This is a genomic window from Halomonas sp. 3A7M (genome assembly GCF_014897875.1).
GTDB lineage: Bacteria > Pseudomonadota > Gammaproteobacteria > Pseudomonadales > Halomonadaceae > Vreelandella.
The window spans coordinates 1-57,671 of sequence record NZ_JABUZD010000118.1 but is presented as its reverse complement, the minus strand read 5'-3'; the positions used below and the strand labels follow the sequence as shown (position 1 = coordinate 57,671).

The following is a 57,671-nucleotide window of genomic DNA, read 5'->3' as shown; positions in this document are numbered from 1 at the left end:
GCAAATAGAAGGCATCAAACTTCATGCGGGTTTTCGGCACCACCTTATTGGGCAGCTCGCCGTAAAACACCGGCACTAACCGCTGAAGCGTGGTTTTGCCTGACGCGTTGGTGCCGCAAATATTGGTGTGGCCATCCACATTGAGTTCAACCACCCCCGACAAGTGGCCGTGAATCATAACGATGCGTAGCAAATGCGCCATGCCGTGTCCTTGATCGTCAAACGTCCGAAAACGCTATCTTGCCAGACCTAGAGCAAGGCGACATCTGTTCAGGTGTGAACTATTGATTTATATAATGACAATGCGCATTTAGATCAGGGGCTAGCTGCTCTCACTCACTCTTTCATTCACTCTTTCATTCACTCCCCCACGCTGCCCACCACAAAATCCCTAGCAACGCCTATATGGTAGTCAATGGCCTCGCGGCAAACCTCGGAACGGCCGCTACCCAAGGCATCTAGCAGCTTAAAGTGACTGGTGGCAATGGTATCGGGGGCTTCATGGGTTTTAGTAATCAGCGTAATGCACAGGCGAAGTTCGTGGGTTAAGCCATCAAATGCCCGCAGCAGCCTCTCGTTGCCCGCGTAATGAATCATTAAGCGGTGAAACTGCAGGTCCTCTTCAATGCGGCGTGTTCCATCATTGCTGGCGGTCGCTTCGCACAAAACCTCTACCTGCTGTTTTAGCGCGCGCTCAGCGTCGCTGCTATAGCGCTCAGATAAGCGTTGGATAGCATGACGCTCAAGGCATAGCCGCAGGTCGAAGACATCCTCTAATTCAACGGCATTCAACGCCCTAACAAAAAAACCGCGTCTTGGTTTTGAGATCAGCAGCCCACGACTTTCCAATAAGCGAGCGGCTTCGCGAACCGGCGCGCGGCTAACGCCTAAATCCCGGGAAAGCTGCACTTCTGAAAGCCGCTCACCAGGCAAAAAGTGTTGCTGGATAATCGCTTGCGTCAAATAGTCGGCCACCTGCTCAACAAGGTTTTGCTGTTGAATAAAGCCGCCAGGAGCCACTGGGGAAGAGGCCATAGAGTTTACTCTTATTAGGTATTACGTACTTTTAGTATGACGCAAAAAAGCATTCTGTCGATGGCCGATTGACGACTGTCGACAGTTTTACAAACCAATGCTATGTTCAAAAAGGCCTTATATAACGATCTATAACCAAAATCCATAACAACAACTGGGCTGTTTTGTATCACGCCTCGCTCGCCTAACAATAACGTAAATCCATTACGTGACAGGCTTTGGCCTAGTAACCGAGGAGCAGGAACAAAATGAGAACACCTTTGGCTTTGGCAATTTCCGCTGCAGCACTCGCTTTTTCGTCGGCTGCCCTGGCAGACGACCCGAAACAAGGTGGTACGGTTAACACTATTATTCAGCCAGAACCGCCAGGCTTAGTGCTGGGAATGGTGCAAAACGCGCCTACGCGCACCGTGGCAGGCAATATCTATGAAGGGTTGTTGCGCTACACCACGGATCTGGAACCCATGCCGCAGTTGGCTGAATCATGGGACGTCAGCGACGATGGCCGCACCTATACCTTTCATCTACGAGAAGGGGTTACCTGGCACGACGGCGAGCCCTTCACCGCTGACGACGTAGTATTTTCTGCCGATGTTTTCCACCGCGAACTGAACCCCAGTGCGCGGGCCGTTTTACAGCATGTGGAAAGCATCGAGGCAACGGATGACCACACGGTGGTATTTACCTTAACCGACCCCTTCGGCCCGTTCCTGATCTCCTTTGAGGCAGGCACCTTCACCATGGTGCCTGAACACCTGTATGCGGACACCGACTTCCGCAACAACGAACACAACGATCACCCAATTGGCACAGGCCCTTTCAAGTTTGCTAATTGGGAACGTGGCACCGTGATCGAGCTGGTTAAAAACGATGACTACTACGAAGACGGGCTCCCCTATCTGGATGGCGTCAACTGGCACATCATCCCCGACGGTGGCTCCCGTGCAGTTGCCTTTGAGAATGGCACCATCGATGTACTGCCCAGCGGCACCGTTGAGAACTTCGATATCCCGCGTTTATCCGCGATGGACAACGTCTGCATGACAGAGGAAGGCCACGAATATTTCAGTCCCTTCGCCATGCTGTGGATGAACAACCGTGAAGGCCCCACCGCCGACAAGCGATTCCGCCAGGCGGTGATGTATGCCATGGATCGTGAGTTTGCCAAAGACGTGCTGTGGAATGGCTTAGGCAATGTGCCGCTCTCAGCTTTTGGTTCCAACGCCCGTTTCCAACATGACGATTTAGAGCCCTACGATCACAATCCAGAGCGTGCTCGTGAGCTGTTGGCAGAAATGGGTTACGACGGCGAAGAGATTACTATCCTGCCGCTTCCTTACGGCGAAACGTGGACCCGTTGGGCTGAAGCCGTACAACAGAACCTGCGTGAAGTGGGTATTAACGTAAGCACCCAAGCCACCGACGTGGGCGGCTGGAACCAGCGCCTTGGCGACTGGGATTACGATCTCGCCTTTACCTACCTATTCCAGTATGGAGACCCGGCACTGGGCATTTCACGCACCTACCTTTCCGACAATATTGCCAAGGGTTCCCCCTGGAATAACGTGGAAGGCTACGAAAACGAGCGGGTTGACGAGCTGTTTAACGCCGCGGCCACGGCCTTCCCTGATGAAGAGCGCGAAGCGCTATACCATGAAGTGCAGGAAATTCTGCATGAAGACGTGCCTGTCGGCTGGTTGATGGAGCTGGGCTTTCCTACCCTTTACCGCTGTGACGTAAAAGACCTCGTGACCTCTGGTGTGGGTGTCAACGATGGCTTCAAAGATGCTTGGTTAGACCGCTAGTCCAAAGCGACACCCAGGCCGCGCAAGCTGCCTGGGTGCTTCAGCCATGTTATGAAGGTATCGGTCAGGAAGGTGTCTATGGTTTACGCTCGCTTGATAGTGATGCGGCTATTGAAGGCCGTTATCGTATTGTTCTTAATCGTTATTTTTAACTTCTTTCTTATTCAGATGGCCCCCGGTGACCCTGCGGCGATTTTAGCCGGTGAGGCAGGCGCGGCTGACCAGGAGTTTCTTAACCAGCTGCGCGAACGGTTTGGACTTGATCAGCCAATGTATGTGCAACTGTGGCGCTACGTATCGGGCATTGCCACGCTCGACTTTGGCTACTCCTATCGGCTTGGTGTGCCCGTCTTTGATCTGATTATGGATCGTTTGCCCGCCACGCTGCTGCTAACCGGTACGGCGTTTGTGCTCTCGCTGGCACTCGGCATTGTGGCAGGTTCCATGGCGGCGGCGCGGGTTAAAAAGCCCTCTGGTTCACTGATTATGGCGCTAGCCTTGGTGTTTTATGCCACGCCTCTGTTTTGGGTAGCGCTGATGTCGGTAGTGGTGTTTTCCGTTTACCTCGGCTGGCTGCCCGCTTACGGTCTTTACACGGTTGGCGCGGGGCACACTGGCTTTGCGCTTGTGCTGGATGTCGCCACGCATTTAATACTGCCTGCCACCACGCTTGCGCTATTTTTTATGGCGATTTATACCCGCATGACGCGCACCTCGATGCTCGATGCAGCCCAGCAGGACTTCGTTAAAACCGCCCGCGCGAAAGGGTTAAAGCCTAGCGTCATTCAGCGCCGACACATTCTTCGCAATGCCTTACTGCCGATCATCACCCTGGCAGGCTTACAAGCTGGGCAGATGGTTGGCGGCGCTATTTTGACGGAAACCGTGTTTGCTTGGCCGGGTATCGGACGGCTGATGTTTGAAGCGCTACAACAGCGTGACTACAACCTGCTGCTGGGTATTTTCTTCTTCTCGGCGGCGTTAGTGATTGTCTTCAATATTCTTACCGACTTGGTTTACCGCTTGGCTGATCCGCGCATTAAGGGGGTCTCATGAGCTTTTTCGCACGCTTTGCGCAAAACCGTGGCGCCCTGGTAGGGCTGATTATTCTGCTGCTCATTATCGTCATGGCGATTCTGGCGCCGCTGCTATTTCCTGAATCTCCCTGGCGCATGGTCCAGCGGCCCTTTTTACCGCCGCTTTCCCAGGATGGCTTTCTGCTGGGCACCGATACCATGGGGCGCAACGTCGCTGCAGGATTAATGCATGGTGCCTGGGTGTCGTTGCTGATTGGTTTGGTATCCACTAGCGTTGCCCTGTTGATTGGCGTGCCACTGGGGGCGATTGCGGGGTACTACGGGGGGCTGATTGACGACGTACTTATGCGCTTTACCGAGTTCTTTCAAACCATTCCCAACTTTGCCCTGGCGATTGTGCTGGTAGCAATTATGCAACCCAGCATCACCTCCATTGTGCTGGCGATTGCGCTGGTCAGTTGGCCCCCGGTTGCCCGCTTGGTAAGGGCAGAGTTTATGTCGTTGCGGCACCGTGAATACGTTGAGGCGGCTCGCTTAGTCGGCCAAACCAACAGCACCATTATCCTGCGGCAGATTCTGCCTAACACGCTGTCGCCGATCATTGTGCTGGCCTCATTAATGGTCGCCACCGCTATTTTGCTGGAATCGGCGCTGTCGTTTTTAGGCTTGGGCGATCCCAATGTGATGTCCTGGGGCTACATGATTGGCGCGGCACGTACGGTTATTCGCCAAGCATGGTGGCTGAGTTTCTTCCCTGGTGTGGCGATTCTACTCACCGTTCTGGCGTTGAACTTAGTCGGTGAAGGGCTAGACGATGCGCTTAACCCCAAACTTTCCCGCGAGCGCTAGGAGCCCTTCATGACGGTCACTATTGATTCTAAAAAACAGAGCCCATCAGCTGAAACAGTGCTTAGCATTCGTGACTTAAGCGTGGCGCTACCCAAAGGGGCCGACCGTGCCTTGGCGGTGGAAAACGTTAGCTACGACGTTAATCGCGGCGAAATCATGTGCGTGGTCGGGGAATCCGGCTCGGGTAAATCAATGGCTGCTAACACCGTGATGGGCCTACTCCCTAAAGGCGTACGCCCCGTTCAAGGTGAGGTCAATTTTCTCGGCCAGGACGTCATCACCCTAACCGAGAAACAGCATCGCGCTCTGCGCGGCCTTAAAATCGGCATGATTTTTCAGGAACCCATGACCGCACTTAATCCGCTAATGCGGGTGGGCGCCCAAATCGCCGAGGTGTTTGAAGCGCACGGTCAACTGACCCCAAAACAGCGCCAGGAACGTGCCTTGGAGCTGTTGATTGAAGTGGGTATCCCACAGCCGGAAAAAGCCATCAGCGCCTACCCTTTTGAGCTATCCGGTGGCCAGCGGCAACGCGTAATGATCGCCATGGCATTAGCCCTTGAGCCGGTGCTGTTGATCGCCGACGAGCCCACCACCGCGTTGGATGTGACTACCCAAGCACAGATCCTTGAACTTATTCGTGATTTACAGCGCCGCCGTGGTATGGCGGTGATGTTTATCACTCATGATTTTGGGGTCGTGGCTGAAATCGCCAACCGCGTCTGTGTCATGCGCCATGGTAAAATTGTCGAAATCGGTGAAGCCAAAGAGGTGCTGGAAAATCCGCAAAACGCTTATACAAAAGCACTGATTGCCGCCATTCCCAGCAATGCAGTGCCGCCCCACCGGGAGACAAGCCAGGTGGCTCCGCTGCTAGAGATCAAACAGCTTAATAAAGTCTTTCGTTCACGCGGGGGCTGGTTTAAGCCAGCACGAGAAGTCCGCGCACTGGATAATATCTCGCTAACTCTGGCACGCGGCGAAACCATGGGTATTGTGGGTGAATCGGGATCGGGGAAATCCACCCTTGGTCGCTGTGTGGTACGCCTTGAACACCCAGATAGCGGTGAACTGTTGCTCGATGGCGTTAATCTTTCACAGCTAAAAGGTGACGCGTTGCGTCGTGAACGCCACCGCGTGCAGATGATTTTCCAGGACCCCTACGCCTCACTTAACCCACGCACTCGGGTCGGCATGGCGATTGCACAAGGGCCTATGGCCAATGGCACACCCAAAGATGTGGCGCTCAAACAGGCAGGAGAACTACTTGATCTAGTCGGCCTTGGCGCAAGCGCCGTGGAGCGCTACCCACATGAGTTTTCCGGCGGGCAGCGTCAGCGCATTGGCATTGCCCGTGCGTTAGCGCTAAACCCTGAGCTTATTGTGGCAGATGAAGCAGTCTCGGCACTGGATGTGTCTATTCAAGCCCAGGTGCTTGAACTGCTTGAAGAACTGAAGCAACGGCTGGCGCTTTCACTGCTGTTTATTACCCACGATTTACGGGTAGCCGCGCAAATTTGCGACCGCATCGTGGTGATGCAGCATGGTCGTATTGTTGAGCAAGGCAGTGCTGAGCAAATATTCCTTCAACCGAAAGAGGCCTATACCCAGTCGCTGCTTGATGCGATTCCTGGTCGTCAAGCGCCGGTGGCGGCTACCGCCTAATCATTGGATCGTTAACCTCTTTACCAAGGAACACCCATGCAGATAACCCTGGAGGCGCTGCGTAAACTTGTTGGTGCTGCCCATGTGCTCACGGGCGATGATGTCACTAGTCGCCGTGTTGACTGGATGACCGGCGCGCCCTGCCAAGCAGGCGCCATCGTGCGTCCGGAAGGCACCGAACAGTTAGCGGCTGTCATGCAGGCATGCCATGCGCTTAAACAGCCAGTCGTGACCCACGGCGGCTTAACCGGTTTAGTCCATGGCGCGGAGGCGAGCCCAGAAGAGTTGGTCATTTCCCTGGAGCGCATGACCGCTATCGAAGAGATTGATCAGGTCGGCGGTACGATAACGGTGCAAGCGGGCGCCCCCCTTCAGCGGGTTCAAGAAGCCGCTAACGAGGTTGGCCTTCAGTTCCCACTGGATTTAGGCGCACGCGGAAGCTGTACGATTGGCGGCAATATCGCCACTAATGCTGGCGGTGTCAGGGTGATTCGCTACGGCATGATGCGCCAGCAGGTGCTGGGGCTTGAAGCAGTGATGGCCGATGGGCGTGTTGTCAGCTCCATGAATCGCATGCTGAAAAATAATGCAGGGTTTGATTTAAAGCAGCTGTTTATTGGCAGTGAAGGCACCCTGGGGATTATTACCCGCGCCGTGCTGCGGCTACAGCCGCCTACCCCTAGCGAGCAAACGGCACTGGTGGCTTGCCACTCGTTTGACGCGCTAACCGGGCTATTAAGCCATATGGGCAAAGCGCTTGGGGGTGGCCTGGGTGCGTTTGAGGTAATGTGGCAAAACCACTATCGCCTGCTCACTGAAACGCTGGCGAGGCACACGCCCCCAATTCCACCAGAACACCCCTTTTATGTGATTATCGAATCGCTCGGCAACGATGAAACTCACCATGCAGAGCAGTTCCGCGAAGCGCTTGAACAGGCATTTGAACACGACTTAATCGTCGATGCGGTGATTGCTCAATCAAGCACGCAACGCGATGGTCTCTGGGCGATACGAGAAGATATTGAAGGGCTCATCAAGGGGCTGGCACCCGTATTGACCTTTGATGTCAGCCTCCCCATTGCCGATATGCAGCGCTATACCGATGCATTAGAGAAACAACTGGTACAACGCTGGCCAGATGGCCGCCTGGTGGTATTTGGCCATCTTGGCGACGGCAACCTGCATATTTCTGTTAGCGTTGGCAGCGATGCACCAGAAGAGCGCCACGCGGTAGAAACACTGGTTTACGAGCCACTTAAAGCGCTGGGAGGCTCTGTTTCAGCAGAGCATGGCATTGGTTTGGAAAAGCGCCCCTGGCTTAGCACCTGCCGCTCTCAGGCAGAAATCGAATTAATGCACACACTGAAGCAGGCGTTTGACCCACATCAGTTGCTTAATCGCGGTAAAATTTTGAGCTAAAAACTTTCACTATTAGGATATCGATATGCCCTCCTACCCCCATCATCTTACGGGTGAAGGTCCCCTTAATCCGTTTCCTGGGATTAAAGTTCTGGAGCGCCGCATTGGTCGCGAGATTCCTCATCGCTTGGGATCTAATGAAGGCTTGGACATGCCCCATCGTGCGCTACGTGAACATTTTGGCGATGCTGTCGCCGAGCATGTGTACTGTTACGGCGATGCGGAAGCTCTCGGCGTTCGCCAGCGGCTTAGCGCCCAGCAGGGCATACCGCTCGATCACCTGCTGGTGGATGCTGGCGCCGATAGCCTAATCGCGTTAGCGCTACGCACCACCTGCACACCGGGCGACACCGTGGTTAGCACGGCAGGTACTTACCCAACCTTTGGTTACTTTGCCAAAGGCCAGGGTTGCCACTTAGTAGAACCTAGCTATGTTGAAGCCCCAGGCCTACTGGCCCCTGACTTAGAGGCGCTAGCAACGGCAGCACACCAGGAAAATGCCCAACTGGTCTATTTAGCCAACCCCGATAACCCTAGCGGCCATCTGCATAGCGACAGTGCCATTCTCAAGCTGCGCGACGCACTGCCGGACACCTGCTGGCTGCTGCTGGATGAGGCGTATGGCGATTTTCGTGATGACGCCAACCGTGACTTCGCCGCCAAGGCACTTCCGGGAGTCATCCGCCTACGCACGCTGTCAAAAGCCCACGGTTTAGCAGGCTTACGCATTGGCTATGCGATTGCTGACCCTGACGTGCTCGCCTTGATGATGAAGGTGCGCATTCACTACGCGGTATCCACCTTTACCCAGGCAGCCGCAGAAGTCGTGCTCGATCACCCAGCCGAAGTCCAGCAACATATTGCGGAAGTAAAAGCACGCAGGGAACAGTTAGTGGCTCATTTCCAAGCACTGGGTGCCGACGTACTGCCTAGCGCTACCAACTTTATCGGCATTCGCTTACCAACTGCCGAACTGGCCGAGCGGGTAAACCGCGAGCTACTGGAAGCCGGCAGATTAATCGCCCGCCCCGCTCACCCAGCGCTTGGTCATGTCTTACGCATTACCGCCGTCGCGGATGCTCTGGAACCAGGGCAGCTAGCGATTCTTGAGCAGGCCATTAAAGAGAATGCCTGACGGCTGTCAGGCATTCTTCAAACGTTAGCTAATAGCGGGCAATGAGCCTAAGCGGGCGTTAACCAGTGCTTGAACGCGGCCAGCTCGCCGCGCACTGCTTGGCGATACAGGCGCTGCAAGCGCGCGGTTACACTGTCGTCAGGAATCGGCGCGTCGACAGCCGGTGCGCCCGCCCTTACCCCGATGCGGCGGCCATCCAGTTCACGCAGAGGAAGAATTTCCGCAGCGGTGCCGGTTAAAAACGCTTCATCGGCGGTATACAGCTCATCGCGAGTGATGCGCCGTTCGCGCACTTCAATGCCCAGCGCCTCGCGGGCCAACTGAATCACGCTGTCGCGGGTGATGCCCTGCAAGCAGGACGTCACTTCAGGCGTGTGCAGCACGCCATCGCGCAATAAGAAAACATTCGCAGCGGACGCTTCGGCCACATAGCCTTCTGGGTCAAGCATGATGGTTTCATCAAACCCTGCTTTCACGGCGGTATTCAGCGCCAGCATCGAATTCACATAATGACCGCTGGTCTTGGCACGACACAGGCTGATATTGACGTGGTGGCGCGCCCAGGAAGACGTCAGCGCACGTAACCCACAGCGGGTTGCCTGCGGCGACAGATACGGCCCAAGATCCCAGGCAGCAATCATCACATGGGTGCTTAATCCTTTGGCTCGCAGGCCAAGGCCTTCCGCGCCAAGAAACACCGTTGGCTTAAGATAAGCGTTCGTCAGCTGATTTTTACGCAAGCACTCCTGCTGGGCCTCGATCAGCGCCTCTTCGCTAAAAGCGATCGGAATATCTAAGGAGTGGGCGCTCTCTGCCAAGCGGCGGGTATGCTCAGCCACGCGAAACAGCGCCGTTCCCTGCTCCCCCTCATAAGCGCGCACGCCCTCGAAGCAGCCCATGCCATAGTGCAGCGTATGGGTAAACACATGGACCTTAGCCTCTCGCCAAGCCAGCCATTCACCATCCTGCCAAATCCAACCATCGCGATCATAAAGCGGTGTCATTGCGTGCATTGCTCCCACTGTTGGCGCCAGCCGTCGATTAGCGCTTGCTGGTGCGGTTGTAAGGCCTGATACCCCCAGGCAGCAATTTCATCGTTTTGCGGGTCGGGGACACTAATGGTGCTACCTGCCAAGGTTTGAATAACGCTATGTCCGCATAGCGGTACATAGCCTTCTGAGTAACCACCTTCATGGACGAAGACCAGCTTCCCCTGACAGCAACGGGCGGCAAGTGCTTTTAGCTGTGCGGTCATTTCGGCAAACGCGGCACTGTTGAGCAGCATCTTGCCTAGCGGGTCTTTGGCACAGGCATCATAGCCACAGGCCACCACGATTAAGTCTGGGTTAAAAGCTTCCAGTGCTGGCAACACCAGCGACTCCATCGCATAGCGATAAGCGCCCAAACCACAGCCCGGCGGCAACGGCAGGTTAAGGTTTGTCCCTAGCCCTTCGCCTTCTCCCTGCTCTTCAAAACTGCCTGTATCAAGGGGATAGTTCGCGGCTTGGTGAACGGAAACGGTAAACACCTCAGGCTCGGCGTAAAACGCCGACTGCTGGCTATTACCGTGGTGCACGTCCCAATCAAGAATCGCTACCCGCTTCACTTGCCCCAAGGCTCGGGCACGCATCACCGCTACCGGGATATTGCCCAGCAAACAGAAACCACGCCCCTGATCCGCCTCGGCGTGATGTCCCGGTGGGCGGCAAAGCGCATAAGCGTTATCGACATGCCCAAGCGCCACGTCCTCTACCGCTGCGACGGCAAGCCCCGCGGAGTGTCTTGCGGCGGCCCAGCTGCCAGGGGTAAAGGGCGCGCAGTCACCGCCATTGCCACCGCCACTCACATCGGCTTCCGCAAGCATTTGCAGGTAACGTGGGGTGTGAAAGCGCAGCAGGTCTTGCTGCGCGACAACGGGTGGTTTGACCACTCTCAGTTCATCTATCAGGCCGCTGACTTCAAGAATATTTTTCAGTCGCCGCTTGCTTTCCGGGCTTTCCGACGCTGGCTGAGGTTGCAGAAATTCACCGGGAGCAGAAAAAACACCAATTGCCCCCTGGTCGTGCCAAAAGCAGCGTTCGTGCCAGTAAAACCCTGTCTTACTCATTGAGCTTCTCTCAACTTCTCTGATAACCGCGCATAAAGGCAGCAAGGTTAGCGCTTAGCTGCTCAGTCGGATAGCCGCCCTCTTGAATCACTACGGTGGGGTACGGCAAACCGCTCAACTGCTCACCCAATGCGACAAAGGCTTCGGTTTCCACGCTTAACCCGGCAAGTGGATCATCCTTGTGGACATCCAATCCCAAAGACACCACGACCGCCTCTGGCTGGTAACGGTTGAGCTGCTCAATCAGCGTGGCCACCGCGTTAAGATAGGTCTCGCCATCACTGCCCAAGGGCAAAGGCAAGTTGACGTTGGCGCCTTCACCCTCTTCGCACCCTATTTCGTCCACGCCCCCCCAGAAGAAGGGATAAAAAACACTTGGGTCGACGTGTACAGAACCCGTCCAGACATCCCTGCGGGAGTAGAAAATATCCTGAGTGCCGTTACCGTGATGCAAATCCACGTCAATGATCGCTACTTTGGCAAATTTCTCACGCAGCACGCTGGCAGCCAAGGCAGCGTTATTCAACAAACAGAAGCCACCCGCGTTATCCGGCCCCGCATGATGTCCTGGTGGCCGACACAAGGCGTAAGCGCGAGAGGGATCGGCGAGCGATGCGCCACTCATCACTTCCTCAGTGGCAGCCACGGCTGTTGCAGCCGAAGCTAATGCCCCTTGAAAGCTCGTTTCGCTTAATGGGCATGCCATATCGTGCAAGTGCCAGCCCGCTTGGCCAACGGGGTGACTCGGGTAGTGGCTAGCACTACCACAGGGGTGAACGTTCGGTGCCACCAGCGCCGCTGCATTAGGCAGTGCTTGCCAACGCTCATAAATCGTTTCCAAAAAGCGTAAATAGCGCGGCGTATGAATCTGCTCTAGACGTTTACGCAGCATCGGCGAGTCAGTTTCACTAGGTGCCGTCAGGCTCAAACCAGCCGCGGCCAGCCCTTTGCTTAGCAGTTCAGCGCGCACCGGCCCTTCCGGTGATGGCGCTGGCTGTCCACGCAGCAGAAAGGTCGGCGGCGCATGGTAGTCCTGGTCAGGGTGGTAGAAGCACTTCATGTGTTGCACATCCGCCTTTTAAAGTAGTGAGGGAATCCAGGTTGAAAGCGCTGGAAATGCCGCTAACAGCACAATAACGCCAATGAAAGCCACATAAAATGGTAGTGATGCCACAATGGCTCGCTCATAAGGCACTTCGGCTATTCGGGCCGCCGTCATCAGCGTCATCCCCACTGGGGGCGTCACATTGGAAACGTTAAGCACCACAATCATCAATATGGCGAAATGCAGCGGGTCAAAACCCAGCTGAATCATGGCTGGCACAAGTACTGGCGCAACCACTACGAGTGCAGGTAACACGTCCATCACCGTACCAATCACCAACAGTAGTAAGCACACCAGCATTAACTGCAGGAAGGCGGCATCACTAAAGGTGGTAATAAGTCCGGCAGCGTCTCTGGCAATCCCTGAGCGTGTTACAAACCAGCCCAGTACCGCCGAGGTGGCAAGCAAGAAAAACACCACCCCAGAGAAACGTACGGTCACGACCAGCGCATCCCAAATTTTTCGCCAAGTGAGATTTCGATAAAATACGACGCCAATCACGATGGCATACACCGCCGCAAACCCAGAGGCTTCAGTGATGGTGGTTAAGCCCGACAGAATGCCACCCAAAATAATCAGCGGCACCACCATGGCGGGCAGCGCAACCACAAACGACATCAGCGCTACTTTAAACGGCGTGGGCGCCTGTTTGGGATAACCCCGTTTCCAGGCTAGGAAAAAGCTCACACCTAGCAGCGCCAACGCCATCAACAGCCCAGGTACAATGCCGCCCGCGAAAAGATCGATCACCGAAATATCACGCAGCAGCGTGGCATACACCACCATCACCACACTGGGTGGAATAATCGGCCCAATAATCGATGAACACGCCGTAACGGCGGCCGCGTACTCAGCGTCGTAGCCCTGCTTTTTCATTTCGGGAATCATGATTTTGCCGATCGCCACGGTGTCAGTGATAGCGGCACCGGTTAACCCGGCAAAAAACACCGATACCGAAATATTGACGTGGGAAAGTGCACCACGAACACGGCCAAACAACGAATTATTAAACGCAATCAGCTTGTGGGTTAGTCCGCCCTGATTCATTAGCTCGGCGGTAAAAATAAAATAAGGCACCGCAATTAACAGAAACCCTGAAACCCCTGAAAACATGCGGTCAGCAATGATGCCGAGCATGCGTTCTCCACCCAGGGAGAAACCACCAGCCAGCCCGGACATAGCCATGACGACCGCCACGGGAGCCCCAATAAATAGCAACAGCACAAATACAATAATCGTAGGCGTCATGGTCGAGCCTCCTCTTCAGAGCTCTCAAGAAGCTCATCAATCACCTCATGCTCGCTTGTAAAGTGCTCAAGCAGTGCAAAGCCGTGAACTAGATGCAGCAACATAATCAGGCCGCTGATAGGAATAACAATGGCCGTCACTTTGCTAGGAATGCGGATTTGATCCGACACCATGTAGACTTGCGTCGCGTTGGTGAAGTAGCCCCAGCCATACCAAGTAAGCATGAGTGCAAATAAGCCAAGGACTGCCAGACACATCACCGCCGCTATTTTCACCATGATTTTGGGCAGGCTACGCACTAGCAGCGTCATCGCCACATGTTCGCCATAGCGCAGTGAAATGGTCATGGAGAGAAAGCCTATCCACGGCAAAAAAAGCCGAGCCAGCGAATAAGTCCAGCTCAGCGTACTGCCGGTAAACAGTTTGTAGAGAAAGGCGGTAAAAGAGATGCCTAGCATCGATAAAATGCAGCCAACGCATAACACAACCGCCGCCTGATTGACGTAATCGCTTAGGCGGCGTAACGGGGGTAAAACGCTCATCGTGATTCCTCACGCTGGGGCAGTCTTTCTACCCCAGCGTTTGTCCGTCGCTAAGTCTTACTGGCCGTAAATGCGCAGATCATCATCTGCAAGCTGCTGACCAATCCGCTCAACTTCGTCAAGCAGCCCCTGCACGCGGGCTTCATCCATACCGAAGTCATCAACAATCCACTCTTTCCAAGCGGGTCGAGCAACCTCTGCCATGCGTTCCCGCTCAGCATCAGGCATCAGGTAGCAAGCTTCGAAACGTTCGCAGGACTCTACCCAACTGGCGGTGGAAAGCGCACCAGACATACCGTGGCTTAGCTGAATCGCTTCGCGGGCAGAGCTGATTAACGCCTGTTGATGCGTTTCCGGTAGCGACTGGTACCAGGATTCACTGACGACCCAAGGGGCGCTGTTGTACACATGCCCTGTCAGGGTGGTGTAGTCCGTTACCGCATCAAAATTGAACGTGGTATTCAGCACGGGAGCGTTGAACTGGCCATCCGCCAGTCCCGTTTCAAGGGCAGTAATCAGCTCACCCCAAGGTAGGGGCGTGGCAGAAGCACCAAGTGAGCGCATGATAGCGACGTGAGCTGGGTTCTCTTCGGTACGGATATTGAGCCCTTCTAGATCCTCCATGGTCTCAATCAAGTGCACGTTGTTAGTGAAGGCTACAAAACCACCGCCATCATCGAACGTACCTAAGTAGCGCATATTGGCATCTTCAACGGTTCCAGACATGAAGTCAGCAAACCATTCGCTGTCAAAGAAGCTCCACGCTTGGCGCCAGCTGGTAAACAAGAAGGGTGCCGTTACCGCTTGGTAGTCGCCATAAAACGACGACATCGCACCCGCTGACAGTATGGTCGATTGCAGGGTACGGCCACCCTGCACTTCTGAGCCGTTTTCTACTTCTGAACCTAGCTGACCACCGCCAAAAATAGAGACCTCAAGATCTCCATCAGTGCGCGCTTCCACAAGGTTTTTGAAATGCACCAGGGCAGGATAGATTTCGTTATTTTTCATATCCTCTGGAAGCTGGGTGGCGATGACCATTTCATAGGACTGTGCCTGGGCGGTTGCACTGGCAATAGCCAGTGGCAAAGCCGCCATGGCAGCGAATAAAAAAGATTGTGTAGGTTTCATAACTTACCTCGTTTTGGTTATTAGCTGGTTTGCGTTATGACTGACGTTTCCACTCGTAAGAGATTGTTTTATTATCGTTATCATCCAAGCCGTAGACGGCGAACGCGACTGCTCCCTGTAAGTTACTCGGCTCTCTGTTAGTTACTCGGCTCTCTGTTAGTTACTGGCTGTTAGCTACTGGTTAATGGCCTCCCACACTTCAATGGCCGCCGCTAAGTCTTCAAGCGATGCGCCAACTGACTTAAACAGCGTGATGGCCTCTGCAGAGCGCCGACCTGGCTTGGTTCCCGCAAGCACCTCAGCAAGCTCTGCCTTGATATCCTCGAAACGGAACGCACCTTCCTCGATTGCCTGAAGAATATCGCCGGCTTCGCCCTTAGCCCCGGCGTAGGTATCCACAAATACGGCAGATCGACGCAGGCACTCAGCATCGGTTTCGCGCATTTGGGGGCGGAAAGCACCGATAAGGTCAACATGCGTGCCCGGTGTTAACCACTCACCTTTAATTAAAGGCTCTGTGGAGAGCGTGACGCAGCTGACAATATCAGCCTGTACAACCGCGTCTTGCAGATCACTAACGACCTGGGTGTCAAATCGGTCGGCATAGGTCTCGGCGATAGCAGAAGCCTTTTCAGGGTTTCTGCCCCACACCAACACACGTTTGATTGGTCGAATGCTGGCATGGGCTTCAATGACCATAGGGGCCAACTTGCCAGTCCCTACCACCAATAGCGTTTCAGCTGTCTCATTGGCTAGTGCTTGTGCCGCCAAGGCAGAGGCAGCTGCTGTGCGGCGGCGCGTTAGTTCACTGCCATCAATGCAGGCCAGTGGTTGGCCATGTTTACCTTCGCTAAGTAAATACAGCCCTGAAATAGCAGGAATATTGTGCTGGGCGTTCTGAGGAAAGACGTTGACCATTTTGACGCCGATATAGCCTGCTGGCTCCCAGGCAGGCATCAGCAGCATAGTGGCTTCACCGTCGGGGCGATGCATCGCGTGATGATGGCGTGGCGGAGATTCAACGCCGTTCACAAAGATGGTATGTAGCCGCTTAATCAAACCTTTCCAGGTGAGATAGCGTTCCACTTCCGCCGCAGACACAACCCGCATATCAAGCCTCCGGCAGCGCAGCAACAACCATGATTTCTACTTTCCATTCCGGCTTGGCAAGCTTGGCTTCAACCGCTGCACGTACGGGCGGGCGGCCAGGCACTATCCAGGCATCCCAAGCAGCGTTCATTTGGTCAAACTCGGCCATGCTGGTGACCCAAATTTGCGCCGAGATAAGCTGCTCTTTCGAGGTGCCTGCCTGGGCTAACAGTTGGTCAATGCGCGCAAGCACTTGCTCGGTCTGGCCACGCATGTCAGCCGTTGCATCACTGGGCACTTGGCCAGCGAGATAAACGGTGCCGTTGTGAATCGCGACTTGGCTCATGCGGGCATTGCTGTCTTGATAGGTAACGCTCATGGTGTCTCTCCAAGGAAAATGAGGTTCCTCTTGAGACTACGATGATGATGAGCGGCGTGCTTGCCCGAAACTCTGGCAAATTTGCCCGTAAGTGTTGTAACTCATCGAGCAATCATTTCTGTTTGCCAAGCTAACGGTCTGAGGAGGGGGCAATCTCAAAGTAACGCCGATAGGCGCGAGAAAAGCTTCCTTGGTCACGGAAGCCTACCAGCATGGCAATATGGCCCAGGCTTAGTGCGCTGTGCCGAACCAACGTACGGGCGTGCTCAAGCCGTCTGCGCTGAACATATGCTAAGGGCGTCACACCGGTAAGATCACGAAAGCAGGCATGGAAATGCCCGGGGCTTAGTGCACATAATGCGGCTAATTGCTCAACCCGAATATCGTCCGCCAAGTGCTGATCCAGCCATGCATCCAGCCTTTCCAGGTCAAGCCGTTCGCTGATACAGCGAACACCGATCTGATCAGCAACTTGCTTCGGCTCATCTTGAAGGTACATATACAGCGCTCGAAGCAGCAGCACGGCAATTTCATTCTGCAGCGCGGGGCACTGCTCCAGCTGGTGCGTCAAAGCATGGGTCAGCTGATTAAGCGCCGGAGGTACGGTAAAAAAACGTGGCTTGTCGAATAGCCGCTCGATTTCACTGCCTTTTTCCAACACCGCTAAGTGCTTAACAGGAATATCCAGCACCAGCGTGCGGTTACTGCCATCGCCTTGGTACTCATGGTGTCGAGACGATGGGATCAAGCAGCCACGGCGTGCCGTGACGCGCTCGCTCTGCCCTTCCATAGCAAGCTCAGTCACGCCACACGTTGCCAGAATTAACTGGTGAAAATCGTGTGAGTGGGATACCTGTTCGGGGGCTAAATTGCGGTTATGCAGCTCAAACTGGACCATGGACGTACCGTTTGGTTCTACGTTGACGACTGCACTATAAAACGTCTGCCAGTTGAAAAGCGAGAAAGCTCCCATTACCCCCGCGAGATATCACCAATCACTAACCTGATTTGCTCTCGCAACCAGCTCAGTCCGACATCCTTATCCGTCCATATCGCCCAATTCATAGTTACCGGTGGGAAATTGAGAGAAATCGGCATTTCACAAAATGCCAGCCCGAATAACGGCGCATACTGCACGGCAATCCTTCTAGGCACCGTTGCCACAACCGGTGCATTGCGTGCTGCAGCAAGCAGCGGCATAAAATCAGGCGCCGCTAAGATGACATTGAGCTCTATCCCCAATGCTTCCAAAGCATCACCGACACAGCCCGCGACATTTGCCGTCTGGGAAAGAACAGCATGCCGTGCGCCAAGATAATCGTCACGCGATAATGGCGGTACCAATCGACACAGATCGGCATTAAAGCAGCATGCTACGTTGGATTCGAACAGGACCTCTCCTAGATGACGAGACTGTTTACAGCCAATAGCCAGATCAATTTCGCCCGACTCCATCATCATATCCACTGTTTCGACCGTAATCGCGCGACTTAGCAGCCTAACCCCTGGTGCCGTTGATTGCAGTCGATCCACCAAGGCCGGTAGCAGAACCATCTCCATTTCACCGGCAATGCCCACCCGAAAAATCCGGTCTGCTGTTTGCGGCTCAAAACTATCCGATGACTGAAGCGCATTTTGCGCCTGCGTCAACGCTACTCGCACCGGCCCAGCCAGCGCTCGAGCTTTGGCCGTTGGCTGCATTTTTTGCCCGACACGAACGAAAAGATCGTCCTGCAATAACATCCGCAGTGTTGATAAATTATGGCTCATTGCCGACTGACCAATACGGAGTTTCTCGGCAGATTTGGTGACACTCAGCTCTTGCATCATTGCGTCAAACGCGACCATAAGATTGAGGTCGAAGGAGCGTAAATTGAAATGATCAATATTATCCATGATTGGCATCGATTTGATTGCTGACCAATGGGAATATACCTTTTCCTCATCGCGTTACAAACCGCTAGTTGAATTCTGGCCTGTTGATTGATTGAGAGAGGGTGTTTTTATGCTGTCACGCAGAGATATGCTTAAAGGTTCGCTGGCTGCTATGGCCGTGGGTGCAGCCGCCAGCACTGTTTTCATCCCATTACACGCTGCAGCTAGTGCACCGCTAGTTGGCACACAGGCGCCGGGCTATTACCGCTTGATGGTGGGTGATGTCGAAGTCACCGCACTCTCGGATGGTACGGGCCTGTTTCCGATCGCCGACCTTTACCTGAATATCACCCCCGAACAGGCTCGCACAGCACTTGCCAATGCGTTTCAAGGCACGCCAACCCATCTGTCAGTTAATGCTTATCTGCTGAATTTCGGTGATCGGCTGATTCTTCTGGATGCAGGGACCGGTGATCTGATGGGCCCAGCCTTGGGCAAACTGACAAACAATATCATTGCATCGGGCTATCACCCCGACCAGATCGATGATGTAGTAATTACCCACATTCATTCCGATCATGTCGGCGGACTCGTTCTAAACGGTGAAAAAGTGTTTGCCAACGCGCTGGTCCATGTGCCGAAACTGGATGCGGAGTATTGGCTTAGTGCCGAAAATCGTGACAAGGCCCCAGACGACGCCAAGCCGTTCTTTGATCAGGCGGTCTCGTCAACCAAGCCCTATATCGACAGCGACACACTTAGAACCTACGACACGGATATGCCAGCCATTCCAGGCGTGATTAATTCAACCCATCGTCCAGGCCATACCCCTGGTCACAGTGCCTTATGGTTTGAAAGCAAAGGCGAAAAATTCGTCTACTGGGGTGATATCACGCACGGCGATGTCATTCAATTCGACGTACCAGACGTGGCAATTGCCTTTGATGTTGACCCGGCTCAGGCGGTCATCACTCGTGAAGCGGCCTTTGCCGAAGCGGTAGCGGAGAAATACATGGTGGCTGGTTGCCATATCGCATTCCCAGGCATCGGGTACGTGGTCGAAGACAGCACGATGTTTGACTGGGTACCCGTCAATTATCGCGCTGACGTCTGATCTGTAGCCATTATTTGCCCATGCACGACAAACGATTGATCACTATTCGAGATACTCCTGCTTTCTTCGACATGATGATATCACTCGCCAACAAACCTGCTTTTTTACATTCGGCGCCAGCCTTTGAGCCTAAGCCTTAGGTGGGTATCATCAGCCAGCCAATAGACATCTCAGGGAGCGAGAGGGTGAGCAAGCAGGAAGTCACCCGCAAGCGTATTCGTGAAGCTGCCTGCAGGCCAGGATCGTCCTGTCACCTGATTGATCGGCTGAACTCCTTCAAGAAAATAAGGAGAAGATCACTGTGTTTTAAGAAGAGGGTTTTATGAGCAACACCTTATTTGTTCACGCCAGCCCACATGGTAAGCATGCACTAGGCTATCGTCTGGCTCATAAGATTCTGGCCGAGGAGACAGTCAGAAACTCAAGCGTGGGATTGATAGAACGCGATTTACTTGCCGCCCCGCTGTCGCCACTGACTCACCGTTACGCCTCTGCGCTGGCCAGTCACAACATCGGTGACAGCATTGATGCTGCCCTGACAGAGTCCGAGCAGTTGATTAGTGAGCTGGAACAGAGTGACCGCTTATTAATCGCGACGCCGATGCACAACTTCAGCGTACCGGCAGCGCTGAAGCTTTGGATAGATAACGTGGTGCGTGTTAACCGTACCTTTATTGCCTCGGCTGAGGGCAAGCAGGGATTATTGCAAGATCGCCCGTCCACCGTTCTGGTGAGCGCCGGCGGCATGTTGCAAGGAGATAACCCGCAACCGGATTTTCTTACTCCCTACCTCACGCTTATTCTCAACACCATCGGTATTCGGAATATCCACTTCGTATACCTGCAGGGGTTAGCGTTTGGTGAACCCGCTATCGACAAAACATGGCAGCAGGCGCAGGCTGCGCTGATTGAGGCTGACGTACTGACTAACGAAATGCCATAACGTAAAGCCCCGCTACTCTGGACGATGGCGAGCGACAAGTTCCACCAACTGCGGATACCCCTCTTCGAGTGCGGGGCTCGATAGATTGGTCACGCCCAAGAGCAATCCTTTTCGCGCCTTGGTGTGCATGGCATACCAGGGCGACAGCGGTGCTGGTGCCAAGTTAAAGGCCTGGGCAGCTTCGGCAATAGCAACGTCGTCAGCGTCATCTTCCAAGGTGAGCAAGAGTGACAAGCCGGCGATATTATTCACTGAAGCCGACTCGTCCATGAGCGCAAGCAGCGCATCCCGGCGCTGTATGTATAAACGCTTCATACGCCGAATATGGCGCAAGTAATGACCATCGCGCAGAAACTCCGCAACGGCTAGTTGGCCAGGCAGTCCAGATGCTGGCGACAATGCGGCTGCCGTATCGCCAGCACGCTCTGACAAGCTGGCCGGTACGACCATAAAGCCCAGCCGCAAGCGTGGGCTGATGGTTTTACTGAATGTGCCGATATGAACCACCCTGCCGTCACGATCCAGCGAGGCCAGTGCCGGTGTTGCTTGTCCGCTTAGCTGCAGTTCGCTTAGATAATCGTCTTCGATAATCCAGCCAGCATTTTCTCGAGCCCATATCAGTAGTGCTTGGCGTCGATCCAGCGAAAGTTGCACCCCCAAGGGGGCTTGCTGGCTTGGCGTCACAATCGCCAAGCGGGCATCCGCTGCCAGCGCTATCCCCTGTTCCACACAAATCCCCTGTTCATCCACCTGAACGGGAACCGAGGTATATCCTGCTAACGATAAAGCGTGCCAGGTCAGCGGATACCCCGGGTTCTCGACCCATACCCGCCGTGAATCCAGCCGCAGCAAGTGCAAGGCCAGGCCTAGCGCACCCGCATAACCGTTGGTGATGATGATTTGCTCGGCAGAGCAGAGTAGCCCCCGAGATACCGCTAGATAGGCAGCAATTTCCTTGCGCAGCTCAGACTCGCCCCGAGGATCTGGATAACGCAGCGACTCAGCCACTGCCTTTCGCGTACAGCGCAGCATGATGCGCGACCACTGTTTAAAGGGAAACGCGTCCTGTGCTGGTACGCCCACTTGAAAAAGCTTGGGAACACTATCCAGATCCTGATACAGATCAGGCAGTGGCAGGCGAGAGGCCACCGCGGCCACCTCTGGCACGGCGGGTAGCACGGAGCTAACGAAGGTACCTGCAGCCCCCTTGGAAACGACGAGCTGATCGTCGCTGAGCCGGTCATAAGCCGTTTTAATGGTGCCCCGCGAAACGCCCAACTGCGCGCCGAGATCACGCCATGAAGGCAACCGCGCGCCCTCATACAAATGCCCTTGTCGAATAGCATCCGCAATGCTGAAGCGTATTTGCTCGGAAAGAGACTGCTTGCCCTGGCGATCAAGCGAAAAGCGAAGTTTTTTCATAACACAATGGTACATAAAAACCAGTCATTCTTGGTGCTTTTTTTAGACCATGGTGTCACTCACAATCACACTCCAGATTACTTTTATTGGTCTGAATCTTTGTGTTCTCTTTGAATTAGCTCAGCACTATTGAGCCAGACCCGAACTATTTGCCAAGAGGATCAAGCCAATGCGGATAATAAACACGCGGTTTTCGGTTGCGCTACTGCTCGCCACGCTGGTCGGCTACGCTGGGACGGTGCCAGCGAGTGAGACCACCGATCAACAAGAAGCCGATCAAGCCTATGATCAGGGCGCCGATGGTGAGCAGCGTGCTAGAGCGGCTGGCGAGTCGCTAATCGGTCAACCAGGTCCCGAGCTGAGCATTACCACGCTGGATGGTGACATCATTGATCTCAGCGCACTTTATGGCGTCAAGCCGGTGTATATAAAGTTCTGGGCAACCTGGTGTGTGCCCTGCCGTCAGCAGATGCCAGGGTTCCAGGCCATCCAGGAAGCGCATGGAGACGACATTCAAGTCATCGCTGTGAACACCGGTTACGCTGATACCGAGGAGTCTGCACGTGAGTATCGCGAGGAAATGGGCCTGACCATGCCTATCACGGTGGATGACGGCACATTGGCCGAAGCACTGAATCTACGCGTCACCCCGCAGCACGTACTGATCGACCGCAGTGGCCATATCACTCACATTGGCCATCGCGACGATCAAGCACTGGAAGAGGCGCTACAGGCAGTGCTGGAACCTACTGATCCAAGCTCAGCAGCAACCGAAGGAGCCGCCGTCGAGGATATCGACACCAACGCCTTAACGGTGGGCGATGAGGTTGCTGATCTAAACGTTACCACGCGTGACGGCGATACCATCGACCTGACTCGAGCAGCGACAGACAAGCCACTGGGTGTGGTGTTCTTTGCCACGTGGTGTGAGTCTTATCTTGCCGAGAGCCAGCCGGAAACCTCCGCCGCTTGCCGCCGCGTGCGCGAAACCGTTAATCAACTGAGCAAAGACCAAAATGTACAGTGGGTGGGCATTATTTCTGGCCTTTGGACCAAAGAGTCGGATGTCGAAAGCTATCTTGAGACCACCGAGACGGCGGTTCCCGTGCTGCTCGACGCCGACGGCGAGATCCACCGTCACTTCGGCATTCAACAGATACCGACCGTTGTGCTAATCGATGCCGACGGCAAGGTCGCCGAAAAGCTTGGGCCGCAAGATACCGCATTAACCGAAGCCGTCGAGCGCATCAGCCAGTGACCCTCCGCCATTTCGCGCAAACCACGGCGCGTTACACCCTTTGATGGAGCAGCCCGTCTCAAGCGGGCTGATAGCCAATGCCCCCATTCCTTTACCGCTATTGTGTCCTTTTTTGCCTAGCTTTCGTGTTGATACCTCAAACCGGCACAGCCCAGGAGTTTCCCGGCACCTCGGGCGAGGTACTGATCAAGAGCAGTTTGATAGCAGAAACGGACCAACCCGCAGCCGGCACCTCCAGTACGTTAGCCGTTTTCATGGAGCCGCAGTCGGGGTGGCATGGCTATTGGAAACAGCCGGGCAGCATTGGCCTAGCACCGCAGTTCGATTGGCAATTGCCGGATGGTGTCAGCGTGGGCGATGCTGCCTTTCCAGTGCCGCATACGCTGATGACCGGCGACCTGATGAATCATGTCTATGAGCATCCTTACGCGCTATTGCTACCCATTGAAATAGATGCCTCGGTGGCGTCGGGAACCTCTCTGCCGATCACCGTCGCTTTCAACTATCTTGCTTGCCGCGCCGATGCCTGCGTTCCTGAACAATCAACTCTTGCCATTACCCTCACCGCAGGCGATGGCCGTATTACGGACGAGAGCAAGGCGCGCTTCGCTGCATGGCGCCAGGAACTACCCAGGCCATTAGGCTCTCAAGCCAACTTCGTGACCGACGATAACCGGCTGCGTGTCAGCATCCCCCTTCCCGCTAGCGTGGAGTTGAACAATCCACACTTGTTTGTCGCCACCGACGACATCGTGGATCCTGCGTCTGAGCAGATATTCAGCCGTGAAGACGATACGTTGATGGTCGAAACCAAGCTGTCAAAATCCTGGCCGGCAGATAGCCCGCCTGACGAGCTCGAGGCGCTGCTGTCATTGGGCAGCGGTACCGGGCTATCACTGGTTGGTCATCGAGATGGGGCGCCCGTGGCGAGCGCCAGCGGACCTCAAAGCTCTTCCACCGCAAGTGCCACCGGCCAAAGCAGTTCGCCTTTACTTCTGACAGCCTTTCTCGGCGCCCTACTGGGCGGCGTTCTGCTCAACATCATGCCCTGCGTTTTCCCGATCCTCAGTCTCAAGGTACTTAGCCTTGCACGATTAACCGGTGGTGAGCGCGAAGCCCGACGCGAGGCGTTAGCTTATACCGCCGGAGTGGTGATCGTTTGCTTACTACTTGGTGCGACTATTATCGCCCTGCGTGCAGTGGGTACTCAGGTTGGCTGGGCATTCCAATTGCAAGACCCGCGAGTCATCGTAGTGCTGACCCTGTTGACCGCCGCCATCGGTTTTAATCTGGCTGGCCTCTTTGAGCTGGGATCCATCAATGCCGGTGGCAAGCTAGCAAGCCAGGACGGTGTAGCCGGTGCATTCTGGACAGGCGTACTGGCCGCCTTCGTCGCAACACCTTGCTCTGGCCCCTTTATGGCTACGGCGCTTGGCGCTGCCTTGGTACTCCCCACGTTTGCCGCGCTGATGGTGTTCGCGGGCCTGGGTCTGGGCATTGCCCTGCCGTTTTTACTGCTCGGTTTCGTGCCGGTGCTGCGCCGCCTCCTTCCTCGTCCTGGCCCTTGGCTTGCCAGCTTCCGGCATGTCATGGCCATCCCCATGTTCCTGACCGCTCTAGCCTTGGCTTGGGTGCTTGGCCGCCAGCTCAGCAACAACGGCATGATTGCGAGTCTCGCTCTAATCATGTTGCTGGCGATAGGGCTTTGGTTCACCGGCCTGCGCCAACGAAGCGCCAAGCGATTGAGCTGGCTTCCGGCAGGGCTGGCGGCCGGGCTCGCCTTGGCGGGAAGTGTCATCGTTCCTGGCTCCTTTGCCCAGCAAGAAGAGGCCGTCAATGCGCAGGTTAGTTCAGCCGAAACACGCCTATTCGACTTCGACGCGGGCCGCTTGAGCGAGCTTCGGCAACAAGAGCGCCCCATCTTCGTCTACTTTTCCGCAGATTGGTGCGTCACTTGTAAGATCAACGAACAGCGGGCCATCGATATACCCAGTACGCAGCAGGCATTCGAGCAGACGGGTGTGATCACAATGAAGGGCGACTGGACCAATGGCGACCCCGCCATTACCGCTTTTCTGGAGCAGCATGGTCGGTCAGGGGTGCCTCTCTACTTATGGTACGCCCCAGGTGAAACAGAGCCTGAAGTTCTTTCACAGCTTCTTGCACCTAATACCTTATCGGTCTTGGCGAGCAAATTGGATTAACCCTCTCTCTTATCCAACATCGCCGTATCGAAGATATTTTTAATGCTGCAACGAAAAATACCACATAGAAATAAAAATAAGCATTTGATTATTAGGCAAAACTTTCAATTTCTAATTTTCTATAGTACGGACGTCTTGAGCAAGACACCCTGACTCAGAGCGAGTACACGCCGTATGAGTGCAATGCGTCTAATCGCTAAGCTACATCTTTGTGATAGCCCCCCCTTACCAACCAAGTGGGGTATCTTTTCATGGTGCATCAAGTTTGACGCACCACAAAAAAGGGCTTAGCGATAAATCGCTAAGCCCTTGAATTTGGTGCCGGTGGCCAGACTCGAACTGGCACACCCGTAAAGGCGGCGGATTTTGAATCCGCTGCGTCTACCAATTCCGCCACACCGGCAATGGCTGCGCATTATACGTAGATAACCTCACAGGTCAATCACATTGACTGACTTTATCTATCTAAAGCGCTATCCTATGCCGCCTGTTTGACCACTGATAAGAGCCATTTCCATGCAGCGCGCGGATTTTCATTTCGAGCTACCCGACGAGCTAATTGCTCGCTACCCTTCTGAGCAGCGCAGCGACTGCCGTTTGCTATGTGTGGATAGCCAGAGCGGCGCGCTTGAGCATCGTCGGTTTGCTGATTTACTTGAACTACTCGAACCCGGCGACTTGCTGGTATTCAATGATACGCGCGTCATTCCAGCACGCTTGCACGGTCACAAGGCTAGCGGCGGCAAAGTAGAAATGCTGCTGGAGCGCCCGTTGGATAGCCACCGTGGTTTAGCGCATATCCGTTCGAGCAAATCGCCCAAGCCCGGCACCGAGTTGATCTTTGAAGGCGACATTCATGCGGTGGTTGAAGGCCGCCGCGATGCGCTGTTTGAGCTGCGCTTTTTAGGCGACACGCCAATGATTGCGCTGCTTGAAAAGCATGGCCATATGCCACTGCCGCCCTATATCACCCGTGACGATGAGCTGAGTGATCGGGAACGCTATCAAACCGTGTATGCCCGCCGCGACGGTGCAGTAGCAGCGCCCACCGCAGGGCTTCACTTTGACCAACCGTTGCTGGATGCCCTGGCAGAGAAAGGCGTTAACAGTGCCTTTGTGACCTTGCACGTCGGCGCAGGCACCTTTCAACCCGTGCGCGTCGACAACATCCTTGAACACCATATGCATAGCGAGTGGATTGAGGTGTCTGAGACCGCCTGTCAACAAGTGCGTGACACTCAGGCTGCGGGGAAACGGGTCATTGCCGTCGGCACTACCAGCGTGCGCTGCTTAGAAAGCGCTTGCCTGAAAAGTAGCGACGGCCAGATCGCCCCCTACAGCGGCGACACCGATATCTTTATCTACCCTGGCTACGAATGGCGCTGTGTAGATGCTCTGATAACTAATTTCCACCTGCCCGAGTCGACCCTGTTGATGCTGGTCTCTGCATTTGCCGGCTATGACCACATGATGCGGGCATACCGCACGGCAGTTGACGAGCGCTACGCGTTCTTTAGTTATGGCGATGCCATGCTACTGACCCGCTAAACACGATACGTCCAGCGCCTTAACCGATTATTGACGAGTTATTTAGATGCGAAACGAATGTTTTATGCGCTTTGAGCGCCTAGCCGACGATGGCCGTGCGCGCCGGGGGCGCCTGCACTTTCCCCGCGGCACCGTCGAAACCCCTGCCTTTATGCCGGTGGGTACCTACGGCACGGTGAAGGGCATGACACCAGACTCCGTGAAAGAGATTGGCGCAGAAATCATTCTCGGCAATACCTTTCACCTATGGCTGCGCCCAGGCACCGACGTGATTGAAGCCCATGGCGACTTGCATGACTTTGCCCAATGGGACAAACCTATCCTGACCGACTCCGGCGGTTTTCAGGTTTTTTCCTTAGGCGAAATGCGCAAAATTACCGAGCAAGGCGTTCACTTCCGTTCGCCAGTCGATGGCAGCAAGGTGTTTATGGGGCCGGAAGAGTCCATGGCCGTGCAGCGCTCGCTGGGCTCTGACGTGGTGATGATCTTTGACGAATGCACACCGTACCCAGCCACCTTTGAAGAAGCCGAAAAATCCATGGAGCTTTCGCTGCGTTGGGCAAAACGCTCACGCGAGGCTCATGGTGATTCGCCTTCAGCGCTGTTCGGCATTATTCAAGGCGGCATGCACCCAGAACTTCGCGAACGCTCACTAAAAGGGCTGCTCGAGATTGGCTTTGATGGCTTGGCCATTGGCGGTCTGTCGGTAGGCGAACCCAAAGAAGAGATGATCAAGGTACTCGATTATCTACCGACGTGGATGCCGGACGACACCCCTCGCTACCTGATGGGCGTTGGCAAACCAGAAGACTTAGTAGAGGGCGTGCGCCGTGGCGTCGACATGTTCGATTGCGTGATGCCTACTCGTAATGCGCGCAACGGCCACCTGTTCACCTCAGAGGGTACGGTCAAGATCCGTAACGCCAAGCACCGCTTTGATACCCAACCGCTTGATGCCGAGTGTGACTGCTATACCTGTAAGAATTTCTCACGGGGCTACTTGCACCACCTAGATCGTTGTAACGAAATGCTGGGTTCCATGCTCAATACCATCCATAACTTACGCTACTACCAGCGGGTAATGGCTGATTTGCGCGCGGCAATCGAAGCGGGTACATTGACGACCTTTGTGGAAGGCTTTTATGCCCAGCGCGGCCTGCCAGTGCCTCCCCTAGCGAATTAATCGCCATCCGCCATTGGCGGGTGGTTTAATCGGTTCACCCATTGAGTTTTCTAACCCAGGAGTTCTCTGCAATGCTGGATTTCTTCATCTCACCAGCCCATGCCCAAGAAGCCGCTGCCGGCGGTGGCATCGCGCAAATTGTCATGCTGGTTGGTTTTGTGCTGATTTTTTACTTCCTGCTGTGGCGCCCCCAGGCAAAGCGCGCTAAGCAGCACAAACAGCTGGTTACAGGCTTGGCCAAAGGCGATGAAGTCGTCATCGGTGGCGGCCTTGTTGGTCGTGTTACCAAAGTTAATGATGAGTTCCTAACGCTGGAAGTTTCTGAAGGCACCGAAGTTAACGTGCAGAAAAATGCCGTTGCTGCCGTACTTCCTAAAGGCACTATTAAGTCCATCTAACGCCTGCATCTCCCCCCTGCCGATCCAGTGCCAGCCACCCCGGCAGGGGTGACATGGTAGCCACGATGGTGAACTTTGCTGTGCGCGGTCTGTCCGTGCACAGCAATTCCGTTTGTAATTGAAGGCAGGGCTTGCATGCTCAACCGTTACCCCCTGTGGAAGTATCTGCTGATACTGGTCGTCCTGGTGGTTGGCCTTATCTATTCGCTTCCCAATTTATTCCCCGCAGATCCCGCCATCCAGGTTAGCGATGCCCAGGGCGACTCGCTGGATGAACGGCAAATATCCCGCGTTGAAGAAGCGCTCATTGATAGCGATATCGGCATTAAAGCCATTGAAGAAACGAATGGCCAATGGCTGATTCGCCTTCAGAGTGATGATGATCAGCTAGACGCCCGCGATATTGCCGCAGATGTATTGGGTAGTGACGCGACTGTCGCACTCAACCTCGCTGACGCCACCCCTGGTTGGCTGCAAGCCTTTTCCGCATCTCCCATGACACTGGGCCTCGATTTACGTGGAGGCGTGCACTTCTTACTCGAAGTAGATATGGATGCCGCCCTTACCCAGCGCTTGGAAGTGAATGCCAGCGCCATGCGTGAACTGCTACGTGGGGAGCGCATTCGCTATCGCAACACCACCATCGACGAGCGTTCACTTTCAATCGCCTTTGGCAGTGCAGAAGACCGCGATACTGCCCGGCGCTTGATCAGCCGCGACTTCCCTAATTTTGAATACAGCAATGAAGGCGATGGTCGTGCTTCCAACCTAGTCATGACGCTCAGCGACCAAACGGTTAACGAGATTCAGGACTATGCGATCAATCAAAACTTAACCACGCTACGCAACCGCGTTAACGAGCTGGGCGTCGCTGAGCCGATGGTTCAACGCCAAGGGCCTAGCCAAATCGTGGTTGAGCTGCCCGGCGTTCAAGATACCGTGGCTGCAAAGCGTATTGTGGGTGCAACGGCAAACCTAGAGTTTCGCCTGGAAGCTCGCAACGATACGCCTGACACGGAAACCGAACGTCTAGAATTCCGTAACGACCCAGCACGCTCGGCAGAGCTGATGCGCGATGTCATTATTACCGGTGATAGCGTATCCAGTGCCAGCAATAGCTTTGATGAAAATGGTCGTCCGCAGGTCAACATTAACTTGGACGGCACCGGCGGTACGTTAATGAACCGCGCCACGCGAACCAACATCGGTCGCAATATGGCGGTATTGTTCATTGAACATAAAAGCGAAGATCGCGTAGAAATCGACCCCGAAACGGGCGAAGAAACGATTATTCGCGAGCCCTACGTCGAACGCGGCTTGATCAGCCTTGCCACCATCCAAAGCGCACTGGGCAACAGCTTCCGCATTACCGGCTTAGACTCACCGACTGAAGCTGCTGAGCTTGCTCTTCTGCTCCGCTCTGGTTCGCTGGCCGCCCCTATCTACTTTGTCCAGGAACGCACCATTGGACCAAGCCTGGGTGCCGAAAACATTGAACGTGGCCTGCTATCAGTACAAATCGGCTTGTTACTGGTCGTGCTGTTTATGCTGGTGCGCTACAAAGTGTTTGGGGTATTTGCCAACATCGCCCTAGCGCTAAACCTAACGCTGCTCGTCGCGGTTATGTCGATGCTGGGCGCTACGTTAACACTACCAGGCATTGCCGGGATTGTGCTGACGCTAGGCATGGCAGTTGATGCCAACGTGCTGATATTCGAGCGTATACGCGAAGAATTGCGCAACGGCATGTCGATTCAGCAAGCAATCCATGCGGGCTACGAGCGCGCTTTCACTTCTATCGTGGATGCCAACATCACCACGCTGCTGGTAGCGGTGATTCTGTTCTCGATCGGTACCGGCCCAGTGAAAGGGTTTGCCGTTACGCTCTCCATTGGCATTTTAACATCCATGTTCACGGCACTACTGGTAACGCGCGCCATGGTCAACCTGACTTATGGCAGCAAACCCGTCAAAAAGCTGTGGATTTAAACACATGGATCTAAATGGCATAGATTTGAAAAGCATGGATCTGAACCACGTGCTTAGCCCAGAATTTAAGAGGTGGTAATGAAACCCCTATCACAACTGCGAATCGACTTTATGGGGCGGCGCAACCTTGCGTTTATCGTCTCTGCCTTGATGCTAATCATCTCGATTGGCGCGATTATTTTTCAGCAGCTAAATCTCGGACTGGACTTCACCGGCGGCACCCTGGTGGAAGTGCGCTACGGCGCAGTCCCTTCCTTAGACGCGATTCGCCAATTGCTCGAAGACAGTGGTTTCCAAGACGTGTCGGTGCAAACGTTTGGCGCATCAACAGAAATACTTATCCGCATTCAACAGGCATTCGATGCGGATGTCGGTAACGACGTTGTCAGTCTGCTACGTGCCAATGGCGATAGCGTTAATCTTGTACGAGCCGAGTTTGTCGGTGCACAGGTAGGCGACCAACTTCGCGACCAAAGCGGCTTAGGCCTTCTAGTGGCATTGGGCGTGGTGATGCTTTACGTTGCCTTCCGCTTTCAATATAAGTTTGCTCTTGGTGCCCTGCTCGCCTTGCTGCACGATGTCATCATTGTTGTTGGCGTCTTCGCGCTGTTCAAGCTTGAGTTCGATCTAACAGTACTGGCAGCGATTTTGGCCGTTATCGGTTACTCGCTAAACGATACGATTGTTGTCTATGACCGTATCCGCGAGACCATTCGAACATCGCGTATTGATGATATGCCGCAAATCTTCAACGAAGCGATCAATGCCACCCTGTCCCGCACGCTCGCCACCTCTGGTACGACGGTGCTGGTGTTGCTGGCGCTGCTGCTATTAGGCGGCGACATGATCGAGAACTTCGCTATTGCGCTGTTAATTGGCATCGTGGTGGGTACGTTCTCATCAATTTATATCTCAGGTGCGTTACTGATTCCGCTCAAGCTTTCACGGGAAGACCTTATCCCCACCAAGAAAGAGACGGACGAAGAGGAAGAAGAGCTGCCGTAAACCAGCAAAAGCAATCCGCAACAAAAAGGCTCTGCCGATAAAATCGACAGAGCCTTTTTAATGCGTGGTCATCGAGCAGACTGTATCAATCGCTTTTACCACTTACCACTTTTACGAACTTAAAAATGCGGTGCCAATTGTTTAATCAAGGCTTTGTACAGACGCGGCCCAGCAGCCATCAGTTGACCTTCAGCGGCCACTGTCGGCTTGCCGTCAGGCGTGCCCATCAGCGCACCGGCTTCTTTCAGCAATAGCGTTCCCACCTGCATATCCTGCTCTTCAAGACCCAGAACAAAGACACTGTCCACACGCCCACAGGCAAGCTCGCAAATATCCAGCAGGCCGCTAGCAGATGCCAACATGGCTTCCACTTGGGGAGCTAATTGTTGAGTAATGGTCAGGTAAGCTGGCAAATGGCTGGGGCGCAACCAGGTTTCTGGCAGGCTCATCGCTATCCGCGTACCGCTAATGGCGGTAGGTTTGCTTACACGCATGCGCTTATCGTTGTGCTGAGCACCGCGGCCGCGGCTGGCGATATACTCATCGTCAGAAAACGGACAGATAATTACCGCGTGTTCGGGGCGATCTTTGACGAGACACACCACTGAGAGAGCAAAGCCCTTACCTGCCACCGCTAAATTGGAATAGCCGTGCATTGGTTCAATTTTCCAGACGATATCAGCGCCTTCGCCTTCACCCGCTTTATGGGGCGTATAGCGGCCACTGAAGCCGTGCAGGGGATACCCACGCTGCAGCTGCTGAACAATGGTGGCCTCTGCTTTGCGAGCGGTGTCTTCTAGCAAGCGGTCGAGGTTAAATTCATCGTGAGCATTTTCAATGCGTTCACGAACACGTAAAAAGTGTTCAACAGCGCCACGCGCAGCGCGCAGCGTAAATTGGACCATAGGATTCATGATCGGGCCTTGTCACAGTGATGTTAAAGAACGGAGGCAGTGGCAGGACTGCTTTGGCGGGCAATTCTAACAGAGCCCCCTCGGGCATGCTATCGACTCATGCTAAACTGCGCGTTTTCCGTACTTGATTACCGAGCCCATTATGCTTGAGCGCATCCGTATTGTTCTTATTGGCACTAGCCATCCTGGTAATATTGGCGGCGTCGCCCGCGCCATGCACAACATGGGCTTAGCCGATTTAGCCCTGGTGGCACCGCGCTGTGAGGTGATTACCCAAGACAGCATTTCCCGCGCTTCGGGAGCCGACCACCTGCTGCACCAGGCAAAAGTCCACGCCTCTCTTGAAGACGCCGTTGCTGACTGCACGCTTGCCGTGGGCGCTAGCGCACGCTCACGCACGCTGCCCTGGCCAATGATCTCCCCACGTGAGCTAGCCGAGCGCTTGCCCAGCGAATGCCAGCCCGACAATGCGCGTGTCGCGCTGGTGTTTGGCCGCGAGGACAGCGGCTTAACCAATGCCGAGCTGCAGCGTTGTCATGCCCACGTGCATATTCCCACCAATGCAGATTTCAGCTCGCTAAACCTGGCTGCCGCCGTTCAGGTGATTGCCTATGAGTGCCGTATGGCATGGCTAACTCAACAGGATAGCGCCAGCACCGCTGAAGAGCCGGATGATGCGCTGGCCACCCATGCCGAACTAGAGCGCTACTTTGAGCACTTGGAGCGCACGCTGATTGCCATTGAATTTCATGACCCCGCACAGCCGCGCCAACTGATGGCGAGATTGCGTCGCCTGTACCTACGTGCTCGTCCTGAAAAAATGGAGATGAATATTCTGCGTGGCATTCTTTCGGCAACCGAAAAAGCGACAGACAAACATCGTCCATAGCGCTGGCCACCGCTGCGGCTTGGGCAACCGAAACTTGAAGTCGTATCGGTGCGCCCCAACATCGTTTTTTTGAGCGCTGCATTGCACTAGGCACTAGCCATATTCCAAGAACTTATGATTGCCGCCCTTTAACGCCCAAGGATCACCCATGTTTCAACGCTTGCGTGAAGACATTAATAGCGTATTCGACCGCGACCCAGCGGCACGTAACTCTCTTGAAGTGCTGACCAACTATCCCGGCCTGCACGCCCTGCTGCTTCACCGCTGCAGCCACTGGCTATGGAAGAAAAATTTTAAATGGTTGGCGCGAACGCTATCGACGTTTTCCCGCTGGCTGACCGGCATTGAGATTCACCCAGGCGCCACTATTGGCCGCCGTTTCTTTATTGATCACGGCATGGGCGTAGTGATTGGGGAAACAGCGCTAGTCGGCGACAACGTGACCCTTTATCAAGGCGTTACCTTAGGCGGCACCAGTTGGAATAAGGGTAAGCGTCACCCTACGTTAGAAGATGGCGTCATTGTTGGCGCTGGCGCTAAGATTCTTGGCCCGTTCACCGTAGGCGCGGGGGCTAAAATTGGCTCTAATGCCGTGGTCACCAAAGAAGTGCCATCCGGCGCTACGGTGGTGGGCATTCCTGGCAAAATCGTTAAACGCGCCGACCCCGATGTCGAGGAAGCGTTAGATGTCGACCCGGCTCGCCGCGAAGCGATTTGCCAAAAATTTGGCTTCGATGCTTATGGTGTAAGCCAGGATATGCCCGACCCTGTGGCACGTTCAATGCAGGCGATGCTTGATCACATGCACGCCGTGGATGAACGCATTGAGCGTATGTGCTCGACACTGCGTCAATTGGATGCCAACTATCGCGACGGCCAACTCCCGGCTCTGCGCGATGAAGATTTCGCCGACATTCTTGATGAAAACGACACAGGCTGCCCAGGGGTTGGCAAACACAGTTCCGAGCCAAAAGCCAACGCCGAGGCGACCGAGACAGCAGCCGCCAGTACCCAGCAAAGCGCTCCTGATTCAACGCCTAACTCGCCATCTGATGCAGCGGCTGATTCAACCTCTGACTCAACGACATCGCGCAATAGTTGACCAAAGCACTCAGGATTTCCATAATGGCGTTACATTTGCCGTAAGTGCGCTGAGGTTCAGCGTCGAGGTGCCTGTCATGCGCTTGACCACTAAAGGCCGTTACGCCGTTACCGCCATGCTCGATTTGGCGATAAATACCCCCCAAGGCCCGACCAGCTTGGGGGATATTTCTCAGCGTCAGGAAATTTCGCTCTCTTATCTTGAGCAACTATTTGCACGCCTGCGCCGAGCGGGTCTAGTTAGCAGCGTGCGTGGCCCTGGTGGCGGCTATTTGCTGGCTAAACCAGCCGAAGACATCAGCGTTTCCCAAGTGATTGATGCTGTTAATGAGACCGTGGATGCAACACGCTGCCAAGGGCTTTCAGACTGCCAACAAGGCGACACCTGCCTAACCCACCACCTGTGGTGTGATCTATCAGGGCAGATTCGTAATTTCCTTGATGACACCAGCCTTGCACAACTGATGCAGCGCCCCGATGTTATACGCATTGCCTCTCGGCAAAAGCAGCGCGTAGAAGCTGGCATTCTCGCCTCATCCCCTTAACGGCTTTCACTGCACGTTGGACTCTATGACGATGACCTCCTCCCCTTCGCTGCCGATTTATTTGGACTATGCCGCGACCACGCCGGTCGATACCCGAGTGGCCGACGTCATGCAGCGCTATTTAACCGTTGATCAGCTGTTCGCCAACCCTGCCTCGCGCAGCCACATGCTGGGCTGGCAGGCGGAACAGGTGGTAGAGCAGGCTCGCCGTCAAGTCGCCGATACCATTAACGCAGACCCACGTGAAGTGGTTTGGACCAGCGGTGCCACTGAGGCCAACAATCTAGCACTGATCGGCTACATGCGCGCCAATCGAGAGCGCGGCATGCACCTGGTAACGTCCACCATTGAGCATAAAGCGATAGTGGATACTGCCAACGCCCTGGAAAGCGAAGGTTTTGAAGTGACGTGGCTCACGCCTGGGCGAGACGGGCGTACCACGCCAGAACAGCTGCGCGCCGCCATGCGAGACGACACGGCACTCGTGTCATTAATGGCGGTCAATAACGAACTGGGTAGCATTAATGATATTGCCGCGCTGGCAGAGGTTGCCCATGAGTTCGGGGCTGTTTTTCATACTGATGCGGCCCAAGCTGTAGGACGAATTCCGTTAGATGTGGTGGCGCAACAAATTGATTTAATGTCGCTGTCTGGACATAAAGTTTATGGCCCCAAAGGCGTTGGTGCGCTTTACGTCAAACGCCATCCAGATATACGCATAGAAGCACTTATCCATGGTGGCGGCCACGAGCGGGGCATGCGCTCTGGCACACTTCCAACCCATCAAATTGCCGGCATGGGTGAAGCGTTTGCGCTAATGCAACACCATCACCAGGAAGATCAAGCCCATATCGCCCAGCTACATGCGCGCTTCCTAAAAGGGCTAGAAGATGTTGATGGTGTCTTCGCCAACTCTCCACTGGAAAATGCCGTTCCCAATATTTTAAACCTGGCATTTAAAGGGGTAGACGGTGAATCTCTATTGATGGCGCTGCGCGATGTTGCTGTGTCAACCGGGTCTGCCTGTAACTCTGCTAGCGTCGACCCTTCCTATGTTTTATTGGGAATCGGCACACCGCGCGCCCTTGCACTCTCATCGCTACGTTTTAGTTTTGGGCGTTTCACTACTGACGCCGACATTGATCATGCGCTGACACTACTGCGCCACGCGTTGAGCGGACTACGCTCAACGCGTTAAACGGCTGATGCCACATTTGGCAATCAACCTACCGACTTCTTGAAGGAGGACGCCCGATGGCAACTCTCAACATTACCCCCGCTGCTGCTCAGCAAATCCGTCACGTTCTCGACGAGCGTGGCCAGGGGCTTGGGCTGCGCGTTTCTGTAAAACCTAGCGGCTGCTCAGGCTATAGTTACGTACTCGACTTTGCCGATGACGTAAGCGATGACGAAACTCGCTTTGAAGAGCACGGCGCCAGCGTGTATATCGCGCCGGACGCGCTAGAAATACTCAACGGCAGTGAAGTGGACTACGTAAGCGAAGGGCTGAATCGCTTTTTCCGCTTCAACAACCCCAACGTTAAAGATGAGTGTGGCTGTGGCGAAAGCTTCACGGTCTAAACGTTTAGCGCTGCATCACCGGTATTCATCACCCCCTTGAGGCGCTATAATCGCGGCCACTCGGCAATCGGTAATGCACAGCAGCCCTGCCGACTCTTTTTTCCTGCGCCGCCTCGGCTTTCCGGGGCGGCACTTCTGCTTTATGCCTCTTAAGGAGATTCCACCATGGCAATTGAACGTACTCTTTCTATTATCAAGCCTGATGCCGTTGCTAAAAATGCGATTGGCGACATCATTGCTCGCTTTGAAAAAGCAGGCTTGAAAGTTGTTGCTGCGAAGATGGTTCATCTTTCTGAAGAAAAAGCAGGCGGTTTCTACGCCGAACACAAAGAGCGTCCTTTCTTTAAAGACCTGGTGGGCTTCATGACCTCTGGCCCGGTTGTTGTTCAGGTACTGGAAGGCGAAGGCGCTATCGCTAAAAACCGCGACCTGATGGGTGCTACTAACCCGAAAGAAGCGGCGCCCGGCACTATCCGCGCTGACTTTGCGGAAACAATCGACGCAAACGCTGTCCATGGTTCTGATTCTCCGGAAAGCGCTGAGCGCGAAATTAGCTACTTCTTCGGTAACGACGAAATTTGCCCGCGCTAAACCAAGCGTGCCGCCGATTCAACATCCGTTGCCGGCCATTTTCGCGGGGGCTATGCCCCCGCCTTTTCTCTGAACGCTGACCGCCATGACCACTACCGTAGCTCAACATACGCCTACCTCTCTCTCCTCGACCGAAAGCGAACCTGCCGCCACTAACGCGCCAGAGCGCCAGAACCTGCTGGGCATGTCTCGCGAGCAGATGGAGGACTTCTTTTTGTCGATTGGCGAAAAGAAGTTTCGCGCTGCCCAGCTAATGAAGTGGATTCACCAGGAAGGTAGCGATGATTTTGCTGCCATGACGAATCTATCCAAACCGCTGCGAGAAAAACTGGCTCGGCTGGCTGAGATTCGTGGCCCTGGGGTTGTCTATGAAGGTACCTCCAGCGACGGCACACGCAAGTGGGTCCTGGAAGTAGAAGATGGCAGCTACGTGGAAACGGTGCTGATTCCTGCGGAGAATGGCAAACGCCGAACGCTATGCGTCTCTTCCCAGGTAGGCTGCTCGTTAGACTGCAGTTTTTGCTCAACGGGCAAACAAGGCTTCCAGCGTAATCTGACCGCTGCCGAAATTATCGGCCAGGTTTGGGTCGCCCAGCGTAGCGTAGGCCCGCGCCGCGATACCGCTAATCGTCCGGTGACTAACGTAGTCATGATGGGCATGGGCGAGCCGCTGCTCAACTTTGATAACGTCGTGCCAGCAATGAAGCTGATGCTCGACGACAATGGCTATGGACTTTCCAAACGCCGCGTCACGCTTTCCACATCCGGCGTTGTGCCGATGATAGATAAGCTTGGCGATGAGATCGATGTAAGCTTAGCCATTTCGTTGCACGCTTCTACTGATGAGCTACGCAACGAGCTGGTACCGATCAACCGTAAATATAATATTCGCGCGCTGCTGGATGCCTGCCACCGTTATCTATCCAAATGCCCGGATAACCGTCAGGTTACCATCGAATATACGCTCATTAGAGATGTGAATGATCAGCAGGAACATGCTGAACAACTGGCGGCACTGCTAAAAGAGCTGCCCTGCAAAATCAACCTGATACCGTTCAACCCGTTTCCTAACTCAGGTTACGAAAAGCCCTCACGTAACCAAGTGATGCGCTTTCAGCAATGGCTATATGATCTGGGTTATAACGCCACCGTACGCATCACGCGGGGCGATGATATCGACGCTGCTTGTGGCCAACTGGTAGGAAAGGTGAAAGACCGCACTAAGCGAAGTGCGCGCTATATTCAGTCTGTACAGCTTGATGCGGACTAAACCGCCGTTATCTTGACTTCAGTCGAGTGCGGCGCTTTGATGGACACGTTTTCAAACCGCCACAAGTGCAGCTCTATCGAATGACGATGCATCTGATGATCACTGCAAGATGGTTATTAGCAGAGAGTTATTAGAAGATAGTTATTAGAAGATTGTTATTAGCAGATAGCGACTACAAGAGGGTGTACATGATCGGTCACCGCTGGCGACGTTACCCATCCCGGGTTCACATGCTGTGCGTGCTAGTAAGCAGCATGTTGTTAGCTGGCTGTGCCACGTCAGGTAGCACGTCTTCTCAGGCTGACGATGACGCTGCAGACGCTTACACCCAACTAGGCGTTGCTTACCTAGAACGCGACAACCTAACCCGTGCGCTCAGCGCGCTTGATCGTGCGCTTGAAATTAATCCACGCAATGCCGAGGCACTTCAGGCGCTTGCGCTGGTCTATCAACAGCAGAGTGAAAATGAGCTTGCAAATCGCTATTTTCAGCAAGCGATTAACACCGCACCTTCTTTGACACGTGCGCGTAATAATTACGCGGCGTTTTTATATCAGCAGGGGCAGTTCAACGCCGCTTGCGAACAGTTAGAAATAGCATCTCACGATGCCCAATATGCCAATCGCGCCCAGCTATTTACTAACCTAGGGCAGTGCTATGTGGCAGCCGATAACATTGATGAAGCGCGCAAACGCTTATTGCGCGCAGTGAGCATTGATCCACGTCGCCCGCGTGGATATTTATTATTAGCCGAACTTGAAGCTTCACAGGGCAATTATGGTCAAGCCTGGGAGCCGCTGCAGCGCTATTTGCAGCTGGCCGGGCAAGATCCAGTCGCGTTGGAAATGGCGATCGATATCGCCCACGCCCGTGGTGATCACGCTGCGGCTGCGAACTACCAGCGCTTATTGAATATTGACTAACGGTGCCCTGACCACCTAATTATTGAAGGATGCTCAGCTATGAGCGATACACAATCATACGATAATGTTACGACCTCTAGCCCCATTGCCACACCCGGCGAGCTTCTCTCACGCCAACGCGAAGCACTCGGCGTACCGCTTACCGATGCCGCACGGGCGCTTAATTTACGCCCTGCGGTTGTCGACGGTTTAGAACAAGATAACTACGAAGAAATCCCTGTTGCCGCTTATCGCCGGGGCTATTTACGTGCTTATGCAAAATACCTGGGCATGGATGATCGTCTAGTACTTGAGGCCTACCAAGCTAACCATGGGAGTACAGAGACAGATCGTCGGGTGGCTCCAGTCTCAGTCACCCGGCCACCATCGCGTATTGGTGCATGGTTATTTAAGCTAGTCACCCTGCTAGTGATTGTTGCCTTGATTGCCGTCACGGTCATGTGGTGGCAAAGCCGTGGCGGCAGCGAGCCCCCCAGCATGGGGAGCACCCCCTCCCTAGAAGATGAGGGTGGTTCCACGGGCACACCAGCCGACAATGTAACACCGACTGAACAAACGCTGGTTGCCACACCTCAGCTGCCTAGCAACGCAACAGCACAACAAACCGGCACAGCCGAGGGAGTCGATGAGGAAGCGGCTAACGCCGCAACGGCCGCCATTGAGTCGGCATCAGAGTCGTCGACGTCTGCCGAAGGGGCAGAAGCTGCTGAGCTCACCGCTGCAGATACCGCTGAACAAGCGGACGCCGTCACTGACAGTGAAGACAACACAGTCGAAACAGCGCCAGCAACAAACCCTAACCTGCTTGAACTGACGTTTAACGAGCAGTCGTGGACTGAAATTTTTGATGCCAATAACCAGCGGGTGTTCGTTGGTCTGCAAACGCCTGGCACCACAGCAAGTGTTGAGGGCGAACCGCCTTTTCGTTTAACTATCGGCAATGCCACCGGCGTAGAGCTGCGCTATGAAGGCGAGGACGTTAACCTTGTCCAGCGCGCCGGTGCCAATAATGTTGCCCGCTTTACCCTGGGAGAGTGACCCGTCTTATGCACGCCCCTTCTCCGATTAAACGCCGCTTCTCGCGTCAAATTCACGTTGGCAATGTGGCTGTAGGTGGTGATGCACCTATTGCTGTTCAGAGCATGACCAACACAAATACGCTGGACGTCGATGCCACCGTGGCACAAATTCAGCAGTTAGAAAAAGCGGGAGCCGATATTGTCCGCGTTTCAGTACCCGATATGGACGCCGCTGAAAGTTTTGGCAAAATTAAGCAGCGTGTCGATGTCCCACTGGTGGCAGACATTCATTTTGACTACAAAATTGCCCTGCGTGTCGCCGAACTAGGTGTCGACTGCTTGCGTATTAATCCAGGTAACATTGGCCGCGAAGATCGCGTACGTGCGGTTGTTAATGCTGCCCGCGATAATGGCATACCGATTCGTATTGGCGTCAATGCCGGGTCGCTGGAAAAAGATCTACAGAAAAAGTATGGCGAGCCTACTCCCGCAGCGCTAGTGGAGTCGGCCATGCGCCATATTGATTACCTGGATCGTCTTGATTTTCAGGAATTTAAAGTCAGCGTTAAAGCCTCAGATGTGTTTATGGCGGTAGCAGCGTACCGCGACCTGGCTACCCGTATCGAGCAGCCACTCCATCTAGGCATTACTGAAGCCGGCGGCCTGCGCTCGGGTACGGTGAAGTCGTCGATTGGCCTTGGCATGCTGCTAATGGATGGCATTGGCGACACAATTCGCGTATCGCTCGCCGCCGATCCGGTAGAAGAAATTAAAGTCGGCTTTGACATGCTTAAAAGCCTAAGGCTGCGAGCCAAAGGCATTAATTTTATTGCCTGCCCCAGCTGCTCACGGCAGAATTTTGATGTTATCAGCACCATGAACCAGCTAGAAGAGCGGCTTGAAGACGTCATGACCCCACTGGACGTATCGGTGATTGGTTGCGTCGTTAATGGCCCAGGTGAAGCGAAAGAAACCGATATTGGCCTAACCGGCGGCTCCCCTGCCAACTTGGTGTACATCGATGGCAAACCTGCTAGCAAGCTGCGTAATGACCACTTGGTGGATGACCTTGAAAAGCTGATTCGCGATAAAGTACGCCAAAAACAGCAGCAAGAAGACGACATGATTGCGCGCAGCGTTTAAAAAAGCCGAGCAAGTGATACCCAACCTGGAGGCGGGCATAACCTTCTTCCCCGCCCCAGTGTTGTCTCCCATACAAGGAGTTTTCATTGAGCAAGTCCGCCGCAAAAAAAATTCAAGCTATCCGTGGTATGAATGATTTATTGCCCAGCGAAAGCCCCCGCTGGCAATTTTTTGAAGCCAAGGTGCGTCAGCTGATGCATCGCTATGGCTTTGATGAAATCCGTACGCCCATTGTTGAACAAACGGCGCTATTTGCTCGCTCTATTGGTGAAGTCACCGATATTGTCGAAAAAGAGATGTACACGTTCGACGACCGCAACGGCGACAGCCTGACGCTGCGCCCCGAAGGTACGGCTAGCTGTGTACGGGCAGCGATGGAACATGGCTTGCTGCATAACCAAACGCAACGGTTGTGGTATCAGGGCCCGATGTTCCGCCACGAGCGTCCGCAAAAAGGCCGCTATCGTCAATTTCATCAGGTAGGCGTAGAAACGTACGGCTTCGATGGACCGGATATCGATGCCGAAGTCATTCTGCTTTCAGCGCGTCTATGGCAAGAGCTGGGTTTACTGGAGCATGTGACGCTAGAGCTTAACTCCCTGGGCTCCACAGAGGCGCGCGCGGCCTATCGCGATAAACTCGTCGCTTATTTTGACCAGCATCACGATGTCCTTGATGATGACTCTAAGCGTCGCCTCACCAGCAACCCACTGCGCATTTTGGATTCCAAGAATCCAGCGATGGCGGAAATGCTGAACGGTGCGCCGCAGTTGATGGATCATTTGGACGATGAGTCGCGGACACATTTTGAACAACTCAAAGCAATGCTGGATGCAGCCGGCATTGACTACGTTGTTAACCCACGCTTGGTACGCGGTCTTGATTACTACTGCCGCACGGTATTTGAGTGGACGACCACGGCCCTAGGCAGCCAAGGCACGGTATGTGCAGGCGGCCGCTACGATGGCCTGGTCGAACAACTAGGCGGAAAGCCCACGCCAGCGGTTGGCTTTGCCATGGGTATCGAGCGCTTAATATTGCTGCTGGAAACATTAGACCTGATTCCAGAAGAAGCGCTAGGTGGCTGCGATGTTTATCTGCTACCCATGGATGACAACGCTACTATTGTCGCCCTCACCCTGGCTGAAAAGCTCCGTAGTGAGCTGCCAACCCTTAGGTTGCAGTTACACTGTGGTGGCGGCAGTTTTAAAAGCCGTATGAAAAAAGCGGACAAAAGCAACGCACCGATTGCCGTCTTATTGGGCGAAGATGAGCTAGCAGAGCAAGCCGTAACGCTTAAGTTCCTGCGTGATGATCGCGAACAGTTGCGCGTATCTCAGGCTGAGCTCACCGCGACACTGCAAAACCTAGTGCCCCACTAACCTTACTGCCTACTCTCTGGCAGACGAACACTCGCCAGCCGCCCTTGCGGCTGAGCTAAAGAACAGGAGGCCGCCCGTGGCGGAGCTGAGAAGCGAAGAAGAACAGCTAGAGGTAATTAAACGCTGGTGGAAAGAGAACGGAACCTCTCTCATAGCAGGGGCTGTTCTTGCTGCGGCGGGTGTGTTTGGCTGGAATGCATGGCAAAACTATCAAGAAGGCCAAGCAGAAGCCGCCTCCGTGCGTTATCAGCAACTTGTCAACATGACCGCTGGTAACACTTTGGCAGATGATCAGTTAGCCAATGCCCGTGAGCTCATTGATGAAATCACCAGTGACCATGGCGACACCCTCTACGCAGAGTTAGCACAGCTGCTGGAAGCACGTTTAGCCGTTCAACAGGGTGATCTTGATGCAGCGAAAAGCGCGCTTGAGAACGTTGCTAGTGACTCCTCTCGCCGCTATGTGCAAAGCCTTGCATGGCTGAGATTAGCGCGCATTGAGATTGCCAACGGCAATCCACAAGCCGCCCTGAGTTTGTTAGATAAGTCGATTAGCGATGCTCTGGCAGCTCAACAGGCTAACGTGCGCGGCGACGCTTACGCTGCGTTAGACCAAACAGAACAAGCGCGAGACGCTTGGCAAACTGCGCTAGAACTGGCCCAAACCCAGAATCAGCCGCTTTACGGCGTACAGTTCAAGCTTGATGATCTCGGCGTCGAAGAGGTGACACAATGATCATGACCAGTCTTCCCAAATCGCTATTTTCAAAGCCTTCTGTGCGCATTACCGTCGGCGCTGTTGCACTCGCCTTGCTAGCAGGCTGTGCCAGTAAAGGCGAACCGGCTGACTCGCCTAAAGAGCTGCGTAGTTTTACAGCAACTTCAACGCTTAATGAGGTATGGGACAGAGACGTAGGCGACGGCCTTGGTCGTGCCCGTTACCCCATTGCTCCGGCTCGTGAAGGCGACAGCGTATTTGCTGCGGATGCCAATGGATTGGTCGCCGCCTTTAACGCCAATAACGGCAACCGCGAGTGGGAAATCGAGCTGGATACGCCTATTTCAAGCGCGCTTAACGCCATTGCAGGTCAAGTCTATTTAGGCACCCGTAACGGTGAAGTTATTTCCCTGGATCAGCGCGACGGTAGTGTCAATTGGCGCTCACGGGTCTCCAGTGAAGTGCTGGCAGCACCTCAAGCGAATCAACAGCTACTACTGGTGCAGAGCGTTGACGGCCAAATCACCGCGCTCGACCGTGTCACTGGCGAGGAGCGTTGGGTATATGCCAGCTCACAACCGTCGCTCACCCTTCGTGGTACCGGCACGCCAATGGTCATTGATCCTGTAAGCTTTGTTGGCTTTGCTAACGGACGACTAGCAACATTAGACAACCGCAATGGCCAACCACTGTGGGAGTTACAAATTGCGACTCCCCGCGGACGTAGCGACGTCGACAGGTTGGTTGATCTTGCCGGTCAGCCGGTAGTAACGCCTGATGGTCGACTTTTCGTTACTAGCTATAACGGTAGCGTTGTCGCTTTAGAAGCAACCCGCGGTGGCGTTCTATGGGAAAGCAACTTATCTAGCCGCCATACCCCTATTTTGGTAGGTAACATTCTGCTAGTGGTCACTGATGATAGCCACGTCGTTGGCCTGAATGCCGACAACGGACAGGAAGTGTGGCGTAACGATGACTTGGAAGACCGCCGGTTAACAGCACCTGCGTTTGCAGATGGCCGCGTGGTCGTCGGTGACTTCGAAGGCTACGTTCATCTACTTGATGCCCGCGAAGGCACGTTAGTAGGCCGTACGCGCGTGCACAAATCTGGCATCAGCGTGCGTCCTGCCACTGAAGGCAGCACCATTCATGTCCAGGCCAATAATGGTCGCCTGGAAACCCTGGAAGTAACTCCATGACACCCGTCATTGCTTTAGTCGGTCGGCCCAATGTGGGCAAATCGACGTTGTTTAACCGCCTAACCCGCTCACGCGATGCGCTCGTAGCGGACTTTCCTGGCCTTACCCGTGACCGTAAATACGGGAACGGAATGCTAGGCGGCAAAGCGTATACGGTGATTGATACCGGCGGCATCAGCGGTGACGAAGAAGGGATTGATGCGGCAATGGCCGAGCAGTCCCTGGCCGCCATTGATGAAGCCGATATTGTACTGTTTCTAGTAGACGCGCGCGCAGGGCTTAACGTGGCTGATGAGGCCATTGCGAACCATCTGCGCGTTAATCAGAAAAAAACCTGGCTAGTAGTCAACAAAACCGATGGTTTGGAAGAGCATTCGGCCATGGCCGACTTCTGGACCTTAGGTCTTGGCGACCCATGGCCGATTGCTGCCGCCCATGGCCGCAATGTCTCACTGCTCATTGACACAGTGCTGGAGCCGTTTCCAGAACGCGATCCCAGCATTCCTGGGGATACCGGCACGAAAGGCATTCGTATCGGTGTTATTGGCCGTCCCAACGTGGGCAAATCCACATTGGTTAATCGGCTGTTGGGCGAAGAGCGCGTTGTTGTATTCGATGAGGCGGGCACTACCCGCGATGCGATTGAAATCCCGTTCGAGCGTCGTGGCAAGCCCTACGTATTGGTTGATACTGCGGGTATTCGGCGGCGTAAGAACGTTCGTGAGATTGCTGAAAAGTTTTCCATTATCAAAACCCTGGATGCGATCAAAGAGTGTCACGTCGCCGTGATGGTACTTGATGCGCGCAGCGGTTTAGTTGAACAAGATCTCCACCTGCTTGATTATGTGCTAACCACTGGCCGCGCGCTGGTGCTGGCCATCAATAAGTGGGATGGACTGGAAAGCGACGCAAAAGAGAAAATGCGCGCAGAAATTAAGCGCCGCCTGGGTTTTGCTGAGTATGCTGAGATGCATTTTATCTCCGCCCTACACGGCACCGCTGTGGGTGATCTTTATCCTTCGATCGAACGAGCTTTCAATGCCGCGAACGCTCACTGGTCGACCAACCGATTGACCACTCTGCTTCAAGATGCGGTCAGCCAGCACCCGCCGCCCATGGTAAACGGCCGGCGTATCAAACTGCGCATGGCACACCAAGGTGGTAGCAACCCGCCCATCATCGTAGTGCATGGCAATCAGACTGAATCACTGCCGGAAGCCTATCGCCGCTATCTAACCAACACCTTCCGTAAAGTGTTGAAGGTTCGCGGTACGCCAATGCGCTTTGAGTTCCGTTCGGGTAGCAATCCGTTTGACCACATGGCAGGGGCAAGCGATAAAGAGAAAGCCAAAAAACGCGAGCTCAACCGTACTAAAGAAGCACGTAAAAGCCGCCGTTAATGCTAGCTCATTGATCTATCAAACGCCTGCTGACCTTCATCAGCAGGCGTTTTGGTTGATGGCCCCCATTATCGAGTAATTTTGCTTGACTGCTATCCGCACTAGCCCTCAAATAGCCGCGTTTTTCGGCAATCGCCTCTCTGACATTTTGCACCTCTGAACCTTTGCCCTTCTTAGGAGAGATATTATTAATGCACTACGCAATTAAACGCGGGCGCGGCTTGCTCTTGCTGCTGATGGCAAGCTTGCTAGCAGGTTGCCTTGCCCTGCCCCAAACAGGCTTATTTGCCTTTCGCTTGGCGGTAACATCGCTGGGCATTGAAGAGGTGCGTATTGGCCCTTATAACGTGCAAGCAGGGCTTGATACTAGCGACCTGACAAGTTTGCTTGCGTCTAGCCTTGGCGCTGGCAGCTTGCCCGTTCAGGCCACCTTAGCGATGGGCCTTGGCTTACCTACCGGTATGCCCGCTGTTGAGATGTCAGGTTTCCGTTGGATGCTCGATATGCCGGGGGTCGATCCAGTGCAAGGCCAATATCAAGAGGATGTAACACTAACATCAGGGGCAGACTCAACGTTACGTCTACCGGTATCGTTTGACATCCTGGCTACCGACACCCAGCGCATGATGCCAATGCTAGAACTCGCCAGTCAGTTAGCCACCCAGGGCTCACTACCGCCTGGCAGTGAGCTTGCTATCACGCCAGGAGACTTGCGTGGACTGGGTATGACATTACCTGCAGGGCTTTTAACGCCGACCATTCGCCTGAACGTAGGCGCCGACGGCCAGTTAACGCCTGTGCGTTAAGCCTGACGACTTCCTTCATGAAGCCGTTTGCGGCCCACCCACTGGGCTGCAAACTGCCAAGCCGTTCGGCCACTGCGCCCTCCTCTTAGCGTTGCAAAGCGAACCGCTTCTGCCCGTGCGGCCTCGCTCCAATCCTGCTTATCACCAATACGAGCTACCCAATGCTCACAGACCTCTAAGTAAGTCGCTTGGCTGAAAGGATGAAAACCTAACCATAAGCCGAAGCGATCCGACAACGAGATCTTTTCCTCAACAGCGTCACCGTGATGTAGCTCTTCCCCCACAAGACGCGTACCGCTATTGTCGTCCATGGATTCCGGCAGTAAATGGCGGCGGTTAGAAGTGGCATACAACAAGACGTTTTCCGGCGGCCCCGTTAAGGCGCCGTCTAAGACGCTTTTTAGCGCCTTGTAAGCATCATCATTACCTTCAAACGAAAGATCGTCGCAATACACCACGAAACGATGCGGCGTATCGCGCAGCTGTTCTACCAATATCGGCAGACTACCCAAATCGTGGCGATCCACTTGAATCAAGCGCAGCCCATCATCCGCCAACGAGTTAAGTAGCGCGCGGATCACCGATGACTTCCCGCTGCCACGTGATCCCCACAGCAAGCCATGGTTAGCAGGTAGCCCCTGCAAAAATGCACGGGTGTTATCGACTAACGCTAATTTTTGACGCTCGATGCCTAACAGATCATCCAGTGTCATCGTGTCGCGCGGTGGCACGGGAACCAATCGACCACCTAACGGATGGCGCTGCCAAATAGCCGCCACATGCTTGTCCCAGTCCACCTGGATCGGTGCAGGCGGCAACCAATGTTCTACGTGGTCCAGCAACCGCGTTAAGCGGTGGCTCAATTCAGCATCCATGATTGTCCTCAGAGTGCGTTATGATATGAGTTGATTTACCACTGACAGTGGTTATCTTGTGTGCAAAGATCCCTACTCGTCTATAAGGAAACCGCTTATGCGCTGGCTTCGCCCCCTGGCTGTTACCGCACTGTGTGCTGCTGTCGCAGCATGCTCCACGTCACCTACCGGTCGCTCTCAGTTGCTGCTGCTTTCAGATGATCAGCTTAATCAAATGGGCCAGCAAGCCTTTGCGCAGTATCAACAAGATATTCCCACCGCAGGTCAGGCAAGCCATCGCTATGTACAGTGCATCGCGGATGCCATTGTAGAAGTATTGCCAGCCGAACAGCGTAATCTTGATTGGCAAATCCGTGTCTTTGAATCTGAACAGCCCAACGCCTTTGCGCTGCCCGGTGGCTACATGGGTGTGAATACGGGCATGCTTGATATCGCCACCAATCAAAACCAGCTAGCCTCGGTTGTCGGCCATGAAATTGGTCACGTCATTGCGAATCATGCCAACGAACGTGCCTCAACGAAAAGCGCAACGTCACTTGGTTTATCGGTGCTTGCCAGCACCTCAGGCATGCAAACCCCCGGAGGCCAACAATTGATGGGGGTGCTGGGGATGGGAGCGGAATACGGAATTGCGTTGCCGTTCTCCCGTAGCCATGAAAGTGAAGCCGACGTTATCGGTCTCCAGTTGATGGCCCAGGCAGGTTTTGATCCACGGGAAAGCGTTACCGTTTGGGAAAATATGCAGGCGGCCTCCGGCGGTGGCGCTCCGCCCGCCTGGATGTCGACGCACCCAAGTGAAGGCCAGCGTATCGAAGGGCTTCAAGCCAGCATGAATAACGCCATGGCAAGCTACGAGCAGGCGCGCAATAGCGGCCGCACTCCCAACTGCCCACGCCCCTAGGCACCTTAATATTGAGGTTTGAATGATTCGACTTGGTTTATTGCTGCTTGTCTTACCGATTTTAGTGTTACTGGGCGTCTATTTCTGGGAACTGGGTGACGTACGCGCTTGCCAGCTCGACGGGGGACACTGGGACTACCTGGCAAATGCGTGCCGTGACACACCGCAGCCCTTTGTATCGTGGCTTGAGCGCTCACCGTTGCTGGTCAACGGCGGCATGCTGGTCTCTGTGGTTGGTCTTGTTATGTGCATGATTGGCTTTTACACCAAATCTCGCTAAACACGAGAGAACACCCAGCATTAACCAATAAAGGCAGCCACAATGGCTGTAATGCCAGTCAAGTTAAGGCTGACTGGCTTTTTTCTTTCTGAGCGCAAAAAAACCGCCGATTGGCTTTGTTTAATAAGTGCCTGATGATGACTCCACCGCCCTCGTCATTCCCGCATGCCCTTAGCGGGAACCCATGTTGACCTGAGATTTCGGGCTGCTGCAGGCCAAGGTCAAGGTGGATTCCCGATTACCCCACTCGGGAATGACGGTGCGGTGACTCGGGAATGACGTGCGGTGCACGCTTTGGGAGATGGCCGCTTTGCTATATGGGGCTAGGGGGTAATGCCAGTCAGCCTTAACTGACTTGCATTAGCCACAATGGCTGCCTTTTCTTTGTTGAGCACTCGAAAGCTAGCTAGTCACTGGCGACGTTCAACGATTGCCTTAATAGTGTACGCACCGGGGCGGTTTCAGGCCGCACGTTACGCCATAAAAAGAAAGATTCAGCAGCTTGTTCAACCAGCATACCCAAGCCATCAAGTAACTTGGCGCCGCGTGGCCCTGCCCACTGCAAAAACACCGTGGGTTCTGAGCCATACATCATATCGTAGGCCCAAGCACCCTGGTTAAATAGGTTATCCGGTAACGGCGGCAAATCACCCGTAAGGCTAGCGCTGGTGCCATTGATCACCAAATCAAACTGGCCTTCTAACGTCTCAAACCCGCCGCCATGAAGGGTGCCTAAGTCGGCAAATGCGTCTGCTAATTGGACGGCTTTTTCCGCCGTTCGATTGACGATAACAACGTCACGAGGTTGCTCTGCAAGTAGTGGTTCAAGCACGCCACGCACTGCACCACCTGCACCGATCACCAGCACGCGTTTATCCTTAATGGGTACGTGATGGTATCCAAGGTCACGCACCAGCCCAATGCCATCCGTGGTGTCACCGTAAGTGCGGCCATTGCCGCCGACAATTAGTGTATTCACTGCCTGAGCACGCTTGGCACGGTGGCTCAGGGTATCGCACAGCACAAAGGCATCGCCTTTGAACGGAACAGTCACGTTCGCCCCTCGACCACCCGCTGCCACAAATTCTCGCCAGGCACTGGCAAAACCTTCCACCGGTGCAAGTTCGGCGGTATAGATCATAGGTTGCTGAGTTTGGTTAGCAAACTCTTCGTGAATTAATGGCGACTTAGAGTGCTTAATCGGGTTTCCAAAGACACAGTAACGGTCGGTCATACAGGCTCCTTACACTTTACCCAACTGGGTGGCTTCGGTTAGCCAATCGCGTGGCACCAAGTACTCGTGCAATTTAGCCTCTCGGCTGCCCTCGGGTGGTGTAAATGCGTACTCCCAACGGGCTAGCGGCGGCATCGACATCAAGATGGATTCGGTACGCCCGCCGCTTTGCAAGCCAAACAGAGTTCCCCTATCCCACACTAAGTTAAATTCTACATAGCGGCCGCGGCGATAAAGCTGAAAATCACGCTCTTTTTCACCCCATGCATCACCTTTACGGCGCTCCACAATCGGTACATAGGCGTCCAGAAAGCTATCGCCCACCGCACGCTGAAAAGCAAAACAGTCGTCGAAACTGCCTTCATTTAAATCATCGAAAAACAGTCCACCAACACCACGTCTCTCGTCGCGATGCTTAAGATAGAAGTACTCATCGCACCACGCTTTGTAGCGCGGGTAGACCTCTTCGCCAAATGGCACGCAGGCCGCCTGGGCAACCCGATGCCAGTGCACAACATCTTCAAACACCGGGTAGTAAGGCGTTAGATCAAAGCCGCCACCAAACCACCATACCGGCGCCTCACCCTGTTTTTCAGCGATAAAAAAGCGCACGTTTCCATGACTTGTCGGCACATTAGGATTTTCAGGATGGAGCACCCAGGAAACACCCACTGCATGAAAACTGCGTCCGGCTAGTTCCGGTCGTGCCGCCGTCGCCGAGGGGGGCAACTGAGCACCGTGAACATGCGAAAAATTAACACCACCTTTCTCGAAAACAGCGCCTTCTTCGATGACCCTTGAACGTCCGCCACCGCCTTCTTCACGCTGCCAGCTATCTTCTTTAAATGTTGCTTTTCCGTCAGCAGCGGCAAGCCCGGCACACAACCGCTCCTGCAGATCCAGAAGGTAATGTTTAACGTCGTCTAGGTGCTCGTGAGCCACAGTAACTCCAAAGAGGTTGAGGATAAGTGTGATTGGTAAGTAGTAAACAGCAGAGAAGCTCAAGGCGCTTCGCTATGAACGCATTACTTTGCCCGTCACCAGGTCTTTGATGGTGCTGGGCTTTGCGTTTCCTCCAAGCTCACCCACGACAATCGCCGCGACCTCCTCACCGAAAATGGCCGCGACTTCGTCAGCGCTCATGGCGGGTGGGTCGCCCGCGCGATTAGCGGAGGTAGAGACTAGCGGGCCACCAAAGGCCTCACAGAGCGCCTTCATCAGCGGATGGTCGGTCACCCGTAGAGCCACACTCTGATGGGCACCGCGCACTAACCCATGACTACGGCCATTGTCAGGCACTAGCCAGGTATTAGGGCCAGGCCAACTGGCCGCTAAGGGCGCATGCAGTGCAACGGGCAGTTGGTTTAGCCAAGGCTGAAATTGCTGAATATTCGCAGCAACAAGAATCACCCCTTTGGCGGGATCACGCTCTTTCATACGCATCAAATGCGCCAGTGCTTCATCGTTATCTGGGTCACAGCTCAGCCCCCAGACTGCTTCGGTGGGGCAGGCGATAACGCACCCCTCTTTTAATGCTCGTACCGCCACTTTAACCTCAACAGCCGATTTCATAGATGCTCCTCGTTCCAAGCGCGGCCCCTCATCACCTGAGATTGATACATCTTCAGTAGATGAAAAACGGTTACTTACATCCTACCATGGCCGCGTCAAACGCACCCAGCCGCCCGCTTGCTGCGCCACTTTGCCATCAAGTTCCAGCATCAATAACCGTTGTTGGCATTCACTGACCGTAAGGCCCGCGCTCTGAACCAATATATCAATTGGCGTTGGCGTTGCGCCCAGCGCGCTTAGTAGATTGTCCTTAGGCTCATCGTCTTCGATAGGCAAATCAAGGCTTGCGTTGTCAGCGATAGCATGTGGACCGGTTGGCATATAGCGTTCAGCCCAGTGCTGCAACTCTTCTAAAATATCGTCCACATGACGCACCAGCGTCGCACCGCTACGTAATAACTGCAGGCAACCACGAGCCTGCACGTTATGTAGCGACCCGGGCAGTGCAAACAGCTCACGGTCTTGCTCAAGGGCTAATCGTGCGCTTACCAACGAGCCACTCTTCTCAGTCGCTTCGACCACTAACGTACCTAATGAAAGACCGGTCACAATTCGGTTCCGTCGAGGAAAGAAGGCTGGCCGAGCAACGGTTCCCGGCGGATGCTCGGATAATAACAAGCCTCCTGGCGCGCTACTTAGCTGCTCATGTAAATCACGGTGACGGGGCGGATAAATGACATCAACGCCACAGCCAAGCACCGCAATCGACTGCCCACCTGCCGCTAACGCTGCGCGCTGTGCAACCCCATCAACCCCGAGAGCCATACCGCTGACGATGCACCAGCCGCGATTAACAAGCTCTCTGGCAAACGCCTGAGCATTACCGCTTCCTTCAGCAGTGGGACGCCGAGTGCCCACCATAGCCAGTTTTGGGCCATCTAGTGCGCTAAGATCGCCCTGTGCCCACAGCACCACAGGTGGGTCCGGCAATTGATCGAGCAACTCAGGCCATGCGGGATGATTGCGATGGAGCAAATGGCGATTAGGCGCGGCCGCCAGCCATGCGAAGGTATGGTCGACTACCTGCTGCAACGGGCTTCGCTCTGGCTGCGCTAGCCAAAGCCGCAGCGCACTCGCGGCATTACTGGGCAGCCCAGCAAGCCAGCCATGGGGCCATTGCGGCTGTTTGGCGGCCAGCGCTGCGGTGCGAAGCGCCCCCATGCCCGGTAGCGCATTCACCACTAGCCACTCCTTGGCATCCATACCTATCCCCTGTTAGTTGTGTGGTGTTTAGCGTATCGGCGTATGTACCCGGTCTCCAACCGCTAAAATGTTCGATGCCTGCATCACCAACGCATAGCTCATCAGGCTATACGGCTTTACCACCATGACTCTTCCCGCTTCAGTGGCGGGCAGTTGCAGAAGCTCCTGGCTACGCGGGTCATTAACAAGCTCCCCCTGCTGGCCAACATGTAATACATGACCGGGCTGCAAGCCATCCTGAGTACCAATATCCAGCGCCACTATTTGTAAGCGTCCAATAAAGCGCACTCCGCCAGGTACCGCAATAATCTGGCCAGCGACATCGTTCAACGGTAAACGAGGCTGAAAACTATTTTCTGACGACAGAGATTCAAACAGCGGGGCGTCAAGCGGCAGCAAAATATCGTTATTACGCACCTCCTGGTAGGCGCTAAGTACTTCTAGGCGGGCAATATCTCCCTCTCTGCTGAGCTGGCGCGCTTCGCCAATATTGATTAACTCCGTACCCAACGGGGTACCCTCAGCGGAAACATAACGCTCGCCCGGACGATAAATACCTAAACGCGCTCTGGACGGCAGTACGCCGCGCGCATACAACGTATCGCCTGCGCCACTCAATAAGCGTTGATTCTCACCGCCCACGACGTAGGCCAGTTCCCGTATAGGCGCGCCTGGTTCTACGACGCGATGCTCTCGCAAAAATGCCTGGATCGTTTCCATCGGCAGCGGCGCCATTGCCTCTTGCTGAGGAACGGCACGCATCTGGGGAGAAAGTTTTACCACCCGCTGCGGTGATTCCCACGCCAATGCGGCGGTCGTCATAAGCGTCGAACATGCCAACGACACGCTATAATAAAGAAACCTTTTCGCCACTGCCCTTTTCACCGCTACCCTTTTCACCACCATCCTGTGCTCTCTTGTCAGTTATTGGTGACGCCGTTGTGGGGAGCTGCATGGCGTTGTACGTGCCCAGGAACGCTTACAGCATGATATAGTGGCCGATAGTAAAGCACTTAGGCCTGCCAACACAGATGGCAAAGCCTGCTCATATTAAAGACTCAGCATAACGGTGATTGTAACGCCATGGCCAAACTTCCTATTCTCGAATTCCCCGACGAGCGCCTGCGCACCAAGGCTGCACCGGTGGAAACCGTTGACGATGAGGTCCGCCAGCTCGTCGACGATATGTTGGAGACCATGTACGACGCGCGCGGCATCGGCCTTGCAGCGACGCAAATCGATGTTCATCGGCGTGTCGTAGTCATGGATGTCAGCGACGATAACTCGCAGCCGCTCGTACTTATTAATCCGCGCTACGAGCCGATTGGTGACGAAAAAGAGCCGCTTTCTGAAGGCTGTCTATCCATTCCCGAATACTACGCTGAAGTACCGCGCTATTTAAAAGTAAAGCTGAACGCGCTAGATCGTAGTGGTGAGCCCTACGAGTTAGAAGCCGATGGTTTATTAGCCCACTGCATTCAGCATGAGTATGACCATTTGGAAGGCGTGCTTTTTGTTGACTACTTATCACCCCTAAAGCGTGACCGAGTGATGAAAAAGATGCAGAAACGCCACAAGCTATTACACGACGCATAAACCGACCTACGCCGTGTTATTGCTGGCCGAGCTGACACGCTGCAAGCGCACAGAATGTTATTGCTGGTGCGTTGTAGCGTTGCTTCTCGGCCTTTATTTGTTTCCCCCACGGCACACGATTACTTTCCCCCTTCAATGCTAGGTAGTCATCACCATGTCACAGTTGCGCGTTGTTTTTGCTGGCACGCCTGATTTCGCCGCTTCAAGCCTTGCTGCCGTGCTCGAAAGTCAGCATCAAGTGGTAGCGGTCTATACTCAACCTGACCGCCCAGCAGGCCGCGGGCGCAAGCTCACCCCCAGTCCCGTCAAGCAGCTTGCTGTTGAGCATGGGCTACCTGTCTACCAGCCTGCCAGCTTAAAAGGCACTGATGCCCAAGCAGAGCTGGCAGCATTGAATGCCGACGTAATGGTTGTCGTTGCTTACGGGCTACTACTGCCACAGGCCGTGCTCGATATTCCCCGCTTAGGCTGCATCAACGTGCACGCATCGCTGCTACCACGCTGGCGAGGTGCCGCCCCCATCCAACGCGCTATTGAAGCCGGTGATAGCGCATCAGGCGTCACCATTATGCAAATGGATGCGGGCCTGGATACCGGTGAGATGCTGTATGAAGTTCGTACGCCGATCACCTCGCGCACCACGGGCGGGGACTTGCATGATCGGCTGGCCATTCAAGGGGCGAATGCACTGATTAACGTGCTGGATGCGCTGGACAGCAACGATTTAAAAGCAACACCGCAACCAGACGAGGGCGTTACCTACGCCGCTAAGCTCAGCAAGGCGGAAGCCGAGCTGGACTTCCATCAGCCTGCCGAGCAACTAGCGCGCAAAATACGTGCGTTCAACCCGTGGCCAGTGGCTTGGTGCACGTTAGGCAATGATCGCTTACGTTTGTTGATGGCCAGTGTTGAACCAGGTGAGCAGCCTCCCACTACGCCCGGCACACTACTCCAACATGGCGAGGATTACCTGCGCATTGCCTGTGGCGAGCAAGGCCAAGAAGTTCTGTGCGTTAGCCACGCCCAGTTACCTGGTGGTAAAGCGATGGCCGTGCGCGACCTGCTTAACGCCCGTCAAACCCCGTTTACCGTCGGCGCACGCCTTGGGCACGCCACCGCTCATCAAGGAGTTAGTGAATGAGCCAGAATCGCCCACCCAAAGGCGGCAGCGGCCAGGAAGTTCGCGCCGCGGCCGCCCGCGCGCTAGTCCCTGTTTTGACTGACCAAGGCTCGCTAGCCGGGCTAGATGAGCACAGTGTGATTGCCCGCGACCGCAGCCTGTTAAAAGAGCTGTGTTACGGTACTTGCCGACGCTTGCCGCGCCTGGAAGCGTTGGCTGGCGCACTGCTCAAGCAGCCTTTTAAAAAGCGCGATAGTGATGTTCACGCCTTGTTACTGGTGGGAATCTACCAGCTGCTTTATATGCGTATTCCGGCCCACGCGGCGGTTGGTGAAACCGCTGGTGCCGCTCGCCTGCTAGGCAAAGAGTGGGCTACCCGAGTGCTTAACGGCTGCCTGCGCCGCCTACAGCGTGAATCCGAAGCGCTTCAAGCCGCCGTTGACCTAGATGAGAGCGTTGCCCTGGAGCACCCGCCCTGGCTGCTTAATGCGTTACGCACCGCTTGGCCTGAACAGTGGCGTGCCATTGCCGCAGCGAACAATGAACCAGGCCCCATGACGCTGAGAGTCAATCAGCACCACAACGACCGAGAAGCCTATTTACAACAGTTGACTGAGCAGGGACTAAGTGGGCACCTATGCCTACATGCGCCGGATGGCATTACCCTGGATGCACCCTGTGATGTCACCATACTTCCCGGCTTTGAAGAAGGTCATGTCAGCGTCCAAGACGAAGCGGCTCAGCTTTCTGCCGCACTGTTAGGGCCTGCATTAGCCCCCCGCCCAGGCGCCCACGTTCTCGATGCGTGCTGTGCACCTGGCGGTAAAACTGCCCACCTATTAGAGCAGTTTGATATTGCTCTGACGGCCATTGATAGCGACAACCAGCGCCTAGGCCGTGTAGACGATACACTGAACCGCCTAGGCTTAACGGCAGAACTGCAGCATGCTGATGCTACCCAGCAAGACTGGTGGGACGGCGCGCCTTTCGACGCGATTTTGCTTGATGCGCCCTGTTCTGGCACGGGCGTTATTCGTCGTCACCCCGATATTAAAAAACTGCGCCGTAAAGAGGATATTCGCCAGCTCGCTAAGCTACAGCGCCAACTGCTGGATAATCTTTGGCCACTACTCCGCCCAGGCGGTACCTTGCTATACGCCACCTGTTCAGTGCTGCCCGAGGAAAACGCTGAGCAAATCAAGGCATTTCTTGACCGCACGCCCGATGCAGAAGTCACCACGCCAAATGACGTAGCCTGGGGCGAACCGAGTGGCCAAGGACGTCAACTGTTTCCCGCGCAAAGCAGTCATGATGGCTTTTTTTATGCCAGACTAGAGAAGCGTACTGCTTAACATACCGCCCCTACCGGGGTGGTGAACCGATGACAAGGATGGAGACACTATGAGTACTCACACTTATAAGCATATCGAGCTAACCGGTTCTTCTGAAAAGGGAATTGAAGAAGCTGTGCAAAGTGCCCTCGCCAAAGCATCAGAAACCATTCATAACTTACGCTGGTTCGAAGTCACCGACACTCGTGGCCATATCGAGGACGGCCGTGTCGCTCACTGGCAGGTCACGATAAAAGTTGGCTTCACACTCGAGTAATCCCTACCTGCTTTTCAACGGCGGCTGGTTTACACTGGCCGCCGTCTTTATTGCAGCGCACATATCTCTTGCCGAGAACGCGCTGGCGCTTACAACGGAACCGATGCTTAGCAATGAAAATCATCATTCTCGGCGCCGGCCAGGTCGGCGGCACCCTAGCGGAGCACCTTGCCCGCGAGGAAAACGATATTACTGTCGTCGATACCGACGGCGCGAAACTGCGCGAGCTGCACACTAAACTGGATATTCGCACCGTGACGGGCGCGGCTTCGTATCCCATTGTGCTGCGTCAGGCGGGCTGTGAAGACGCCGATAT

Annotated in this window: 57 protein-coding genes and 1 tRNA gene (1 of these 58 running past the window's edge); 37 read left to right on the top strand and 21 right to left on the bottom strand. The window is 54.5% G+C overall.

Annotated elements, in window-relative coordinates:
* A protein-coding gene (locus INT19_RS11180) for an ATP-binding protein (protein WP_193060781.1) crosses the window boundary here: on the bottom strand, positions 1-202 show its beginning. It extends 3,464 nt beyond the left edge of the window; the window shows 202 of its 3,666 coding nt (coding positions 1-202); it begins with the start codon at positions 200-202; its stop codon lies beyond the left edge, outside the window.
* 158 nt (positions 203-360) lie between these two features.
* The gene (locus tag INT19_RS11175; RefSeq protein ID WP_193060780.1) at positions 361-1,035 is read right to left on the bottom strand and encodes a GntR family transcriptional regulator; all 675 of its coding nucleotides are present in this window, start codon (positions 1,033-1,035) and stop codon (positions 361-363) included.
* Between the two features lie 248 nt (positions 1,036-1,283).
* Here INT19_RS11175 and INT19_RS11170 point away from each other — a divergent pair, with 248 nt between their 5' ends.
* The 6 genes from INT19_RS11170 (at position 1,284) to INT19_RS11145 (ending at position 8,945) form a co-directional block, all read left to right on the top strand.
* Entirely contained in the window at positions 1,284-2,840 is a 1,557-nt protein-coding gene (locus tag INT19_RS11170; protein WP_193060779.1) for an ABC transporter substrate-binding protein, read from the top strand.
* Positions 2,841-2,918: 78 nt separating this feature from the next.
* Positions 2,919-3,896, top strand: coding sequence for an ABC transporter permease (locus tag INT19_RS11165; RefSeq protein WP_193060778.1), 978 nt, complete (start codon positions 2,919-2,921; stop codon positions 3,894-3,896).
* Positions 3,893-4,726 carry an ABC transporter permease gene (locus INT19_RS11160; RefSeq protein WP_089039116.1) on the top strand — a complete coding sequence of 278 codons (834 nt, stop codon included), beginning with the start codon at positions 3,893-3,895 and terminating at the stop codon, positions 4,724-4,726. The genes INT19_RS11165 and INT19_RS11160 overlap by 4 nt, the downstream gene beginning before the upstream one ends.
* A gap of 9 nt (positions 4,727-4,735) precedes the next feature.
* Positions 4,736-6,391 carry an ABC transporter ATP-binding protein gene (locus INT19_RS11155; protein WP_193060777.1) on the top strand — a complete coding sequence of 552 codons (1,656 nt, stop codon included), beginning with the start codon at positions 4,736-4,738 and terminating at the stop codon, positions 6,389-6,391.
* Between the two features lie 36 nt (positions 6,392-6,427).
* Positions 6,428-7,810, top strand: coding sequence for an FAD-binding oxidoreductase (locus INT19_RS11150; RefSeq protein ID WP_193060776.1), 1,383 nt, complete (start codon positions 6,428-6,430; stop codon positions 7,808-7,810).
* Between the two features lie 25 nt (positions 7,811-7,835).
* On the top strand, positions 7,836-8,945 hold the full coding sequence (locus tag INT19_RS11145; RefSeq protein ID WP_193060775.1) for a pyridoxal phosphate-dependent aminotransferase: 1,110 nt from the start codon (positions 7,836-7,838) through the stop codon (positions 8,943-8,945).
* A gap of 47 nt (positions 8,946-8,992) precedes the next feature.
* On the opposite strand, the gene INT19_RS11140 is transcribed toward INT19_RS11145, so the two are convergent.
* From INT19_RS11140 to INT19_RS11095, 10 genes are all read right to left on the bottom strand, one after another.
* A complete protein-coding gene (locus tag INT19_RS11140) occupies positions 8,993-9,949 on the bottom strand; it encodes a branched-chain amino acid transaminase (RefSeq protein ID WP_009722139.1) in 957 nt (318 codons plus the stop codon).
* Positions 9,946-11,052 carry a class II histone deacetylase gene (locus INT19_RS11135; RefSeq protein ID WP_193060774.1) on the bottom strand — a complete coding sequence of 369 codons (1,107 nt, stop codon included), beginning with the start codon at positions 11,050-11,052 and terminating at the stop codon, positions 9,946-9,948. Before INT19_RS11135 ends, INT19_RS11140 begins: the two co-directional genes overlap by 4 nt.
* Before the next feature lie 10 nt (positions 11,053-11,062).
* A complete protein-coding gene (locus tag INT19_RS11130) occupies positions 11,063-12,112 on the bottom strand; it encodes a histone deacetylase family protein (protein ID WP_193060773.1) in 1,050 nt (349 codons plus the stop codon).
* 18 nt (positions 12,113-12,130) lie between these two features.
* Positions 12,131-13,405 carry a TRAP transporter large permease gene (locus INT19_RS11125; protein WP_193060772.1) on the bottom strand — a complete coding sequence of 425 codons (1,275 nt, stop codon included), beginning with the start codon at positions 13,403-13,405 and terminating at the stop codon, positions 12,131-12,133.
* A complete protein-coding gene (locus tag INT19_RS11120; RefSeq protein ID WP_193060771.1) occupies positions 13,402-13,947 on the bottom strand; it encodes a TRAP transporter small permease in 546 nt (181 codons plus the stop codon). The genes INT19_RS11125 and INT19_RS11120 overlap by 4 nt, the downstream gene beginning before the upstream one ends.
* A 57-nt stretch (positions 13,948-14,004) precedes the next feature.
* Positions 14,005-15,078, bottom strand: a complete 1,074-nt coding sequence (dctP, locus tag INT19_RS11115; RefSeq protein ID WP_193060770.1) for a TRAP transporter substrate-binding protein DctP — start codon at positions 15,076-15,078, stop codon at positions 14,005-14,007.
* Positions 15,079-15,252: 174 nt separating this feature from the next.
* Positions 15,253-16,188, bottom strand: a complete 936-nt coding sequence (locus tag INT19_RS11110; RefSeq protein ID WP_193060769.1) for an ornithine cyclodeaminase family protein — start codon at positions 16,186-16,188, stop codon at positions 15,253-15,255.
* Position 16,189: 1 nt separating this feature from the next.
* Positions 16,190-16,546: a RidA family protein gene (locus INT19_RS11105; protein WP_193060768.1), complete on the bottom strand. Its 357-nt coding sequence runs from the start codon at positions 16,544-16,546 to the stop codon at positions 16,190-16,192.
* A gap of 130 nt (positions 16,547-16,676) precedes the next feature.
* A complete protein-coding gene (locus tag INT19_RS11100) occupies positions 16,677-17,444 on the bottom strand; it encodes a helix-turn-helix transcriptional regulator (protein ID WP_083001269.1) in 768 nt (255 codons plus the stop codon).
* 74 nt (positions 17,445-17,518) lie between these two features.
* Positions 17,519-18,442 carry a LysR family transcriptional regulator gene (locus INT19_RS11095; protein ID WP_193060767.1) on the bottom strand — a complete coding sequence of 308 codons (924 nt, stop codon included), beginning with the start codon at positions 18,440-18,442 and terminating at the stop codon, positions 17,519-17,521.
* A gap of 109 nt (positions 18,443-18,551) precedes the next feature.
* Between INT19_RS11095 and INT19_RS11090 the strand changes: the two genes are divergently transcribed.
* Together INT19_RS11090 and INT19_RS11085 are read left to right on the top strand one after the other, a co-directional pair.
* Entirely contained in the window at positions 18,552-19,535 is a 984-nt protein-coding gene (locus INT19_RS11090; RefSeq protein ID WP_193060766.1) for an MBL fold metallo-hydrolase, read from the top strand.
* Between the two features lie 322 nt (positions 19,536-19,857).
* Positions 19,858-20,478, top strand: coding sequence for an FMN-dependent NADH-azoreductase (locus tag INT19_RS11085; RefSeq protein WP_193060765.1), 621 nt, complete (start codon positions 19,858-19,860; stop codon positions 20,476-20,478).
* Between the two features lie 12 nt (positions 20,479-20,490).
* On the opposite strand, the gene pdxR is transcribed toward INT19_RS11085, so the two are convergent.
* Entirely contained in the window at positions 20,491-21,900 is a 1,410-nt protein-coding gene (pdxR, locus tag INT19_RS11080) for a MocR-like pyridoxine biosynthesis transcription factor PdxR (RefSeq protein WP_193060764.1), read from the bottom strand.
* A gap of 169 nt (positions 21,901-22,069) precedes the next feature.
* Here pdxR and INT19_RS11075 point away from each other — a divergent pair, with 169 nt between their 5' ends.
* Positions 22,070-23,158: a TlpA family protein disulfide reductase gene (locus INT19_RS11075; RefSeq protein WP_193060763.1), complete on the top strand. Its 1,089-nt coding sequence runs from the start codon at positions 22,070-22,072 to the stop codon at positions 23,156-23,158.
* Positions 23,159-23,283: 125 nt separating this feature from the next.
* A complete protein-coding gene (locus tag INT19_RS11070) occupies positions 23,284-25,362 on the top strand; it encodes a protein-disulfide reductase DsbD family protein (RefSeq protein WP_319022189.1) in 2,079 nt (692 codons plus the stop codon).
* Between the two features lie 316 nt (positions 25,363-25,678).
* Here the strand turns inward: INT19_RS11070 and INT19_RS11065 are convergent.
* Positions 25,679-25,765 (bottom strand) — tRNA-Leu (locus INT19_RS11065).
* A 113-nt stretch (positions 25,766-25,878) separates the two neighbouring features.
* On the opposite strand from INT19_RS11065, the gene queA reads away from it, so the two are divergent.
* From queA to secF, 5 genes are all read left to right on the top strand, one after another.
* Entirely contained in the window at positions 25,879-26,910 is a 1,032-nt protein-coding gene (gene queA, locus INT19_RS11060) for a tRNA preQ1(34) S-adenosylmethionine ribosyltransferase-isomerase QueA (RefSeq protein WP_193060761.1), read from the top strand.
* A gap of 64 nt (positions 26,911-26,974) precedes the next feature.
* Positions 26,975-28,093 (top strand): tRNA guanosine(34) transglycosylase Tgt, encoded by a 1,119-nt coding sequence (gene tgt, locus INT19_RS11055; protein WP_125753431.1) that lies wholly within the window; start codon positions 26,975-26,977, stop codon positions 28,091-28,093.
* A 71-nt stretch (positions 28,094-28,164) separates the two neighbouring features.
* The gene (yajC, locus tag INT19_RS11050) at positions 28,165-28,491 is read left to right on the top strand and encodes a preprotein translocase subunit YajC (protein ID WP_009722127.1); all 327 of its coding nucleotides are present in this window, start codon (positions 28,165-28,167) and stop codon (positions 28,489-28,491) included.
* A 135-nt stretch (positions 28,492-28,626) separates the two neighbouring features.
* The gene (gene secD, locus INT19_RS11045) at positions 28,627-30,480 is read left to right on the top strand and encodes a protein translocase subunit SecD (RefSeq protein ID WP_089039135.1); all 1,854 of its coding nucleotides are present in this window, start codon (positions 28,627-28,629) and stop codon (positions 30,478-30,480) included.
* Between the two features lie 78 nt (positions 30,481-30,558).
* A complete protein-coding gene (gene secF / locus INT19_RS11040) occupies positions 30,559-31,485 on the top strand; it encodes a protein translocase subunit SecF (RefSeq protein WP_038481479.1) in 927 nt (308 codons plus the stop codon).
* A 119-nt stretch (positions 31,486-31,604) separates the two neighbouring features.
* Here secF and INT19_RS11035 read toward each other — a convergent pair whose 3' ends face one another.
* Complete coding sequence (locus INT19_RS11035; protein ID WP_193060760.1) at positions 31,605-32,399, bottom strand: inositol monophosphatase family protein; 795 nt, start codon at positions 32,397-32,399, stop codon at positions 31,605-31,607.
* A gap of 142 nt (positions 32,400-32,541) precedes the next feature.
* Between INT19_RS11035 and trmJ the strand changes: the two genes are divergently transcribed.
* The 15 genes from trmJ to INT19_RS10960 all read left to right on the top strand — a co-directional run bounded on the left by trmJ (position 32,542) and on the right by INT19_RS10960 (position 46,966).
* Positions 32,542-33,288, top strand: coding sequence for a tRNA (cytosine(32)/uridine(32)-2'-O)-methyltransferase TrmJ (trmJ, locus tag INT19_RS11030; protein WP_095602704.1), 747 nt, complete (start codon positions 32,542-32,544; stop codon positions 33,286-33,288).
* Between the two features lie 148 nt (positions 33,289-33,436).
* Entirely contained in the window at positions 33,437-34,390 is a 954-nt protein-coding gene (gene cysE / locus INT19_RS11025) for a serine O-acetyltransferase (RefSeq protein ID WP_193060759.1), read from the top strand.
* A gap of 76 nt (positions 34,391-34,466) precedes the next feature.
* Positions 34,467-34,934, top strand: coding sequence for a Fe-S cluster assembly transcriptional regulator IscR (gene iscR / locus INT19_RS11020; RefSeq protein ID WP_038481467.1), 468 nt, complete (start codon positions 34,467-34,469; stop codon positions 34,932-34,934).
* 31 nt (positions 34,935-34,965) lie between these two features.
* A complete protein-coding gene (locus tag INT19_RS11015; RefSeq protein ID WP_193060758.1) occupies positions 34,966-36,132 on the top strand; it encodes an aminotransferase class V-fold PLP-dependent enzyme in 1,167 nt (388 codons plus the stop codon).
* A 56-nt stretch (positions 36,133-36,188) separates the two neighbouring features.
* A complete protein-coding gene (locus INT19_RS11010) occupies positions 36,189-36,515 on the top strand; it encodes a HesB/IscA family protein (RefSeq protein WP_193060757.1) in 327 nt (108 codons plus the stop codon).
* 165 nt (positions 36,516-36,680) lie between these two features.
* Positions 36,681-37,106: a nucleoside-diphosphate kinase gene (ndk, locus tag INT19_RS11005; RefSeq protein ID WP_193060756.1), complete on the top strand. Its 426-nt coding sequence runs from the start codon at positions 36,681-36,683 to the stop codon at positions 37,104-37,106.
* A gap of 85 nt (positions 37,107-37,191) precedes the next feature.
* Positions 37,192-38,376 carry a 23S rRNA (adenine(2503)-C(2))-methyltransferase RlmN gene (rlmN, locus tag INT19_RS11000; RefSeq protein ID WP_089039140.1) on the top strand — a complete coding sequence of 395 codons (1,185 nt, stop codon included), beginning with the start codon at positions 37,192-37,194 and terminating at the stop codon, positions 38,374-38,376.
* Between the two features lie 188 nt (positions 38,377-38,564).
* Positions 38,565-39,299, top strand: a complete 735-nt coding sequence (gene pilW / locus INT19_RS10995) for a type IV pilus biogenesis/stability protein PilW (RefSeq protein ID WP_193060755.1) — start codon at positions 38,565-38,567, stop codon at positions 39,297-39,299.
* A gap of 39 nt (positions 39,300-39,338) precedes the next feature.
* Positions 39,339-40,337: a RodZ domain-containing protein gene (locus tag INT19_RS10990; protein WP_193060754.1), complete on the top strand. Its 999-nt coding sequence runs from the start codon at positions 39,339-39,341 to the stop codon at positions 40,335-40,337.
* An 8-nt stretch (positions 40,338-40,345) separates the two neighbouring features.
* Positions 40,346-41,461 (top strand): flavodoxin-dependent (E)-4-hydroxy-3-methylbut-2-enyl-diphosphate synthase, encoded by a 1,116-nt coding sequence (gene ispG, locus INT19_RS10985; RefSeq protein WP_089039143.1) that lies wholly within the window; start codon positions 40,346-40,348, stop codon positions 41,459-41,461.
* 86 nt (positions 41,462-41,547) lie between these two features.
* On the top strand, positions 41,548-42,843 hold the full coding sequence (gene hisS, locus INT19_RS10980) for a histidine--tRNA ligase (protein WP_089039144.1): 1,296 nt from the start codon (positions 41,548-41,550) through the stop codon (positions 42,841-42,843).
* A gap of 76 nt (positions 42,844-42,919) precedes the next feature.
* Positions 42,920-43,579 carry a YfgM family protein gene (locus INT19_RS10975; protein WP_089039145.1) on the top strand — a complete coding sequence of 220 codons (660 nt, stop codon included), beginning with the start codon at positions 42,920-42,922 and terminating at the stop codon, positions 43,577-43,579.
* Positions 43,576-44,760, top strand: a complete 1,185-nt coding sequence (gene bamB, locus INT19_RS10970; protein WP_089039146.1) for an outer membrane protein assembly factor BamB — start codon at positions 43,576-43,578, stop codon at positions 44,758-44,760. The genes INT19_RS10975 and bamB overlap by 4 nt, the downstream gene beginning before the upstream one ends.
* A complete protein-coding gene (gene der / locus INT19_RS10965; protein WP_089039147.1) occupies positions 44,757-46,160 on the top strand; it encodes a ribosome biogenesis GTPase Der in 1,404 nt (467 codons plus the stop codon). Before bamB ends, der begins: the two co-directional genes overlap by 4 nt.
* A 191-nt stretch (positions 46,161-46,351) precedes the next feature.
* Complete coding sequence (locus tag INT19_RS10960) at positions 46,352-46,966, top strand: hypothetical protein (protein WP_193060753.1); 615 nt, start codon at positions 46,352-46,354, stop codon at positions 46,964-46,966.
* On the opposite strand, the gene INT19_RS10955 is transcribed toward INT19_RS10960, so the two are convergent.
* Entirely contained in the window at positions 46,963-47,841 is an 879-nt protein-coding gene (locus INT19_RS10955) for an ATP-binding protein (protein ID WP_193060752.1), read from the bottom strand. The two genes, INT19_RS10960 and INT19_RS10955, sit on opposite strands and share 4 nt — an antisense overlap.
* Before the next feature lie 97 nt (positions 47,842-47,938).
* Here INT19_RS10955 and INT19_RS10950 point away from each other — a divergent pair, with 97 nt between their 5' ends.
* Together INT19_RS10950 and INT19_RS10945 are read left to right on the top strand one after the other, a co-directional pair.
* Entirely contained in the window at positions 47,939-48,742 is an 804-nt protein-coding gene (locus INT19_RS10950) for a M48 family metallopeptidase (RefSeq protein WP_193060751.1), read from the top strand.
* A 22-nt stretch (positions 48,743-48,764) separates the two neighbouring features.
* Positions 48,765-49,022, top strand: a complete 258-nt coding sequence (locus INT19_RS10945) for a hypothetical protein (RefSeq protein WP_193060750.1) — start codon at positions 48,765-48,767, stop codon at positions 49,020-49,022.
* A 406-nt stretch (positions 49,023-49,428) separates the two neighbouring features.
* Here the strand turns inward: INT19_RS10945 and aroE are convergent, their stop codons facing one another.
* The 5 genes from aroE to INT19_RS10920 form a co-directional block, all read right to left on the bottom strand.
* Entirely contained in the window at positions 49,429-50,256 is an 828-nt protein-coding gene (aroE, locus tag INT19_RS10940; RefSeq protein ID WP_193060749.1) for a shikimate dehydrogenase, read from the bottom strand.
* A 9-nt stretch (positions 50,257-50,265) separates the two neighbouring features.
* Positions 50,266-51,198, bottom strand: a complete 933-nt coding sequence (gene hemF, locus INT19_RS10935; protein WP_193060748.1) for an oxygen-dependent coproporphyrinogen oxidase — start codon at positions 51,196-51,198, stop codon at positions 50,266-50,268.
* 72 nt (positions 51,199-51,270) lie between these two features.
* Entirely contained in the window at positions 51,271-51,828 is a 558-nt protein-coding gene (locus INT19_RS10930; protein WP_193060747.1) for an L-threonylcarbamoyladenylate synthase, read from the bottom strand.
* An 81-nt stretch (positions 51,829-51,909) separates the two neighbouring features.
* Entirely contained in the window at positions 51,910-53,031 is a 1,122-nt protein-coding gene (gene dprA / locus INT19_RS10925; RefSeq protein ID WP_193060746.1) for a DNA-processing protein DprA, read from the bottom strand.
* 27 nt (positions 53,032-53,058) lie between these two features.
* Positions 53,059-53,937 (bottom strand): peptidoglycan-binding protein, encoded by an 879-nt coding sequence (locus INT19_RS10920; protein ID WP_193060745.1) that lies wholly within the window; start codon positions 53,935-53,937, stop codon positions 53,059-53,061.
* A 177-nt stretch (positions 53,938-54,114) separates the two neighbouring features.
* Here INT19_RS10920 and def point away from each other — a divergent pair, with 177 nt between their 5' ends.
* The 5 genes from def to INT19_RS10895 all read left to right on the top strand — a co-directional run.
* A complete protein-coding gene (gene def / locus INT19_RS10915) occupies positions 54,115-54,627 on the top strand; it encodes a peptide deformylase (protein WP_038481402.1) in 513 nt (170 codons plus the stop codon).
* Positions 54,628-54,781: 154 nt separating this feature from the next.
* Positions 54,782-55,768, top strand: coding sequence for a methionyl-tRNA formyltransferase (gene fmt, locus INT19_RS10910; protein WP_193060744.1), 987 nt, complete (start codon positions 54,782-54,784; stop codon positions 55,766-55,768).
* Complete coding sequence (gene rsmB, locus INT19_RS10905) at positions 55,765-57,099, top strand: 16S rRNA (cytosine(967)-C(5))-methyltransferase RsmB (protein WP_193060743.1); 1,335 nt, start codon at positions 55,765-55,767, stop codon at positions 57,097-57,099. The genes fmt and rsmB overlap by 4 nt, the downstream gene beginning before the upstream one ends.
* 49 nt (positions 57,100-57,148) lie before the next feature.
* The gene (locus INT19_RS10900; protein WP_038481393.1) at positions 57,149-57,355 is read left to right on the top strand and encodes a dodecin; all 207 of its coding nucleotides are present in this window, start codon (positions 57,149-57,151) and stop codon (positions 57,353-57,355) included.
* Positions 57,356-57,468: 113 nt separating this feature from the next.
* On the top strand, positions 57,469-57,671 hold a 203-nt coding region (locus tag INT19_RS10895), incomplete at its 3' end, for an NAD-binding protein (RefSeq protein ID WP_193060742.1).

Coding starts and splice junctions, on each gene's coding strand:
- trmJ (WP_095602704.1), top strand. CDS start 32,542: ATGCTTGAGCGCATCCGTATTGTTCTTATTGGCACTAGCCATCCTGGT.
- INT19_RS11095 (WP_193060767.1), bottom strand. CDS start 18,442: ATGGATAATATTGATCATTTCAATTTACGCTCCTTCGACCTCAATCTT.
- ispG (WP_089039143.1), top strand. CDS start 40,346: ATGCACGCCCCTTCTCCGATTAAACGCCGCTTCTCGCGTCAAATTCAC.
- INT19_RS10960 (WP_193060753.1), top strand. CDS start 46,352: ATGCACTACGCAATTAAACGCGGGCGCGGCTTGCTCTTGCTGCTGATG.
- pilW (WP_193060755.1), top strand. CDS start 38,565: ATGATCGGTCACCGCTGGCGACGTTACCCATCCCGGGTTCACATGCTG.
- INT19_RS11165 (WP_193060778.1), top strand. CDS start 2,919: ATGGTTTACGCTCGCTTGATAGTGATGCGGCTATTGAAGGCCGTTATC.
- der (WP_089039147.1), top strand. CDS start 44,757: ATGACACCCGTCATTGCTTTAGTCGGTCGGCCCAATGTGGGCAAATCG.
- INT19_RS11085 (WP_193060765.1), top strand. CDS start 19,858: ATGAGCAACACCTTATTTGTTCACGCCAGCCCACATGGTAAGCATGCA.
- dctP (WP_193060770.1), bottom strand. CDS start 15,078: ATGAAACCTACACAATCTTTTTTATTCGCTGCCATGGCGGCTTTGCCA.
- INT19_RS11155 (WP_193060777.1), top strand. CDS start 4,736: ATGACGGTCACTATTGATTCTAAAAAACAGAGCCCATCAGCTGAAACA.
- INT19_RS11140 (WP_009722139.1), bottom strand. CDS start 9,949: ATGACACCGCTTTATGATCGCGATGGTTGGATTTGGCAGGATGGTGAA.
- rsmB (WP_193060743.1), top strand. CDS start 55,765: ATGAGCCAGAATCGCCCACCCAAAGGCGGCAGCGGCCAGGAAGTTCGC.
- INT19_RS11160 (WP_089039116.1), top strand. CDS start 3,893: ATGAGCTTTTTCGCACGCTTTGCGCAAAACCGTGGCGCCCTGGTAGGG.
- INT19_RS11135 (WP_193060774.1), bottom strand. CDS start 11,052: ATGAGTAAGACAGGGTTTTACTGGCACGAACGCTGCTTTTGGCACGAC.
- INT19_RS10920 (WP_193060745.1), bottom strand. CDS start 53,937: ATGGTGGTGAAAAGGGTAGCGGTGAAAAGGGCAGTGGCGAAAAGGTTT.
- INT19_RS11120 (WP_193060771.1), bottom strand. CDS start 13,947: ATGAGCGTTTTACCCCCGTTACGCCGCCTAAGCGATTACGTCAATCAG.
- queA (WP_193060761.1), top strand. CDS start 25,879: ATGCAGCGCGCGGATTTTCATTTCGAGCTACCCGACGAGCTAATTGCT.
- secF (WP_038481479.1), top strand. CDS start 30,559: ATGAAACCCCTATCACAACTGCGAATCGACTTTATGGGGCGGCGCAAC.
- INT19_RS11105 (WP_193060768.1), bottom strand. CDS start 16,546: ATGAGCGTTACCTATCAAGACAGCAATGCCCGCATGAGCCAAGTCGCG.
- rlmN (WP_089039140.1), top strand. CDS start 37,192: ATGACCACTACCGTAGCTCAACATACGCCTACCTCTCTCTCCTCGACC.
- iscR (WP_038481467.1), top strand. CDS start 34,467: ATGCGCTTGACCACTAAAGGCCGTTACGCCGTTACCGCCATGCTCGAT.
- pdxR (WP_193060764.1), bottom strand. CDS start 21,900: ATGAAAAAACTTCGCTTTTCGCTTGATCGCCAGGGCAAGCAGTCTCTT.
- INT19_RS11125 (WP_193060772.1), bottom strand. CDS start 13,405: ATGACGCCTACGATTATTGTATTTGTGCTGTTGCTATTTATTGGGGCT.
- aroE (WP_193060749.1), bottom strand. CDS start 50,256: ATGACCGACCGTTACTGTGTCTTTGGAAACCCGATTAAGCACTCTAAG.
- INT19_RS10955 (WP_193060752.1), bottom strand. CDS start 47,841: ATGGATGCTGAATTGAGCCACCGCTTAACGCGGTTGCTGGACCACGTA.
- INT19_RS11130 (WP_193060773.1), bottom strand. CDS start 12,112: ATGAAGTGCTTCTACCACCCTGACCAGGACTACCATGCGCCGCCGACC.
- dprA (WP_193060746.1), bottom strand. CDS start 53,031: ATGGATGCCAAGGAGTGGCTAGTGGTGAATGCGCTACCGGGCATGGGG.
- yajC (WP_009722127.1), top strand. CDS start 28,165: ATGCTGGATTTCTTCATCTCACCAGCCCATGCCCAAGAAGCCGCTGCC.
- INT19_RS10900 (WP_038481393.1), top strand. CDS start 57,149: ATGAGTACTCACACTTATAAGCATATCGAGCTAACCGGTTCTTCTGAA.
- INT19_RS11015 (WP_193060758.1), top strand. CDS start 34,966: ATGACCTCCTCCCCTTCGCTGCCGATTTATTTGGACTATGCCGCGACC.
- INT19_RS11035 (WP_193060760.1), bottom strand. CDS start 32,399: ATGAATCCTATGGTCCAATTTACGCTGCGCGCTGCGCGTGGCGCTGTT.
- INT19_RS10930 (WP_193060747.1), bottom strand. CDS start 51,828: ATGAAATCGGCTGTTGAGGTTAAAGTGGCGGTACGAGCATTAAAAGAG.
- fmt (WP_193060744.1), top strand. CDS start 54,782: ATGTCACAGTTGCGCGTTGTTTTTGCTGGCACGCCTGATTTCGCCGCT.
- bamB (WP_089039146.1), top strand. CDS start 43,576: ATGATCATGACCAGTCTTCCCAAATCGCTATTTTCAAAGCCTTCTGTG.
- INT19_RS11110 (WP_193060769.1), bottom strand. CDS start 16,188: ATGCGGGTTGTGTCTGCGGCGGAAGTGGAACGCTATCTCACCTGGAAA.
- def (WP_038481402.1), top strand. CDS start 54,115: ATGGCCAAACTTCCTATTCTCGAATTCCCCGACGAGCGCCTGCGCACC.
- ndk (WP_193060756.1), top strand. CDS start 36,681: ATGGCAATTGAACGTACTCTTTCTATTATCAAGCCTGATGCCGTTGCT.
- INT19_RS10945 (WP_193060750.1), top strand. CDS start 48,765: ATGATTCGACTTGGTTTATTGCTGCTTGTCTTACCGATTTTAGTGTTA.
- INT19_RS11175 (WP_193060780.1), bottom strand. CDS start 1,035: ATGGCCTCTTCCCCAGTGGCTCCTGGCGGCTTTATTCAACAGCAAAAC.
- tgt (WP_125753431.1), top strand. CDS start 26,975: ATGCGCTTTGAGCGCCTAGCCGACGATGGCCGTGCGCGCCGGGGGCGC.
- INT19_RS11145 (WP_193060775.1), top strand. CDS start 7,836: ATGCCCTCCTACCCCCATCATCTTACGGGTGAAGGTCCCCTTAATCCG.
- cysE (WP_193060759.1), top strand. CDS start 33,437: ATGTTTCAACGCTTGCGTGAAGACATTAATAGCGTATTCGACCGCGAC.
- INT19_RS11100 (WP_083001269.1), bottom strand. CDS start 17,444: ATGGTCCAGTTTGAGCTGCATAACCGCAATTTAGCCCCCGAACAGGTA.
- INT19_RS11090 (WP_193060766.1), top strand. CDS start 18,552: ATGCTGTCACGCAGAGATATGCTTAAAGGTTCGCTGGCTGCTATGGCC.
- secD (WP_089039135.1), top strand. CDS start 28,627: ATGCTCAACCGTTACCCCCTGTGGAAGTATCTGCTGATACTGGTCGTC.
- INT19_RS11010 (WP_193060757.1), top strand. CDS start 36,189: ATGGCAACTCTCAACATTACCCCCGCTGCTGCTCAGCAAATCCGTCAC.
- INT19_RS10950 (WP_193060751.1), top strand. CDS start 47,939: ATGCGCTGGCTTCGCCCCCTGGCTGTTACCGCACTGTGTGCTGCTGTC.
- INT19_RS10990 (WP_193060754.1), top strand. CDS start 39,339: ATGAGCGATACACAATCATACGATAATGTTACGACCTCTAGCCCCATT.
- INT19_RS11150 (WP_193060776.1), top strand. CDS start 6,428: ATGCAGATAACCCTGGAGGCGCTGCGTAAACTTGTTGGTGCTGCCCAT.
- INT19_RS11170 (WP_193060779.1), top strand. CDS start 1,284: ATGAGAACACCTTTGGCTTTGGCAATTTCCGCTGCAGCACTCGCTTTT.
- INT19_RS11075 (WP_193060763.1), top strand. CDS start 22,070: ATGCGGATAATAAACACGCGGTTTTCGGTTGCGCTACTGCTCGCCACG.